Source organism: Roseisalinus antarcticus (assembly GCF_900172355.1).
In the GTDB taxonomy this organism is placed as follows: domain Bacteria; phylum Pseudomonadota; class Alphaproteobacteria; order Rhodobacterales; family Rhodobacteraceae; genus Oceanicola; species Oceanicola antarcticus_A.
This window is the reverse complement of sequence record NZ_FWFZ01000022.1, coordinates 1-55,803: the sequence shown is the minus strand read 5'-3', so window position 1 is coordinate 55,803 and position 55,803 is coordinate 1. Positions and strand designations below refer to the sequence as shown.

Annotated in this window: 55 protein-coding genes and 1 riboswitch (1 of these 56 only partly in view); of the genes, 32 read left to right on the top strand and 23 right to left on the bottom strand. The window is 67.0% G+C overall.

The features are described 5' to 3' along the window. Positions 1-780, bottom strand: partial view of an NADP-dependent malic enzyme gene (locus tag ROA7023_RS16910; RefSeq protein WP_085880214.1) — the start only. 1,500 nt of this gene lie to the left of the window's left edge; 780 of the gene's 2,280 nt are visible here — the first part of the coding sequence; it begins with the start codon at positions 778-780; its stop codon lies off the left edge, out of view. A 230-nt stretch (positions 781-1,010) separates the two neighbouring features. Between ROA7023_RS16910 and ROA7023_RS16905 the strand changes: the two genes are divergently transcribed. The 6 genes from ROA7023_RS16905 to ROA7023_RS16880 all read left to right on the top strand — a co-directional run bounded on the left by ROA7023_RS16905 (position 1,011) and on the right by ROA7023_RS16880 (position 6,811). Then, positions 1,011-1,403 carry a cytidine deaminase gene (locus ROA7023_RS16905; RefSeq protein WP_085880213.1) on the top strand — a complete coding sequence of 131 codons (393 nt, stop codon included), beginning with the start codon at positions 1,011-1,013 and terminating at the stop codon, positions 1,401-1,403. After that, positions 1,400-2,707 carry a thymidine phosphorylase gene (locus ROA7023_RS16900; RefSeq protein WP_085880212.1) on the top strand — a complete coding sequence of 436 codons (1,308 nt, stop codon included), beginning with the start codon at positions 1,400-1,402 and terminating at the stop codon, positions 2,705-2,707. Before ROA7023_RS16905 ends, ROA7023_RS16900 begins: the two co-directional genes overlap by 4 nt. Further along, on the top strand, positions 2,704-3,879 hold the full coding sequence (locus tag ROA7023_RS16895; protein WP_085880211.1) for a phosphopentomutase: 1,176 nt from the start codon (positions 2,704-2,706) through the stop codon (positions 3,877-3,879). Before ROA7023_RS16900 ends, ROA7023_RS16895 begins: the two co-directional genes overlap by 4 nt. Next, a complete protein-coding gene (locus ROA7023_RS16890; RefSeq protein ID WP_085880210.1) occupies positions 3,876-4,865 on the top strand; it encodes an adenosine deaminase in 990 nt (329 codons plus the stop codon). Before ROA7023_RS16895 ends, ROA7023_RS16890 begins: the two co-directional genes overlap by 4 nt. Further along, positions 4,862-5,494 (top strand): uracil phosphoribosyltransferase, encoded by a 633-nt coding sequence (upp, locus tag ROA7023_RS16885; RefSeq protein ID WP_085880209.1) that lies wholly within the window; start codon positions 4,862-4,864, stop codon positions 5,492-5,494. Before ROA7023_RS16890 ends, upp begins: the two co-directional genes overlap by 4 nt. Positions 5,495-5,740: 246 nt before the next feature. Next, positions 5,741-6,811: a hypothetical protein gene (locus tag ROA7023_RS16880; protein ID WP_143535611.1), complete on the top strand. Its 1,071-nt coding sequence runs from the start codon at positions 5,741-5,743 to the stop codon at positions 6,809-6,811. Between the two features lie 13 nt (positions 6,812-6,824). Here ROA7023_RS16880 and ROA7023_RS16875 read toward each other — a convergent pair whose 3' ends face one another. From ROA7023_RS16875 to miaB, 9 genes are all read right to left on the bottom strand, one after another. Continuing rightward, positions 6,825-7,847: a hypothetical protein gene (locus ROA7023_RS16875; protein WP_085880207.1), complete on the bottom strand. Its 1,023-nt coding sequence runs from the start codon at positions 7,845-7,847 to the stop codon at positions 6,825-6,827. A 193-nt stretch (positions 7,848-8,040) separates the two neighbouring features. Further along, positions 8,041-9,207: a methionine adenosyltransferase gene (gene metK, locus ROA7023_RS16870; RefSeq protein WP_085880206.1), complete on the bottom strand. Its 1,167-nt coding sequence runs from the start codon at positions 9,205-9,207 to the stop codon at positions 8,041-8,043. Between the two features lie 5 nt (positions 9,208-9,212). Beyond that, positions 9,213-9,262: riboswitch (SAM-SAH riboswitch) on the bottom strand. A 14-nt stretch (positions 9,263-9,276) separates the two neighbouring features. Next, a complete protein-coding gene (gene lnt, locus ROA7023_RS16865) occupies positions 9,277-10,788 on the bottom strand; it encodes an apolipoprotein N-acyltransferase (protein WP_306372501.1) in 1,512 nt (503 codons plus the stop codon). Between the two features lie 7 nt (positions 10,789-10,795). After that, positions 10,796-11,698: a hemolysin family protein gene (locus tag ROA7023_RS16860; RefSeq protein WP_085880205.1), complete on the bottom strand. Its 903-nt coding sequence runs from the start codon at positions 11,696-11,698 to the stop codon at positions 10,796-10,798. A gap of 46 nt (positions 11,699-11,744) precedes the next feature. After that, the gene (ybeY, locus tag ROA7023_RS16855; RefSeq protein ID WP_085880204.1) at positions 11,745-12,239 is read right to left on the bottom strand and encodes an rRNA maturation RNase YbeY; all 495 of its coding nucleotides are present in this window, start codon (positions 12,237-12,239) and stop codon (positions 11,745-11,747) included. Between the two features lie 204 nt (positions 12,240-12,443). Further along, the gene (locus ROA7023_RS16850; RefSeq protein WP_085880203.1) at positions 12,444-13,445 is read right to left on the bottom strand and encodes a PhoH family protein; all 1,002 of its coding nucleotides are present in this window, start codon (positions 13,443-13,445) and stop codon (positions 12,444-12,446) included. Between the two features lie 145 nt (positions 13,446-13,590). Next, positions 13,591-13,893: a hypothetical protein gene (locus tag ROA7023_RS16845; RefSeq protein WP_085880227.1), complete on the bottom strand. Its 303-nt coding sequence runs from the start codon at positions 13,891-13,893 to the stop codon at positions 13,591-13,593. A 17-nt stretch (positions 13,894-13,910) separates the two neighbouring features. Beyond that, a complete protein-coding gene (locus ROA7023_RS16840; protein ID WP_085880202.1) occupies positions 13,911-14,435 on the bottom strand; it encodes an OmpA family protein in 525 nt (174 codons plus the stop codon). Positions 14,436-14,692: 257 nt separating this feature from the next. Further along, on the bottom strand, positions 14,693-16,000 hold the full coding sequence (miaB, locus tag ROA7023_RS16835; RefSeq protein WP_085880201.1) for a tRNA (N6-isopentenyl adenosine(37)-C2)-methylthiotransferase MiaB: 1,308 nt from the start codon (positions 15,998-16,000) through the stop codon (positions 14,693-14,695). A gap of 110 nt (positions 16,001-16,110) precedes the next feature. Here miaB and ROA7023_RS16830 point away from each other — a divergent pair, with 110 nt between their 5' ends. From ROA7023_RS16830 to ROA7023_RS16815, 4 genes are all read left to right on the top strand, one after another. Further along, complete coding sequence (locus ROA7023_RS16830) at positions 16,111-16,968, top strand: hypothetical protein (protein ID WP_085880200.1); 858 nt, start codon at positions 16,111-16,113, stop codon at positions 16,966-16,968. A gap of 28 nt (positions 16,969-16,996) precedes the next feature. Then, positions 16,997-17,665, top strand: coding sequence for a sulfotransferase family 2 domain-containing protein (locus tag ROA7023_RS16825; protein WP_085880199.1), 669 nt, complete (start codon positions 16,997-16,999; stop codon positions 17,663-17,665). A gap of 159 nt (positions 17,666-17,824) precedes the next feature. After that, entirely contained in the window at positions 17,825-17,998 is a 174-nt protein-coding gene (locus tag ROA7023_RS24520; protein ID WP_159458562.1) for a hypothetical protein, read from the top strand. Next, positions 17,989-18,492, top strand: a complete 504-nt coding sequence (locus tag ROA7023_RS16815) for a Hint domain-containing protein (protein ID WP_159458561.1) — start codon at positions 17,989-17,991, stop codon at positions 18,490-18,492. The genes ROA7023_RS24520 and ROA7023_RS16815 overlap by 10 nt, the downstream gene beginning before the upstream one ends. Before the next feature lie 228 nt (positions 18,493-18,720). Here the strand turns inward: ROA7023_RS16815 and ROA7023_RS16810 are convergent, their stop codons facing one another. Further along, complete coding sequence (locus tag ROA7023_RS16810; RefSeq protein WP_085880196.1) at positions 18,721-20,931, bottom strand: 3-hydroxyacyl-CoA dehydrogenase NAD-binding domain-containing protein; 2,211 nt, start codon at positions 20,929-20,931, stop codon at positions 18,721-18,723. A 296-nt stretch (positions 20,932-21,227) separates the two neighbouring features. Between ROA7023_RS16810 and ROA7023_RS24515 the strand changes: the two genes are divergently transcribed. After that, the gene (locus ROA7023_RS24515; RefSeq protein WP_159458560.1) at positions 21,228-21,377 is read left to right on the top strand and encodes a hypothetical protein; all 150 of its coding nucleotides are present in this window, start codon (positions 21,228-21,230) and stop codon (positions 21,375-21,377) included. A 102-nt stretch (positions 21,378-21,479) separates the two neighbouring features. After that, on the top strand, positions 21,480-21,650 hold the full coding sequence (locus ROA7023_RS24510; protein ID WP_159458559.1) for a hypothetical protein: 171 nt from the start codon (positions 21,480-21,482) through the stop codon (positions 21,648-21,650). A 95-nt stretch (positions 21,651-21,745) separates the two neighbouring features. On the opposite strand, the gene ROA7023_RS16805 is transcribed toward ROA7023_RS24510, so the two are convergent. From ROA7023_RS16805 to ROA7023_RS16775, 7 genes are all read right to left on the bottom strand, one after another. Beyond that, positions 21,746-22,213 carry a cupin domain-containing protein gene (locus ROA7023_RS16805; RefSeq protein WP_200812543.1) on the bottom strand — a complete coding sequence of 156 codons (468 nt, stop codon included), beginning with the start codon at positions 22,211-22,213 and terminating at the stop codon, positions 21,746-21,748. Beyond that, positions 22,213-23,424: an acetyl-CoA C-acetyltransferase gene (locus ROA7023_RS16800; protein ID WP_085880195.1), complete on the bottom strand. Its 1,212-nt coding sequence runs from the start codon at positions 23,422-23,424 to the stop codon at positions 22,213-22,215. Before ROA7023_RS16800 ends, ROA7023_RS16805 begins: the two co-directional genes overlap by 1 nt. An 11-nt stretch (positions 23,425-23,435) precedes the next feature. Continuing rightward, the gene (locus ROA7023_RS16795) at positions 23,436-24,071 is read right to left on the bottom strand and encodes a glutathione S-transferase family protein (protein WP_085880194.1); all 636 of its coding nucleotides are present in this window, start codon (positions 24,069-24,071) and stop codon (positions 23,436-23,438) included. Positions 24,072-24,355: 284 nt separating this feature from the next. After that, positions 24,356-24,568 (bottom strand): hypothetical protein, encoded by a 213-nt coding sequence (locus ROA7023_RS16790; protein WP_085880193.1) that lies wholly within the window; start codon positions 24,566-24,568, stop codon positions 24,356-24,358. Positions 24,569-24,640: 72 nt separating this feature from the next. Continuing rightward, a complete protein-coding gene (locus ROA7023_RS16785) occupies positions 24,641-26,419 on the bottom strand; it encodes an acyl-CoA dehydrogenase C-terminal domain-containing protein (RefSeq protein WP_085880192.1) in 1,779 nt (592 codons plus the stop codon). A gap of 40 nt (positions 26,420-26,459) precedes the next feature. Beyond that, positions 26,460-26,852: a MerR family transcriptional regulator gene (locus ROA7023_RS16780; protein ID WP_085880191.1), complete on the bottom strand. Its 393-nt coding sequence runs from the start codon at positions 26,850-26,852 to the stop codon at positions 26,460-26,462. 218 nt (positions 26,853-27,070) lie between these two features. Next, positions 27,071-27,439, bottom strand: coding sequence for a MerR family transcriptional regulator (locus ROA7023_RS16775; RefSeq protein ID WP_085880190.1), 369 nt, complete (start codon positions 27,437-27,439; stop codon positions 27,071-27,073). Positions 27,440-27,557: 118 nt separating this feature from the next. Here ROA7023_RS16775 and ROA7023_RS16770 point away from each other — a divergent pair, with 118 nt between their 5' ends. From ROA7023_RS16770 to ROA7023_RS16725, 10 genes are all read left to right on the top strand, one after another. After that, entirely contained in the window at positions 27,558-28,004 is a 447-nt protein-coding gene (locus ROA7023_RS16770; protein ID WP_085880189.1) for a PaaI family thioesterase, read from the top strand. Beyond that, positions 28,001-28,492, top strand: coding sequence for a PaaI family thioesterase (locus ROA7023_RS16765; protein WP_085880188.1), 492 nt, complete (start codon positions 28,001-28,003; stop codon positions 28,490-28,492). The genes ROA7023_RS16770 and ROA7023_RS16765 overlap by 4 nt, the downstream gene beginning before the upstream one ends. After that, positions 28,485-29,825, top strand: a complete 1,341-nt coding sequence (locus ROA7023_RS16760; protein WP_085880187.1) for an MATE family efflux transporter — start codon at positions 28,485-28,487, stop codon at positions 29,823-29,825. Before ROA7023_RS16765 ends, ROA7023_RS16760 begins: the two co-directional genes overlap by 8 nt. Before the next feature lie 89 nt (positions 29,826-29,914). Further along, positions 29,915-30,823: a lipid A-modifier LpxR family protein gene (locus ROA7023_RS16755; protein ID WP_085880186.1), complete on the top strand. Its 909-nt coding sequence runs from the start codon at positions 29,915-29,917 to the stop codon at positions 30,821-30,823. Between the two features lie 133 nt (positions 30,824-30,956). Next, on the top strand, positions 30,957-32,012 hold the full coding sequence (locus ROA7023_RS16750; protein ID WP_085880185.1) for a Hint domain-containing protein: 1,056 nt from the start codon (positions 30,957-30,959) through the stop codon (positions 32,010-32,012). 220 nt (positions 32,013-32,232) lie between these two features. Continuing rightward, complete coding sequence (gene rpsD, locus ROA7023_RS16745; RefSeq protein ID WP_085880225.1) at positions 32,233-32,853, top strand: 30S ribosomal protein S4; 621 nt, start codon at positions 32,233-32,235, stop codon at positions 32,851-32,853. Positions 32,854-33,040: 187 nt separating this feature from the next. Further along, positions 33,041-34,456 carry a homospermidine synthase gene (locus ROA7023_RS16740; protein WP_085880184.1) on the top strand — a complete coding sequence of 472 codons (1,416 nt, stop codon included), beginning with the start codon at positions 33,041-33,043 and terminating at the stop codon, positions 34,454-34,456. A gap of 134 nt (positions 34,457-34,590) precedes the next feature. Continuing rightward, positions 34,591-35,673 (top strand): histidinol-phosphate transaminase, encoded by a 1,083-nt coding sequence (gene hisC, locus ROA7023_RS16735; RefSeq protein ID WP_085880183.1) that lies wholly within the window; start codon positions 34,591-34,593, stop codon positions 35,671-35,673. Beyond that, entirely contained in the window at positions 35,673-36,599 is a 927-nt protein-coding gene (locus tag ROA7023_RS16730) for a prephenate/arogenate dehydrogenase family protein (RefSeq protein WP_085880182.1), read from the top strand. Before hisC ends, ROA7023_RS16730 begins: the two co-directional genes overlap by 1 nt. Next, a complete protein-coding gene (locus tag ROA7023_RS16725; protein ID WP_085880181.1) occupies positions 36,596-37,360 on the top strand; it encodes an extensin-like domain-containing protein in 765 nt (254 codons plus the stop codon). The genes ROA7023_RS16730 and ROA7023_RS16725 overlap by 4 nt, the downstream gene beginning before the upstream one ends. Here the strand turns inward: ROA7023_RS16725 and ROA7023_RS16720 are convergent. Next, the gene (locus tag ROA7023_RS16720; protein ID WP_159458558.1) at positions 37,348-38,061 is read right to left on the bottom strand and encodes a DUF2125 domain-containing protein; all 714 of its coding nucleotides are present in this window, start codon (positions 38,059-38,061) and stop codon (positions 37,348-37,350) included. The genes ROA7023_RS16725 and ROA7023_RS16720 overlap by 13 nt on opposite strands. Before the next feature lie 185 nt (positions 38,062-38,246). Here ROA7023_RS16720 and ROA7023_RS16715 point away from each other — a divergent pair, with 185 nt between their 5' ends. The 3 genes from ROA7023_RS16715 to ROA7023_RS16705 all read left to right on the top strand — a co-directional run bounded on the left by ROA7023_RS16715 (position 38,247) and on the right by ROA7023_RS16705 (position 42,417). After that, entirely contained in the window at positions 38,247-38,786 is a 540-nt protein-coding gene (locus ROA7023_RS16715) for a gamma-glutamylcyclotransferase (RefSeq protein WP_085880179.1), read from the top strand. A gap of 76 nt (positions 38,787-38,862) precedes the next feature. Beyond that, on the top strand, positions 38,863-40,023 hold the full coding sequence (locus ROA7023_RS16710; protein ID WP_085880178.1) for a biopolymer transporter ExbB: 1,161 nt from the start codon (positions 38,863-38,865) through the stop codon (positions 40,021-40,023). 3 nt (positions 40,024-40,026) lie between these two features. Further along, positions 40,027-42,417, top strand: a complete 2,391-nt coding sequence (locus tag ROA7023_RS16705; protein WP_085880177.1) for a peptidoglycan -binding protein — start codon at positions 40,027-40,029, stop codon at positions 42,415-42,417. Positions 42,418-42,528: 111 nt separating this feature from the next. On the opposite strand, the gene ROA7023_RS16700 is transcribed toward ROA7023_RS16705, so the two are convergent. From ROA7023_RS16700 to gloB, 3 genes are all read right to left on the bottom strand, one after another. Beyond that, positions 42,529-43,488: a M23 family metallopeptidase gene (locus ROA7023_RS16700; protein WP_085880176.1), complete on the bottom strand. Its 960-nt coding sequence runs from the start codon at positions 43,486-43,488 to the stop codon at positions 42,529-42,531. Between the two features lie 402 nt (positions 43,489-43,890). Next, entirely contained in the window at positions 43,891-46,221 is a 2,331-nt protein-coding gene (gene clpA / locus ROA7023_RS16695; RefSeq protein WP_085880175.1) for an ATP-dependent Clp protease ATP-binding subunit ClpA, read from the bottom strand. Positions 46,222-46,413: 192 nt separating this feature from the next. Continuing rightward, positions 46,414-47,175: a hydroxyacylglutathione hydrolase gene (gene gloB, locus ROA7023_RS16690; RefSeq protein ID WP_085880174.1), complete on the bottom strand. Its 762-nt coding sequence runs from the start codon at positions 47,173-47,175 to the stop codon at positions 46,414-46,416. 62 nt (positions 47,176-47,237) lie between these two features. Between gloB and ROA7023_RS16685 the strand changes: the two genes are divergently transcribed. Then, positions 47,238-48,008, top strand: a complete 771-nt coding sequence (locus ROA7023_RS16685; protein WP_085880173.1) for a class I SAM-dependent methyltransferase — start codon at positions 47,238-47,240, stop codon at positions 48,006-48,008. Between the two features lie 75 nt (positions 48,009-48,083). On the opposite strand, the gene ROA7023_RS16680 is transcribed toward ROA7023_RS16685, so the two are convergent. Then, positions 48,084-48,830: a hypothetical protein gene (locus ROA7023_RS16680; RefSeq protein WP_143535610.1), complete on the bottom strand. Its 747-nt coding sequence runs from the start codon at positions 48,828-48,830 to the stop codon at positions 48,084-48,086. Between the two features lie 377 nt (positions 48,831-49,207). Between ROA7023_RS16680 and ROA7023_RS16675 the strand changes: the two genes are divergently transcribed. The 6 genes from ROA7023_RS16675 (at position 49,208) to ROA7023_RS16650 (ending at position 55,554) form a co-directional block, all read left to right on the top strand. Beyond that, positions 49,208-49,768 (top strand): F0F1 ATP synthase subunit delta, encoded by a 561-nt coding sequence (locus tag ROA7023_RS16675; protein ID WP_306372500.1) that lies wholly within the window; start codon positions 49,208-49,210, stop codon positions 49,766-49,768. Next, positions 49,768-51,306, top strand: coding sequence for a F0F1 ATP synthase subunit alpha (gene atpA, locus ROA7023_RS16670; RefSeq protein WP_085880170.1), 1,539 nt, complete (start codon positions 49,768-49,770; stop codon positions 51,304-51,306). The genes ROA7023_RS16675 and atpA overlap by 1 nt, the downstream gene beginning before the upstream one ends. A 12-nt stretch (positions 51,307-51,318) precedes the next feature. Then, positions 51,319-52,203: a F0F1 ATP synthase subunit gamma gene (locus tag ROA7023_RS16665; RefSeq protein ID WP_085880169.1), complete on the top strand. Its 885-nt coding sequence runs from the start codon at positions 51,319-51,321 to the stop codon at positions 52,201-52,203. Between the two features lie 18 nt (positions 52,204-52,221). Then, positions 52,222-53,643: a F0F1 ATP synthase subunit beta gene (gene atpD, locus ROA7023_RS16660; RefSeq protein WP_085880168.1), complete on the top strand. Its 1,422-nt coding sequence runs from the start codon at positions 52,222-52,224 to the stop codon at positions 53,641-53,643. Positions 53,644-53,652: 9 nt separating this feature from the next. Continuing rightward, positions 53,653-54,078 carry a F0F1 ATP synthase subunit epsilon gene (locus ROA7023_RS16655; RefSeq protein ID WP_085880167.1) on the top strand — a complete coding sequence of 142 codons (426 nt, stop codon included), beginning with the start codon at positions 53,653-53,655 and terminating at the stop codon, positions 54,076-54,078. A 264-nt stretch (positions 54,079-54,342) separates the two neighbouring features. Further along, entirely contained in the window at positions 54,343-55,554 is a 1,212-nt protein-coding gene (locus tag ROA7023_RS16650) for an MFS transporter (protein WP_085880166.1), read from the top strand. Positions 55,555-55,803 lie beyond the last annotated feature (249 nt).

The following is a 55,803-nucleotide window of genomic DNA, read 5'->3' as shown; positions in this document are numbered from 1 at the left end:
AGCGCCCTCGATGACGTCGTCCAGCGTCGCCGCGTTTGTCCCTTGGGCGTATTCCGCCTTCTGCGGGGTCATCTGGCTTTCGCGACCCTGATAGACCAGCCCGTCGATGTCGCAGAGCCAGACGTTCTCACGCTTGAGCCCCAGCTTCAGCAGCATGTTCAGGCAGGCGATCCCCGCCGCCCCGCCGCCGGTCGAGACCACCTTGATGTCCTCGATGTTCTTGCCCGCGACCCGCAGGGCATTGGTCGCGGCGGCGCCCACTACGATGGCCGTCCCGTGCTGGTCGTCGTGAAAGACCGGGATGTTCATCCGCTCGCGGCAGATCTTCTCGACGATGAAGCAATCGGGCGCCTTGATGTCCTCGAGGTTGATGGCGCCGAACGTGGGCTCCAGGGCGCAGACGATGTCGGCCAGCTTCTCGGGGTCGGGCTCGTCGATCTCGATGTCGAAACAGTCGATCGAGGCGAATTTCTTGAACAGGACCGCCTTGCCTTCCATCACCGGCTTGGAGGCCAGCGCCCCGATGTTGCCCAGCCCCAGCACCGCCGAGCCGTTGGACACCACCGCGACAAGGTTCCCGCGAGAGGTATAGTCGCGGGCGGTGTCCGGATCTGCCTTGATCTCGATGCAGGCTTCGGCGACGCCGGGGGAATAGGCCCGGGCCAGGTCGCGCCCGTTGGCCAGAGGCTTGGTCGCGCGGACCTCCAGCTTGCCGGGTTTCGGGAACCGGTGATAATCCAGCGCTGCCTGCCGCAGAAGGTCATTGGGCGTGTCGGTCATCGTTCCCCCCGAAAGATGGTTGAGCCTTGAACCATGCGCCGAGAACCATACGCCGCCGTGCCGCGCAAGGCAAACGGGATCGTGTGGTCGCCCCCGCGCCGCGGCCCGGGACGCAGGGGCCTTGGAGGGGAGGCGGGCCGCCGCCCTGGCCATCGTCAAGTCTCCAGTCGCGTCGCCCTTGCATCCCTCGCGACCCCGGAACAGAGTCGCGGAAAACCAGGAGCCGGCCAATGACACTGATCGACGACGCCCGCGCGGTGCGCGAAAACGCCCATGTTCCCTATTCCAGGTTCAAGGTCGGCGCCGCGATCCGCACCGCCGGCGGCACCGTCTACAAGGGCTGCAACGTTGAGAATGTGGCATATCCCGAAGGCACCTGTGCCGAGGCAGGCGCGATCGCGGCCATGGTCGCCGGCGGCGATCTCGAGATAGCCGAGGTCGCGGTGATCGCCGACAGCCCGGTCCCGGTCTCTCCCTGTGGCGGCTGCCGCCAGAAGCTGGCCGAATTCGGCAAGGCCGATGTCAAGGTCACCCTGGCCACGACGGACGGCGCCACCTTCGAGACCACGATCGGCGCGCTTCTGCCCGGGGTCTTCGACAAAGATTACATGAGCCGGGTGTGACCGACGCCCGCACCGTGCTGCAAAAGGTCCGATCGGGCGAGGCGCCGGATGCGGAGGAGCTGGGCTGGTTCGCCCGAGGCCTCGCGACCGGTGCGGTGAGCGATGCCCAGGCCGGCGCCTTCGCCATGGCGGTCTGCCTCAGCGGGCTGTCGGACCCGGCCCGGGTCGCGCTGACCCTGGCGATGCGCGATTCCGGCGATGTGCTGGACTGGGATCTGCCCGGCCCGATCCTCGACAAGCACTCGACTGGCGGCGTCGGCGATTGCGTCTCGCTGGTCCTGGCCCCGGCGCTGGCGGCCTGCGGCGTCTTCGTGCCGATGATCTCGGGTCGCGGGCTGGGGCACAGCGGCGGCACGCTCGACAAGATCGAGGCGATCCCCGGTGTGCAGTCGCAGGTCTCCGAGGAGGCGCTGCGCCGGATCGTGCGCAGCGCGGGTTGCGCCATTGTCGGGGCCAGCGCACGGATCGCCCCGGCGGACCGCAGGCTCTATGCCATCCGCGACGTCACCGCGACGATCACATCCATCGACCTGATCACCGCGTCGATCCTGTCCAAGAAGCTTGCGGCGGGGCTCGACGGGCTGGTGCTCGACGTCAAGGTCGGCTCGGGGGCCTTCATGGCGACCCTGCCCGAGGCGGGGGCGCTGGCCGCCGCGCTGGTCCAGACCGCGAACGGCGCGGGCTGCCCCACCGCCGCGCTGATAACAGACATGAACCAGCCGCTGGCCCCGGCCATGGGCAACGCGCTGGAGGTCGCCGTCTCGATGGAGATACTGGCGGGCAATCGCCCGGCCGCGCCGCGCCTGCACGACCTCTGCGTCGCGCTCGGCGGCCGCCTTCTTGCGCTGGCGGGCGAGGTGGAGGGCGAGGCCGAGGAAAAGATCGCCGGCGCGATCGCGTCGGGCCGCGCGATGCAGCATTTCGCCCACATGGTATCCGAGATGGGCGGGCCGCCGGACATGGAGGCCGACTGGCGCACCCATCTGCCCGCCGCACCGGTGGTGGGCGATGTGCCCGCACCGATGTCGGGCCATGTTTTGGCCATCGACGGCGAGGCGCTGGGCCTTGCCGTCGTCGGCCTCGGCGGCGGCCGGCAGACCGAGAGCGACAGCATCGACCCCGCCGTGGGCCTGTCGGAGATCGCAGGTCTGGGCCAGAAGGTCTCGCGCGGGGATCCGCTCTGCAGCCTGCATGCGCGCGACGAGGACAGCGCCCAACGGGCCGCGCACCGGATCCTCGCGGCGATCACGATCGGCGACGCGCCCGAGATACCCCCCTTGCTCCATGGAGTGATCGACCGATGACCCGCGCCTTTCTCGTCGTGATCGACAGCGTCGGGATCGGCGGCGCCCCCGACGCCCGCGCCTTCTTCAACGGGGCCACACCGGATACCGGCGCGAACACCGTCGGCCACATCGCCAAGGCCGTGGGCCTGAACGTCCCGGTGATGGCGCGTCTGGGCCTGGGTGCTGCGCTGGAACTGGCCTCGGGCATGGGCGATTGCGGGCTCGACGCCGCGCCCACGGGCGCCTGGGGCGCGGCGACCGAGGTCAGCATCGGCAAGGATACCCCCTCCGGTCATTGGGAACTGGCCGGTGTGCCGGTGCCCTGGGAATGGCACACCTTTCCCGACACAAAGGACTCCTTTCCCGACACGCTGATCGAAGAGGTCAAGCGACTGGCAGGGACCTCTGGCATCCTGGGAAACAGGCATGCGCCCGGCACCGCGATCATCGAAGAGGAAGGGGCGCACCACCTGGAGACGGGCTGGCCGATCTGCTATACCTCGGCCGACAGCGTCTTTCAGATTGCTGCGCACGAAGAGGCGTTTGGCCTCGAAAACCTCTATGATCTTTGCAGAAATCTTGCACCGACCCTGCACGGCATGAAGGTCGGCCGGGTCATCGCCCGGCCATTCATCGGCACCCCCGGGCACTTCCAGCGGACACAGAATCGTAAGGATTTCGCGATAGCCCCTCCGGGCCCGACCCTCTGCGACTGGGGACAGGCCGCCGGGCGCAGGGTCCATGCCGTCGGCAAGATCGGCGACATATTCTCGATGCGCGGCATCGACGAGGTGCGCAAAGGGGACGACCGGGCGCTGATGGGCCATATCCACGATCTCGTGCAGGAGGCCGAAGAGGGGTCGTTGACCTTCGCCAATCTGGTGGAGTTCGACAGTCTCTATGGCCACCGCCGCGATGCCGAAGGCTATCGCGACCACCTGGAGTGGTTCGATGCCGAGCTCGGGCGCGTGATTGCCGCCCTGCGCGAGGGTGACCTGCTGATCGTCACCGCCGACCACGGCAACGACCCGACCTGGGTCGGCACCGATCATACCCGGGAGCGGGTGCCGGTGCTGTGCCACGGTGTCGGCCCGCGCGGCCTCGGCCTTCTGGCCTATGCCGACGTCGCCGCATCCATCGCCGCCCACCTGGGCATCCCGTCCCAAGGCCCCGGAGTTTCCTTTCTATGAGCTGGCAATCCTTTCCCAAGGTTGAACTGCACCTGCACCTCGAAGGCGGCGCCCCGCCCGCGTTCATCCGTGGCCTCGCCCGCGAAAAGAACATCGACCTGTCCGGCATCTTCTCCGACACAGGGGGCTATGCCTATCGCGATTTCGACCATTTCCTGAAGATCTACGAGGCGGCCTGCACCGTCCTGCAGGGCCCCGAGGATTTTTACCGCCTCACCCTCGCGGTGCTGGAGCAAAGCGCGGCCCATGGTGTGGTCTATTCCGAGACCTTCCTGTCGCCCGATTTCTGCGGCGGCGGGGACCTGAGCGCCTGGCGCGAGTATCTCGCGGCCATCGAGGCCGCGGCCGATGAGGCCGAGGCGACCCTCGGCATCACCCTGCGCGGCATCGTCACCTGCATCCGCCATCTCGGCCCGGACCAGGCGCGGCCGGCCGCCCGCTGCGCGGCCGAAACCAGGGGACGATTCCTCACCGGCTTCGGCATGGCTGGGGGCGAAATGGTCGGCCGCCCGGGGGATTTCGCCTGGGCCTTCGATGCGGCCCGCGAAGCGGGGCTGGAGCTGACCTGCCACGCGGGCGAATGGGGCGGCCCGGACATGATCGCCGAGACGGTCAGCCACCTCGCGCCAAGCCGGCTTGGTCACGGGATTAACGTGATCCACGACGACGCGCTCGTGGACAAGGTGGTCGAAGACGGGCTGGTGCTCGAGGTCTGCCCGGGCTCCAACGTCTTTCTCGGCGCGTCGGGCGACTGGGCCGACCACCCGATCGCGGTCCTGCGGGACCGCGGCGTCAAGGTCACCGTTTCCACCGACGACCCCCCGTTCTTCCACACCACCATGACGCGCGAATTCGAGATGCTCGAGCGGACCTTCGGCTGGGGCGAGGAAGATTTTGCCGCCCTCAACCAGACCGCGCTTGACGCGGCGTTCTGCGATGCGGAAACGAAGGAGAAAGTCGCCGCCAAGTTGAAGGACCGCCCATGACCGAGCATCTTACCCTCGTCGATCACCCCCTGGTGCAGCACAAGCTCAGCCTGATGCGGGAACGGACGACCTCCACCAACAGTTTCCGTCGGCTGCTGCGCGAGATCAGCCACCTGCTCGCCTACGAGGTCACGCGCAACCTGCCGATGACGACCCGGACGATCGACACCCCGCTCTGCCCGATGGACGCCCCGGTGATCGAGGGCAAGAAGCTTGCCCTCGTCTCGATCCTGCGGGCGGGCAACGGTCTGCTGGACGGTGTGCTCGACCTGGTGCCGGCGGCGCGGGTCGGCTTCATCGGTCTCTACCGTGACGAGGAAACGCTCCAGCCGGTGCAATATTACTCGAAACTGCCCGAACATCTGGAAGACCGCCTGGTCATCGCCGTGGATCCGATGCTTGCGACCGGCAATTCCTCGGCCGCGGCGGTCGACCTGATCAAGGCCGCCGGCGCCACGAACATCCGGTTCCTGTGCCTGTTGGCCGCCCCGGAGGGAATCGCCCGGATGAAAGAGGCCCACCCCGACGTGCCTATCGTGACGGCCGCCGTGGACGAGCGCCTGAACGAGCAGGGCTATATCGTGCCCGGACTGGGCGATGCCGGTGATCGCATGTTTGGGACGAAATAAGCCCTTGGTCGCTTTACAAGAAACCACGGCTCCGCCATTCTGTGACCGAATCCTGTGGGGGCAGAGATGAACAAAAGCAGTGCTTTCCTGTCGGTCGTTGTCGCCGGTCTTGTCGGGGCAACCTCAGCCGGTGCGCAGGGAATTCGGGACGTGCAGGGGCCGGTACCGGTCCCTCCGTCGAGCTACACCGCAAACCAGTACGTCGGTGCCAGCGGCTGCGTTTTCGTGCGCGCGGGCCTTTCCGGGATGACCACCTGGGTTCCCCGGGTATCGCGCAGCCGTCAACAGCTGTGCGGGTTCGAGCCGTCGCTTGGCCCCGCGCCACGCGATGACGGCCCGAGCCGCGAAGTCGTGGCAGACGCGCCGTTCACCGAGACCTTCGAGCCCGAGACCACGATCCGCTCCGCCGCGGCGCCAGAGCCCGAAGCCGCGCCTGCGCCGGCCCCCGCGGCGGCCCCGACACCGATGCCGCGCGTCCGCCGTGGCGCGGACCCCGGCCCGCCGATAGAGACCGTCGCCACGACGATCCGCACCTCCGCCGAAGAGCCGCGCTTCGTCCGCGTCCCGCAGGCCCCGGTGCGCAGCGCCGCGCCGGCCCCGACGCCGCCCCCGGCCGAGTCGCCCCGCACCATGACCCGGGCCGAGGCCTGTGCTGGCCGGTCCGGTGTTCTCGACGGCTACGTGATCCGGGGCACCGGCCGCCCGCTGGATTGCGGCCCCGCCGAAACGGTCCGCACCGCCGCTCCGATGGCCCCCGCGATGGCGGTCGCAACGGGAGAGCCCGCGCTGCGCCCCGGCCCAGACGGCGCCATCCGCGTCTCGCTGACCGTGATCTGCGCCCGCATTGCCCGAACCGGGGAAGCCTTCCTCAACCGCGCCACGGGGCAACCCGTCGCTTGCGGCGATCCGACGCCGCCCGTGACCTTCGTGCAGGCGCCGCAAGCCCCCGTCGTGCCTAGCGCCCCGGCCGCGGCCGGAACAGCCCCGGTACGCACCGCAACGGCGGCCCCGTCCAACGGTTGCACCAATCTGAGCGAGGTCGCCCGGCAGTATATCGGCTCCGCCGGCGTTCGCTGCGGCCCGCAAAGCGAGCCGATCACAGCTTATGCGGCCGCCCGCTCGATCCCGTCGCGCTCGGCCACCCTGTCGACATCGTCCACCACGCTGTTCCAGCGCGAACCGGTTCCGGCCTCGAATCCGACGCCGGCCTCGACGGCCGCCCGGACGATCCCGTCGCCGCCGGCCGGATACCGCGGCGTCTGGGACGACGGCCGGATCAATCCCCAGCGCGGGCTGCGGGGGGCGTCCTACTTCTGATGGGCGAATGCAGTCAGTTGTCGCAGATGTTCTGAAGCCGGACCCAGTCCGTATCGCTCATCACGGGCGGGATCTCACGATCGCGCATCGGATCTCCGTCGAGCAACGCCGACACGGTCTGCCCCGACAGGTCGAGCGAGCGCGCATAGGGCCCGGTCGGCAGTTGCGCGGCGGCAAATAGGCGCAGCAGTATCTCGTCGGACACCCGCTCGGACGGCTCTGACAGCAGGCGCCGGGCGTGGGCCGCCATGGCGTCGGGCGGCAGGTCCCCGGTGGTGAACAGGCGAAAGACGGCACGCAACCCGGCGTTCCGCAAGACCTCCTCCAACGGATCACGGACCTGGACCTGCGCCGCCGTCGCCAGCACATGTCCTGCGACGACCGACGGATCGTCGTAATCCTCGACGAGCGTCCGGCTCACCGCGATGATTCCGCCGGGCAGGTAGAGCGTGCCGATCGCCTCGGTTGGCAAGACCAAGATCCGCCCCCCGGCCTCGGGCCCGAGCACCCGCGCGGCCAGCACTGCAAGGGCCGCCTGGCCCTCGGTGGACCGACAGGTCGGGCCCGTCAGCCGCTGCATATGCCCCAGGACCGTCGCGCCGATCTCGGACCGCTTGACCGGCGGGACGACCGCGAGTGTCTGCTGGATCAGCGCGTTTGGCAGCCAGAAGACTCCCAGTGCCACCACGGTCGCGACAGATACGGCCATCCCGAACCAGCGCAACCGTCCGGGCTGCGGCCGGCGCCGCTCGATGCTGCGGCGGACCTGTTCGATCGCGTCGACCATCGTCCGGTCAGAAATCTCCAGCGTTTCCTCGCCTTCTATTCCGGGGGAATAGAGCGTGGCCCGTCCTCCGCCGCCGCCGATCCGCTCCACCGCGGCCAGGGACCAATGGGTCAGGATCTGGCCCTTGCCGTCCGCAATCACGAGGGTGGCGTCTCCGAACGATACGATGACATCGCGCCGCTGCACGCCCGCCTGCGGGCGCCAGAGTCCCGTGCTTTCAAGCCGGGTATATTGCGTCAAAGCCGTCATGTCTCAGGCGGGGCCTGCTCTGCCTCCGTTGAGATCCGACGATAGGGCAGCCGATCCGGAAAGGACAGGAAATCCGTGGCCTTCATCTTGGCCGGAAAACTCCCGCCGGAGGCTCCCGCGTCGGCCTCCCCTTGGTACCGTTGAACCCCGGCGCCGGGGATGGGCCGCGGTTCCCGCCAGCCGTGACGTCGCCTCAGACCGCCTTCGCCAGCGCCTCGGCGATGTCCGTGCGCTCCCAGGAAAAGCCGCCGTCCGCCTCCGGGGCCCGTCCGAAGTGGCCATAGGCCGCTGTGCGGGCATAGATCGGGCGGGACAGCTCCAGATGCTCGCGGATCCCGCGCGGGGTCAGGTCCATGACCTTGGGGATCGCCCGCTCGATCGCCGCCGGGTCGATTTCCCCCGTCCCGTGGGTGTCCACGTAGATCGACAGGGGCTTGGCCACGCCGATTGCATAGGACAGCTGCAAGGTGCAGCGCCGGGCGAGCCCCGCGGCGACGACGTTCTTGGCAAGATAGCGCGCGGCATAGGCCGCGGACCGGTCGACTTTTGTCGGGTCCTTGCCGGAAAAGGCTCCGCCGCCGTGGGGGGCTGACCCGCCATATGTGTCCACGATGATCTTGCGCCCGGTCAGCCCCGCGTCCCCGTCTGGCCCGCCGATCACGAAGGTCCCGGTCGGATTGACCCACCATTCCGTCTGCTCGGTGATGAAGCCCGATGGCAGGACCTCCCGGATATAGGGCTCCACGATGGCGCGGATGTCGTCCGAGGTCTGGTCAACGCTCTCGTGCTGGGTCGACAGCACGATCGAGGTCGCCTCCACCGGCTGGCCGCCCTCGTATCGCAGGCTCAGCTGTGTCTTGGCATCGGGGCGCAACGTCGGCTCCTGTCCCGATTTGCGGACCTCGGCGAGCCGCCGCAGGATCGCGTGGGAATACTGGATCGGGGCCGGCATCAAGGCCGGGGTTTCGTCCGTGGCATAGCCGAACATGATCCCCTGGTCCCCGGCACCATCCCTGTCCACACCCTGGGCGATATGGGCCGATTGGGCATGCAGCATGTTCTGCACTTCACAGGTCTGCCAGTGGAACTTGTCCTGCTCATAGCCGATGTCGCGGATGCACTCGCGGGCGATCCCCTCGACATTGGCCAGGTGGTCCTTCAGCCTTTCGGGATCCGACAGGCCGACCTCACCACCGATCACGACCATGTTGGTGGTGGCAAAGGTCTCGCAGGCGACCCGCGCGTTGGCCTCTTCGGAGAGCAGGGCGTCCAAGATGGCGTCTGAAATGCGATCACAGACCTTGTCGGGATGCCCTTCGGAAACCGATTCCGAGGTGAATATGTAACTGTCGCGGGTCATTGGGATGCTCCATTCAAATGTTACCTGCCACGTCAGGAAGCCGTTGTGGCAGAGCCAAGTCGCGCATGGTTAGGCTACGGGCTGTCGAGGTTCAATCGCTTTCCGACGCGCCAGCAGGAGATTGAGGGCGAAAGCGGCCAGCAGCACCCAGATCACCGGCCCGTCGCCAGTGTGTGCGTAGAGCGTGGGCGGCAGGGCCGGGGGCAGGGCCACGTCGCGCCAACCGGCCTCGCCCATCGGAATAATCTCGACCAGCCGGCCGCGGGCGTCGATCATCGCCGAGATGCCGGTGTTGGCGACCCGGACCATGGGCAGGCCCTGCTCGATGGCGCGCAGGCGGGCCTGCGCCAGGTGCTGGTAGGGGCCCGCCACCTGTCCGAACCAGGCGTCGTTGGTGATCAGCAACATGAACCGGGGCCGGGGCGCCACCGCACCGATCTCCTCGGCAAAGATGCCTTCGTAACAGATCAGCGGCAGCGCCGGGCCGATCCCCGCGATGTCGACCGTGCGCCCGCCGGGGCCGGGGGTATAGCCGCCGCCCTCGTTCGCCGCGAGCCCATGGATGCCGAACCGCGCGAGAAGCCCGCCGAACGGAATATACTCGCCGAAGGGCACAAGGTGGGCCTTGTCGTAACGGTCCGCGACCCCGCCGGTCTCGCCCAGCACCAGCAGCGAATTGTACAACCGCGGCCAGTCCCGCCGCTGGATGCCGACCACGACGGGGGCACCGCGAGAGGCCTCGGTCACCAGTTCCAGCGCCGCGTCGGCCTGGTCGAGCCAATAGGGCACCGAGGTCTCGGGCCAGACCGTGAGGTCGGGACGTGGCCCCTCGGCGGTAAAGGCCAGCTGACGGCGAAAGAACATCTCGGCCTTGCCGGGCTGCCATTTTTCGTCCTGCGGGGCGTTTGGCTGCACCAGCCGGACGATCGGAGCGTCGGCCGGGGGCGCGATCTCGGGCAATGTCGCGTCCCATGCGGTCGCCGCGCCCCAGACGAGCGCTGCGGCGGCCAGACCGGCGGCGGCCCGAACACTCCCGCGTCCCGGCCAGAGCGACGGGACGCAGGCCAGAAGCACCGTTATCGCGGTCAGCCCGTGCGCCCCGAAAAGGCTGGCCAGTTGGCCGACGGAGGTCCCGATCCAGATGTGTCCCAGCAGAACCCAGGGAAAGCCGGTCATCACCACCGACCGCAGGTATTCGGCCAGCACCAGCGCGAGGCCCAGCAACAGGGGGCCCCGCCGGGCGGAAAGCCCGAAGGCCAGCGCCCAGAACAGCGCGAGGCCCCCGGCCATGAAGACGAGGGCGAAGGGGGCCATCCAGCCGTCCCGGGCCACGTCGACAAGGAAGGGCTCGACGATCCAGTGCAGTGCCACGAGGAAATAACCGGTCCCCGCGCACCAGCCGAACCAGGCCGCCGCCGGCCAGCGGGGCGCCCCGCGCATGAGCCACAGGATCAGGGCGAGCGCGACGAGCGTGGCCGGCGCGAACCCCACCGGCGCCTGGCCGAGCGCGGCCAGGGCACCCAGGCCCAGGGCCGCGCCCATGCGGCGCCAGCGTGGCCCGGCCCAGATCGTGTCGGCCAAGGGGTCCTCAGGTGTCTTCGGCGTGGGGCAGACGCACGCGCATCCGCTTGATCCGCCGCGGGTCGGCGTCGATCACGTCGAATTCCAGCCCGTGGGGATGGGGCACGACCTCGCCTCGGACAGGCACGCGGCCCGCCAGCATGAAGACCAGGCCGCCCAGCGAGTCGATCTCCTCCGCGTCGATCTCGTCGTGGTTGGTCAGCTTCATGCCGATCTCGGCCTCGAATTCATCCAGCGGTGTCTTGGCGCGGACGATGTAGACGCCGGGCTTTTCCTTGGTCCAAAGCTTGGCCTCGTCGACATCGTGCTCGTCCTCGATGTCTCCGACCACCTGCTCCAGCAGATCCTCAAGCGTCACCAGCCCGTCCGTCCCGCCGTATTCGTCGATCACCAGGGCCATGTGAATCCGCTCCGTCTGCATCTTCTGCAGCAGGATCGTCAGCGGCATCGATGGCGGCACATAGAGCAGCGGTCGCATGATGGCCTTGAAATCGACGGTCTCGCCGTTGCCGTTGAACCCGTGCTTGAGCGCGAAATCCTTCAGGTTCACAAGACCCAGCGGGGTGTCGAGCGTGCCGTCGAACACCGGCAAACGAGTCTTGCCGCATTCCCGGAACGCTTCGACCAGTTCGCTCTTTGTGGAATTGACCGGGACGGCGTGAATATCCGCCTGGGGAATGGAAACGTCCTCGACGCGCTTGCGTCGAAGGTTCGCCATGCCAAGGATGGGCTGCGTCACGGACATGTGGGCATGACCGTTGGCATAGGGCGCCGGAATCTCGTCATTCGGACTCATCGCTTCAAATATCCGCGAAAAGAAGCCACGTTGAGACGTGTCATTTTCGCCAGTGTCGGGTCCGGGTTGCGCGCTCTGCGCCGCACCAGGCGACCCTTCGGTCGTATCTCCCATTTTCTCCTACCGGATTGCGGGGCCGGGCCAATCCCGTCCTGCCGCCTCACGTCTCTTCATATGGGTCCGCGAGGCCAAGTTTGCCAAGTATTTCGTTCTCGAGCCCCTCCATCAAGAGGGCGTCTGGATCGCGAATGTGATCGTATCCCAAAAGATGCAAAATCGCATGAACCACAAGGTGCGTCGCGTGGGCCGGCAAAGTCTTGCCCATGGTGCGGGCTTCGGCGGCGCAGGTGTCGAAGGCGATGGCGATGTCGCCAAGCTCGGGGTCGGCGAGATCCGGGGGCAGGGGGGACTCGCCGGCGACGGCCGCGCCACGCTCGTCCGAGGGCCACGACAGAACGTTGGTCGGCTGGGGCTTGCCACGGAAATCCGCGTTCAGTGCGGCAATTCGGGCATCGTCGCAGGCAAGAAGGCTGATCTCCCAGACCGAGGGTTCAAGACCCAGCCGGGACAGCGTCGCATCGGCCGCGCCGTCGGCGATGGACTGAAGATCCAGGGCGGACCAGCTCTCGTCCTCGACGTTGATTTCAACCGGCATGGGATGCCGCGGCGGGCCCGGGGGTGGGGCGCATGGCTGCGGCGATCCGTCGCGGCCTTTTCCCGGGCAAATCCGGGGCCGAGCAGGCCGACAACCCGCCGCGGATCCGGTTCCGCGCCGCGCGGGCGAATCGGACTGAGCGGACCCCCCCGCCGGTCCGCATCTTGGTCTTCGCGACAACCGTCCGGGTCATGGCCGGGGCCCCTAGCTTCCGTCCGCCTCGTAGGCGTCGATGATCGCGGCCACCAGCGGGTGCCGCACGACGTCCCTGGACGTGAAGTAGTTGAAACTGATCTTCGGAACATTCCCCAGAAGCCGTTCGGCATCGGCCAGCCCCGAGGACACGCCGCGGGGCAGGTCTACCTGGCTGCGGTCGCCTGTGATGACCATGCGGCTGCCCTCGCCGAGGCGGGTCAGGAACATCTTCATCTGCATCGTGGTCGCGTTCTGCGCCTCGTCGAGCAACACGAAGGCGCGGCTGAGCGTCCGGCCTCGCATGAAGGCGAGCGGCGCGATTTCGATCTGCTTTTCCTCGATCAGCTTGGCGGTCTGCTTGCCCGGCAGGAAATCGTTCAGCGCGTCATAGAGCGGCTGCATGTAGGGATCGACCTTGTCCTTCATGTCGCCGGGCAGAAAGCCCAGGCGCTCGCCCGCCTCGACGGCGGGGCGGGACAGGATGATCTTGTCGACCAGTCCCTGGATATACATGTTCACGCCGACCGCGACGGCCAGGTAGGTCTTGCCGGTGCCGGCGGGGCCGATCCCGAAGGCCAGCTCGTTGTCGTAGAGCGCCCGGACATAGGCCTTTTGCGCATCGGTTCGGGGCTCCACCAGCTTCTTGCGCGTCTTGATCTCGATCGGGCCGCCCTGGAACATCTCCATCTGGCGTGAATCGTCCGCGGCGGGCTCCCCGGGGCCCATGCGCAGTTCGCGTTCGATGTCGGCGGGCTCGATCGAGCGGCCGGCCTCCAGCCGCTGATAGAGACTGCCCAGCAGTTCGGCCGCCAGCGCCCGCGCGTCCACATCGCCGAGGATCGACAACTGGTTGCCGCGCCGCAGGATCTGAACGGACAGGCGGCTTTCGATGTCGGCGAGGTTGCGGTCATATTCGCCGCAAAGGTCGATCAGCAGGAAGTTGTCTGGAAATTCGAGCACCGTCTCGAGGAGCGGTGGGGCGGCGGAGGGGGGAAGTGTTGTCGTGGCCAAGCCTGTCTCCTGCTCTAGCGCCTGGGATCATGTTCGCAACATGATCTGGGTGTTGCAAGCGAGGCCTGCGCGATATCCCGTGTTTGGAACGAAAAAGGCCGCGGTGCAAACCGCGGCCCTCCGAAATTGTCTGCCGATCGAGCGATCAGAGGAAATCCGGCACGGGCGAGCCTGACTGGAACGGGCCGACCACCGTCGTCGGCGGCGCCACGCCCGAGCAGACCGGCCGCCCGTCGGGCTGCAGCCGTTCGGACAGATAGCCTTCGACACCGTCGTCGATGATCCAGTGGTCGCAACCATTGGGATCGACCCAGATCCCGGCGACCAGCGTCGACAGGTTCGCATCGGAATCGATGCCCCGGTCGAGGTTCTTGTCCGGCCCGACTGGTGTGCAGGCCGAGATACCGGCGGCCGCGCCCAGAAGGATGAGCACCTTCACGGAATTCATGTGCATTCCCATTCTCCTTAACGCAGGCAATAGATTTCCACGCGGCGGTTCTGGCGCCATGCGTGTTCGTTGTGACCCTGCGCCCGCGGCTGCGATTCCCCGTAGCCCTGCACATCGACGATACGGGCGCCGATCGACTGGGCGACCTGCGCCACGGCGTTGGCGCGGCGGTTGCTGAGCGCGATGTTGTATTCGTAGGACGCACGCTCGTCGGTATGGCCGTAAATCAGGTAGCCGAAGGCGTTCGCCGACTGGAAGAACTGCTGCAGCCGCTGGCGGTTGCTCGCGTTGATGTGGTGCGAGTCCGTCGCGAAGAGCGTGTCGGTCGACATCACGCCGCAAATCTCGCTCCGGTGGCAGACCGGGCGCCCGTCGCGGGTGCGGTGGGGGCTCATGTAGCCCTCGGCACCGTCATCCATGGCCCAGTGCTCGCATCCGTCCGGATCGATCCAGATCCCCGGCCGATAAATCTGCTGCGCCTCGGCGGTGCTGCTCATCATGGCCAGTCCGATGACCGAGGCGACAATTACCCCCAATGCCATCACGGCCCAATTCGATCTCACGTTCGCCAATGCCTTGTCCCTCTGCCTAGTTTCCCCCGGATCAACGGGGCGGCCCATTCGCACCGACCCATCCCATCACGTTCAAAACTCTAACGAAATTCTGTCACATTGGAAGGAGAATCCGGCAGATATTGTGGTTGATATGGAAACAGCCCCCACCAGAAGCCGCGACGGTCCTGTGGACAAGTCGAATCCTGCCCGAAGGTAAGGCAGTTGCGGCCCGCTCTTGATGCTGCCTACAGAAGTTCGGCGCCAAGGGAGTGCGGCGCGGCGGAGACGATTCTGACCGGCGCGATCTGCCCGATCAACCGCTCGGGCCCCGTCGCATGCACCGCCATGAGGTGATCCGACTTGCCGACGATCTGACCCTGCATCCGGCCGGGCTTTTCGAAGAGGACCCGGACCTCCTTGCCGACCATCGCCTCCTGCGCGGCGGTCTGCTGTTCCGCCAGAAGCGCCTGCAGCCGGGCCAGACGCTCGGTCTTGGCGGCCTCGGCCACCTGATCGCGTTCGGCCGCGGGGGTGCCGGGGCGCGGCGAATACTTGAACGAGAAGGCCGAGGCGTAGCCGACAGCCCGCACCAGCGCGAGCGTGTCCTCGAAATCCGCATCGGTCTCGCCGGGAAAGCCGACGATGAAGTCGCCCGACATCGCAAGATCGGGCCGCGCCGCCCGCAGCCGATCGACCAGCGCGAGGTAGCTTTCGGCGGTGTGCTTGCGGTTCATCGCCTTCAGGATCCGGTCGGAGCCGGACTGCACCGGCAGGTGCAGGTAGGGCATCAGTTTGGCGCAATCGCCATGGGCGGCGATCAACGCGTCGTCCATGTCGTTGGGATGCGAGGTGGTGAACCGGATGCGGTCCAGCCCGTCGATATCGGCCAGCTGCCAGATCAGCCCGGCAAGGCCGCCCTCGGCGCCGTGATAGGCATTCACGTTCTGGCCAAGCAGCGTGATATCGCGCACGCCGGCCTCGACCAAGCCTCTCGCCTCTTGCACAATTCTATCCGCGGGGCGGCTGACCTCTGCGCCTCGGGTATAGGGAACCACACAAAACGAACAAAACTTGTCGCAGCCTTCCTGGACCGTCAGGAACGCGGACGGCCCGCGCGCGGCCTTGGGACGGGACGCCAGGCCGGCGAACTTGTCTTCCACCGGAAAGTCGGTGTCGAGCGCCTTTGCGCCGCCGGCGACGGTCTGCTCCATCTCCGGCAGGCGGTGGTAGCTTTGCGGTCCCACAACGAGGTCGACCATGGGCTGGCGACGCATGATCTCCTGGCCCTCGGCCTGGGCGACGCAGCCCGCCACCCCGATCTTGAGGTCCGGCTTCGCCGTCTTCAACGGCTTCATCCGGCCAAGCTCCGAATAGACCTTCTCGGCGGCCTTCTCGCGGATATGACAGGTGTTGAGCAGGATCATGTCCGCCTCTTCGGCAACCTCGGTGCGGACATAGCCGCTGCCGCCCATGGCCTCGGCCATGCGCTCGCTGTCATAGACGTTCATCTGACAGCCATATGTCTTGATGTAGAGCTTCTTCTGGGCGGCCATCAACGGATCCTCCGGCGTGTGAACGGTGCTTATCCAATGGGGCTCTCGCTTGCAATGCGCCGCCAACCGGGGCAGCGTGCGGCCGCCGGGGGGCATCAGGAACGGGACGGATGCGATACAAGAACCTGACAGAGTTCACCGGGTCCGGCGCCCTCGCAAACGGGCCGGTCGGGCTGATCTTCGTGGAAGACGAGGTCGAGGTCGCAAGCACCTTGCGCCATCACATCGCGCGGGGGTTCGGGACGCTGGCGGCCTTCATGCCGGCGGAATTCGCGCTGGGCGGGGAATTCGAACGCGGGGTTCACCGCGTCGATTATGACGTGACTGTCGACGGCGGCCTGCGCGACGCGGTCAACGCCTGTATCGCCGCCGCGCCGGGCGTCTGGTTCTACTACGGCTACAACGCCGAATACCTCTTCTTTCCGTTCTGCGAGACGCGCAGCGTTGGCGAGATGGCGGGCTTTTCGTTCGAGGAACGCCGGGATCAGGTGCTGTGCTACGTGGTCGACCTCTACGCCGCGGACCTCTGGGCGCATCCCTCGGCCGTGTCGATCGGGAATGCCCATCTCGACAGGTCGGGCTATTACGCGCTGGCCCGCACGGACCCCTGGAACAACCCGATCGACCGGCAGATGGATTTCTTCGGCGGGCTGCGCTGGCGGTTCGAGGAGCATATCCCAAAGGCCCGCCGCAACATCGACCGGGTCGCGCTGTTCCGCGCACAGCCGGGCCTGCTGCTCGGGGACGACCACACGTTCAACCTTGAGGAATACAACACCTATGCCTGCCCCTGGCACAATTCCCTGACGGCCGCGGTCTGTTCTTTCCGGACCGCCAAGGCGCTGAAGCGGAACCCGGGGTCGACCTTCGACATCCCGACCTTTTATTGGCACAACTCCTCGCCCTTCACCTGGACCTCCCGGCAATTGCTGGATCTGGGGCTGATGGAGCCCGGGCAGTGGTTCTGACCCGGGTGGCGGGCGCCCGGCCGGCGCCATGATCCTGTCGCGCGGTCGACGCTATCTCTTCGTGCATATCCCCAAGACGGGCGGCACCTCTATGGCGCTCGCGCTGGAACAGCGGGCGATGCGGGACGACTGGCTGATCGGCGATACGCCCAAGGCCCGGCGGCGCAAGGCGCGACTGAAGGAAGTTCAGACCGCCGGCCGCCTGTGGAAACACTCCACGGTGGCCGAGGCGGAGGGGCTCTATTCCCGTGCCGAGCTTGACGATCTCTTCGTGTTCACGCTGGTGCGCAATCCCTGGGACAGGATGGTCAGCTACTATCATTGGTTGCGGGTCCAGACCTTCGACCACCCGGCGGTGGCCGTGGCACGGGCGCGGTCGTTCTCGGATTTCCTCAATCATCCGCAAACGACCGGCGCGATCGCCGCCAATCCCTACGGGCAGTATATGCGCGACGGGGCGGGGCGCGAGCGGGCCACGCTCTATGCCCGGCTCGAGGCGCTGGAGGAGGATCTGGCGCCGTTGCGGGCGCATCTGGGGTTCGACCCGCAGCCGGGGCGCAGCAATGCGAGCGAAAGACCCGCGGACTGGCGCGGACAGTATGGGGACCGGGACGCGGGCCTGGTCGCCGAGTTCTGCGCCGAGGACATCCGGCGGTTCGGATACGCCTTCGACCCTCCCGGTGTTTCCGCATTCTGAACAGAGGACGGTTGCCGCCGAGATTGCCAGGGCCAGCCGCCGCAATGTCGCAATCTTGCCGCGAATTGCCCCAATCACGGCCCATAGAATCAATTTGTCTCAAACTTGTCTCAAAGACGCCCGATCTCCTGGGGGGCGCCGGAAACGAGGATGCAGACGATGTACGGATGGACCCGCGACAAGTTCGACCGCAAGCAGGCTGAGAAGGTCGATCCGATCTGCGACGGCAGGCTGGGCACCGGCGCCTGCGGCATCCTCGCGGGGACCAGGGTCGCCACCGATATCGGATGGCGGCCGGTCGAGGCGGTGTGGCCGAGGGGGACATGGTCCTGACCTTCGACGGCGGGATGCAGCCCGTGGTCTCGGTGCGGCGCGAGATCCTCTGGGCCGGCACCGAGAGCTGCGCAACAGAGACCTGGCCGCTGCACGTGCCGGCCGGCGCCCTGGGCAACCGCGCGGCGATGACCCTGCTGCCGAGCCAGCCCGTGCTGATCGAGAGCGACACTGCCGAGGCGCTTTACGGTGACCCGTTCGCGCTGGTCCCGGCCTCGGCGCTGGAGGGCTACAAGGGCATCACGCGGACGCGGCCCGGACCGCGGATCGAGGTGGTCGTGCTGGTCTTCGAAGGGGACGAGATCGTCTTCGGCAACATGGGCGCGCTGTTCCACTGCCCGGCCGGCGGGGACCTTCTGGAGGCAGCCTTTGCGGATGAGGCGCCGGGTTATCGCGTGCTGGGCCAGGACGAGGCGGACGCGCTTGTCACCGCGCTGGAGATCGAGGAGGGCGCCGCGCGGCCCGGGCCCTGTGGCCTGCGCGTCGTCGCCTGACGAAGCTTGCATCAAGCAAATTGAGAGGCGCCTGCGGGCGCCTCGCCGTATTCTGGCGCGGGTTTCGGCCGGGGTGGAGCGATTTGACCGTTTCGCCGCCTGAGAGGGTTCGCCCGCCCGGCGCGGAACTGTGAGCCCGGGATGCTGGCCGCAGTCATGGGGCGGTATTGCGGCGACCGCCCCCGTCGCGCGGAGGCGGCCTTTGACCAGGGACGCCCGGCCGCGGGTCTAGGCGGCGTCGGCCGCGTCCGGAATGCCGAAGCGGCCGTAGAAGGACTGCCCCTTGCCGGCCATCTCCGCGAGCAGGTCGGGGCAGGCGAAGCGGGGGCCGTGGGCCGAGGCAAGCTCCTCTGCCCGCGCCGCGGCGTAGGGGCTGCCGATCATGTCGAGCCAGGAGAAGGGCCCGCCCGACCACGGCGCGAAGCCCCAGCCGAGGATCGCGCCGACATCGCCTTCGCGGATGTCGGTCAGCACGTCCTCTTCCAGCGCACGGACCGCTTCGAGCACCTGGACGAACATCAGCCGGTGCTGCACCTCCAGCAGGTCGGGCTGGTCGGCGCTCCGGGGATGGAGCGCGGCCACTCCCTCCCAGAGACCGGTGCGTTTGCCGGCGTCATCATAGGCATAGAACCCCGCCTTGGCCTTGCGGCCCAGCCGGCCGTCCTCCGCCATTCTCTCCATCAATGCGTCGACCGGAGCCATGTCGGCGGGGTAGGCATCCCCCATCGCAGCCCGTGTGGCCTTCGAGATCTTGATGCCGAGGTCGATCGACGTCTCGTCGATCAGCTGCAACGGCCCGAGAGGAAAGCCCAGCAACCGGGCGGCGTTCTCGATCAACGCCGGGGCCACGCCCTCGGTCACCATCCGCGCCCCTTCGTTCAGGTAGGGAATGATGCAGCGGTTCGCATAGAAGAACCGGGCGTCATGGACCACGATCGGGGTCTTGCGGATCTGCCGCACGAAGTCGAGCGCCTTGGCCACGGCCCTGTCGCCGGTCGCCGCGCCCTTGATGATCTCGACCAGGGCCATCTTTTCGACCGGCGAGAAGAAGTGGATGCCGATGAACTGGTCGGGCCGGGACGACGCGCGGGCGAGATCGGTGATCGGCAGGGTCGAGGTGTTGGTGGCGAAGATGCAATCCTCGCCGATCACGGCCTCCACCCTCCGGGTGATCTCGGCCTTGACCGCCATGTCCTCGAACACCGCCTCGACGATCAGGTCGCAGTCCGAGAGCGACTCGACCTCGGTCGTGGAGGTTATGAGGCCCAGCAACGCCTCTTTCTTCTCGGGCGTGGCCTTGCCGCGCTTGATCCCCTTGTCGGCATAGTCGGCCACGTAGGCCTTGCCGCGGTCGGCGGCGTCCTGGCTCTGGTCGAGCAGGACGACCTCGATCCCGGACTGGGCCGAGACCAGGGCGATGCCCGCGCCCATCATGCCGGCACCCAGCACCCCGACCTTGCGAACGGTCTGGTCGGGGACGTCGGGCCGGTTCGCGCCTTTCTCCAGCGCCTGCTTGTTGACGAAGAGCGAGCGGATCATGGCCGAGGAGCTCGGGTCCATCAGGACGGAGGTGAACCAGCGCGCCTCGATCCGCAGCGCCGTGTCGAAGGGGACCTGGGCGCCCTCGTAGATCGCCGACAGGAGCGCCTTCGCTGCCGGATAGACGCCTTGCGTCTGGTGATTGATCATCGCGGAGGCCCCGACGAAGGTCATGAAGCCCGCCGGGTGATACGGCTCGCCCCCGGGCATCTTCCAGCCTTTCTGGTCCCAGGGCTTGACGATATCGGCGTCCTTGGCCGCGAGCACCCAGGCGCGGGCCGCCGACATCAGCTCGTCCGCGGGGACGACCTCGTCCACCAGCTGCGCCGATTTGGCCCGTTTGGGGTCCAGCATCTTGCCTTCCAGCAGGACCGGGGCGGCCTGCATGGCGCCGACCATGCGCGAATAGCGCGTCGTGCCGCCGCCGCCGGGAAACAGCCCCAGCAGGATTTCCGGCAAGCCGATCTTCGCCTTGGTATTGTCGGCCATGATGCGGTGGTGGCAGCCCAGCGCCAGCTCTGTCCCGATCCCGGCGCAGGTGCCGGGGATCGCGCAGACCACGGGCTTGCCACCCTTCAGGGTCTTGGGGTCCATGCCGGCGCGCTCGATCTTGCGCAGGATGCGGTGCCCCTCCATCGTGAAGTCGAATAGCGCCTGCGCCGGGGCCTCGCCCGCCTCGGCGCGGATCGTGGCCAGCACGTTGAGGTCCATGCCGCCGGCAAAGTCGCGCTTGCCGGACGTGATGATGATCCCCTGAACGCCGTCGTCGGCGAGGGCCGCGTCCACGAGCCGCTCGAGCTCCTGGAACGCGTCGCCGGTCATCACGTTCATGCTCTTTCCGGGAACGTCCCAGGTGATGATGGCCACGCCGTCGTCGGTCTGCATGGTGAAATCGGTCATGAGGTCTCTCCAGTCGTGGGGCGGGGGATGAAAAGGGGGCGGGCGGCGGTGGTGGCGATCCCGTCGCGCAAGGGCGTCAGCCGGCCTCTGCCGGCCCCGGGGGCGATCCTGTTGCAACCCGGCCTACCATCATGTTGCCGGCGGGGATGCAGATGACGACGTACGAGACCGCCGCCGGCATGTCTCTTGTCCGGGCGGGCATGGCCGCCGTGGTCCCGCGGGACCTCGCCGGATTGCCGTTCGGCTGACGGGGCAGCAACTCGACCGCGCGGCCCCATGTCACACTTTCCGGACAGGTGCCGTCCGGGATCCGTGTCGGGCCGGGGCTGGTCGACGACAAGGACCATATCTGCGCCAATGCCAGCAGCATCGGCTGCGCGAACGACCTGACGTCCTCGTTCGATCAGGACATCTGGACCTTCAGCTGTTGCGTCACGGGCGCCTGACCGTTTTCCGCGACGTTCGGCGACAACATTCAGGCGAAGGCCCGCGACGCGTCCGACGCTCTGTTGGGCACCTTCGACATTCGCAGCCACGGATGCCGACTTATGACCTCGACCACCGGCATCTGCGAGATCCTGTTCGACGACGGTTCCGTCTCGACCGGTGGCATCGGCGTCTACGATATCAGCGCCGTGCCGCTGTCCGCCGCGCTGCCGATGCTTTCGGGGGGCAAGGGCGCGACGGGCCTTCCGGCACGACGACGCCGGGTGGGCTGAGGCCGGCCGCGTCGCACCTGCCGGGCGGAGGGCGCCCGTCGTGGCCTGCGCCGCAAGGGTCAGGTCGTCGATCTCTCTCGTGACGCTCACCCCGGTCATGACCCGTCGGTCCCGTCCGGGTAGGGTGTGCCGTCGAGATGGGTGTAACCCTCGGGCCGATGCAGCAGGTCGAGCCCGGGATAGGTGGTCACGTTCCGCGGATCGCGGGTGCCCATGATCAGGTACTGCGCCGGGGCGCCGCTGTCGTTGCGCAGGGTGTGCGCCACCGCCTTGCCGGCGGGCCAGCAGCAGCTCTCTCCGGGGCCGATCACCGTCTCTTCGCCGTTCTCGATCACGGTCAGCTGGCCGGCGAGCATGTAGAGGAACTCGTCCTCAAGGCTTTCCCAGTGCATCTGGCTGGACTGACCGCCCGGGTGCAGCGTCTCGAGCGCCACGCCGTACTGGGTCAGCCCGCCGGCATCGGACAGGGGGCGGTAGGACAGGCCGTTCGGCATGTCATAGGGCGGCGGATAGGAGGAGGCCTTGGGGGTGACCTCCTCCACGCTGTTGCTCTTGATGATCATCAGACGCGCTCGATGATCGTGGCCGCGCCCATCCCCGACGCGACGCAGAGCGTGGCGAGGCCGGTCGCCTTGTCGGTTCGCTCCATCTCGTCCAGCAGCGTGCCGAGGATGATTGCGCCCGAGGCGCCCAGGGGATGGCCCATCGCGATCGCGCCGCCGTTGACGTTGAGTTTGCCGTGATCGACGTTGAACGCCTGCATGAAGCGCAGGACGACGGCCGAAAACGCCTCGTTCACCTCGAAAAGGTCGATATCGCCGATCTCCAGGCCGCTGTCGGCCAGGATCTTCTGCGTGACCGGGACGGGACCGGTCAGCATGATGGTCGGATCGGTGCCGATCTTGGCGGTGGCGCGGATGCGGGCGCGGGGCTTCAGGCCGAGGGCCTCGCCCCATTCCTTCGAGCCGATCAGCAGGCCCGCGGCCCCGTCCACGATGCCCGAGGAATTGCCGGCATGGTGGACATGGTTGATCCGCTCGAGATGCGGATACTTCATCAGCGCGACCTTGTCGAAACCGGGCATGACCTCGCCCTGATCCTTGAAGGCGGGCTTCAGTGCGCCGAGGGCCTGCATGTCGGTGCCCGGGCGCATGTATTCGTCGCGGTCGAGGATGATGAGCCCGTTGACGTCGCGCACAGCGATGACGGAGCCGGCAAAGCGGTCGGCCTCCCATGCGGCGGCGGCGCGCTTCTGGCTCTCGACGGCGAAGAGGTCGGCGTCATCGCGCGAGATGCCGTATTCCGTGGCGATGATATCGGCCGAAATGCCCTGCGGGACGAAATAATGCGACATGGCAACTGTCGGGTCGACCGCGACGGCCGCCCCGTCAGAGCCCATGGGCACCCGCGACATGCACTCGACGCCGCCGGCGATATAGCCGCCGCCCGCGCCGCCGCGCACCTGGTTTGCGGCCAGGTTTACCGCCTCCAGCCCGCTGGCGCAGAAACGGTTGATGGACAGCCCCGGGATCCTCTCGTCCAGGTCCGAGGCGAGCACGGCCGTCCGGGCAAGGCAGCCGCCCTGCTCCTTGACCTGCGTGGCATTGCCCCAGATCACGTCCTCAACGGCGTGACCCTGCAGGCCGCTCCGCGCGGCGAGTTCGTTGAGAACGACGGCCGACAGGCGCAGCGCGGTGACCTCGTTCAGGCTCCCGTCGCTGCGGCCCTTGCCCCGGGGGGTGCGAATGGCATCGAAGATATAGGCGTCGGTCATGAGATCCTCCGTCAGTCGGCAGGCGGATAGGCCCGCGTCATCAAGTCATAAGGGTGTTTCCAGCCCGGCAGGGCGGCAATCCGGTCAAGCCAGGCGTCGACGCGGGGGTAGGCCGCCCGGTCGAAGGTGAACGCCTCGGGATAATAAAGGTATCCGCAGCAGGCCAGGTCGGCGATGCTGACATCCGAGGAGGCCAGCCAGTCCCGGCCGTCGAGTTGTGTTTCCAGCACCTTGAGCGCCGAGTGCAGGCGCATCGACAGATAGCCGTTGATGTCCGCATTGCGCTTGTCTTCGGGCAGGAAGTTCATGTTGAACCGCAGTGGCCCGGCCTGCCCGGAGAGCTTGTGGTTGTCGAAGAACATCCAGCGCAGAACCTCGCGCCGCTCCGCCGCCGACTGGCCCCCGAGCTTGCCGGTCTTGGACGAGATGTAGTCCTGGATCACCGCGGATTGGGTCAGGACGGTGTCGCCGTCGATCAGGACCGGAACCTCACCCATCACGTTGAGCGTCCGGAACTCCGCGCCACGTGTCTCCCCCTTGAAGAAATCGACATGAACCGGCTCCCAGTCCACATCGGCAAAGCCGAGCGTCAGCGCAACCTTGTAGGCGTTGCCGCTTTCGCCGAAGCAATAGAGTTTCATGGTCATCCGCTTCCTCCCATGAGTTTCGCCCGGCAAGACCGGACGGCCGTGAGTTTTCTTGCCAAGATGAAGACCGGACTCCCGCTAGGCAGGAAACTTTTAACCATGATCCCGCAAGCTGCCCCTGCGCCGATAGCTGGAGAGCGATTCGGCGTCCAAGGTGAAGCTCCGCCGCCCGGAAACTCCGGTAGCCAATCCGGCAAGGCCGGGGGCGGGGTGATCCCCTTGATGCTTCATCTTGGCCGGAAAACTCCCGCCGGAGGCTCCGGCATTTGTGGCATGCGCGGCGGTCACTTCTTTCGCGCCTCCAGCTCCGAATTGAACAGACGAAGCCGGTGGGCGAAGGTGTCTTCGTTGATGACGCTGTCGAAATGTTCGAACAGGAACGACAGCGCCTCCCCCTCGTCCAGCCCGGCCTCCTGGCTGAACCGTTTGAGCCGACGATAGCCGTCCTCGGTCATGGCGACCGGAAAGCGGCGGGTCAGGCGAAAACGTTTTGGCATCGTGAACCTCGGACCAGTGGTCGAACGGGTGAAGGGGGCGGATCCCGCGGGCCGACCGCCCCGTCGCGCAGCCTAGAAGTTTGCGGCGTCGAGCGCCATGACCGGCTCCGCCCCGCTTTCGATCCGCGCGAGATGCGTCGAGACCATCGGCAGCTGCCGCGCCATGTAATAGCGCCCCGTGGCGATCTTGGTCTCGTAGAAGGCCCTGTCCGTCGCGCCGGCGTCCAGCGCGTCCTGCGCGGCGCGGGCCATGCGTCCCCACATCAGGCCGAGGCAGACATGGCCCATCATGTGCAGGAAATCGTAGCTTCCCGACAGCGCCGCATTCGGATCCTTCATCCCGGCCTGCATGAAGAAGGTGCCGGCCTGCTGCAGCTGTTTCGACGCGGTCTTGAGCGGCTCGACGAAGGCCGCGTCGAACGCCGGATCGCCCGCATTCTGCTTGCACCAATCCTTGATCATCCCGAAGAAGGCCATGGTGTGCTTGCCACCGTCGGTGCCCAGCTTGCGCCCCACCAGATCCAGCGCCTGGATGCCGTTGGTTCCCTCGTAGATCATGGTGATCCGCGCGTCCCGCACGAACTGCTCCAGCCCCCATTCGCGGGTGAAGCCGGAGCCGCCCAGGGTCTGCTGTGCCAGCACCGTCGTCTCGAAGCCCTTGTCCGTCAGGAATCCCTTGATCACCGGTGTCAGCAGCGAGATCAGACCTTCGGCCGCCGGGTCCTTCGACCTGTGCGCCCGGTCGATCATCATCGCCCCCCAGTAGAGGAAGGCCCGGCCGCCTTCGACGAAGCTCTTCTGGTCCATCAGGTTCCGGCGGACGTCGGGATGCACGATGATCGGGTCGGCCGGCCCATCGGGGTTCCTGACCCCCGTCACGTCGCGCCCCTGCAACCGCTCCCTGGCGAAGCCCAGGGCGTTCTCGTAGGCCACCGCGGCCTGGGCGAAGCCCTGCAGGCCGACGCCGATCCGGGCTTCGTTCATCATCGTGAACATCGCGCGCATACCCTTGTGCGCCTCGCCCACCAGGTAGCCCACCGCGCCGTCATGGTTCATCACGCAGGTCGCGTTGCCGTGGATGCCCATCTTGCTCTCGAGTCCGCCGCAGGTGACCGTGTTGCGCACCCCCAGAGAGCCGTCCTCGTTCACCAGGAACTTCGGCACGATAAACAGCGAAATGCCCTTGGTTCCCTCCGGCCCGCCGGGGATCTTGGCCAACACCAGGTGGATGATGTTCTCGGACAGGTCATGCTCGCCGGCGGAGATCCAGATCTTCTGCCCGGTGATGCGATAGGTCCCGTCGTCCTGCGGCTCGGCCTTGGTGCGGATCAGGCCGAGGTCGGTGCCGCAATGGGGCTCTGTCAGGTTCATGGTTCCGGACCAGCGGCCCTCGACCATGTTGGGCAGGTAGGTGGCCCTCTGCGCCTCGGATCCGTGCACGTGGATCGCCGAATAGGCGCCGTGGGTCAGGCCCTGGTACATGTTGAACGCCATGTTGGCCGAGACGAACATCTCGCCGGTGGCGCAGTTCATGAGGTAGGGCATGCCCTGGCCACCATATTCCGGATCGGCGTCCAGACCCATCCAGCCGCCCGCCCGCATCTGATCGTAGGCGTCCTTGAACCCGGCAGGGGTCCGCACCACGCCGTTCTCCAGCACGCAGCCTTCCTCGTCGCCGCTCTTGTTGAGCGGGGCCAGGACGTTTGCCGACAGCTTACCGGCTTCCTCGATCACGGCCCGGGTCATGTCTCGGTCAAGCTCGTCATAGCCGGGGATGTCCTGCTCCGAGACCTTCAGAAGGTCGTGCAGCACGAAATCCATGTCCTTGGTGGCGGGCGTGTATGTCGGCATCGTTGGTCCTTCTGAAGGTTCGGGGACCGCGCCCGGCGGTTCAGGCCGCGGCGCCGTTTTCCTGGTTCCGGAGTTCGCGAGCGCCCCATTCGAGCTGGCGCTGCAGTTCGGCAATGGCCTGGTTCAGTTCGTCGCGTTTGGCTTCCATTTCGGCCAGGTGCTTGCTGGCGAGCTCGTAGGACTTGGCAAGCTGCTCCTTGCTGCGGCCCATGTCGTAGAGGTCCAGCAGCTGACGGATTTCCTCGAGGCTGAACCCGAAGCGCTTACCGCGCAGGATCAGCTTGAGGCGGGCCCGGTCGCGACGGGTGAAAAGGCGCTTCTGGCCTTGCCGGATCGGTCCCAACAGCTCTTTGGATTCATAGAATCGCAGGGTGCGCGGGGTCACGTCAAAGGTTTCGCACATCTCGCGGATGGTCATCGTTTCGTCAGTCATGTCTCTTGCTTTCGTCTCGTCGGTTTAGGTCGTCGACGGACGGGCAGGTGGCCTATTTGCGCAGATCATACAACCAAGGGTGACGTTTACGTAAGCAGAACGCCACGTCACAATTCTGTTGACGAAAGGTCACGAAAGCCGAGGCGGTTGCGGCCGATATTTTTTTGCTCTCGGCCGGCGCGATCAGCCCAGGTCGCGGGCGTGCACTGCCCGCGCGATCAGCCCAGGTCGCGGGCGACCTCTGCCCGCAGATCGGCCAGTTCCCGGATCGTTTCCTCCAGCTGCGCCTTCTGGTCGGCCAGCGCGTCAAGCTGTTCGTCGGCCATCCGCACAAAGGCGCGCATCTGTTTCCCGGTCCCCTCTCGGTCGTAGATCTGCAGCCACTGGCGCATCTCCTCGAGGCTGAAGCCGAAGCGCCGCCCGCGCATGATCAGGGTCATCCGCGCAAGCTCACGCGGGCCATAGAACCGGGCCCGCCCCTCGCGCTCGGGGGACAGAAGCTCGATGTACTCGTAGTAGCGCAGGGTGCGCGGGGTCACGTCGAACTTCGCGCACATTTCCTTGAAAGACAGCCGGGGCTCTGGCATCGGGGGTCTCCTTCCGGAAGAGTCTAGGGCCCAAGGCGCCACAGGGCAACGGCACAGCCGTCTTGCGGTCCGGGCGAAACGGGTCGAGGAAGGGGCAAGTCAGAGGGAGATCGGCAGCATGCAGGAGTCGGACCGGGATCCGTCGGATCGCGCCCGCAGGATCGCGCGGGCGTTCATCGAGGCCATTCCGCACGGCCGGGCGCTGGGCATGTCGGTCGTGGATATCGGCGAGGGGCGGGCGGTGATCGAGATGCCCTACGACACCCGCCTGATCGGCGACCCCGAGACCGGGATCATTCATGGCGGCGCGGTCTCGGCGCTGATGGACACCTGCGGCGGGGCCGCTGTCATGGCCCACCCGAGCGGACCTGTCGCCACCGCGACGCTGGATCTGCGCATCGACTACATGCGGGGGGCCACGCCGGGCGCGCCGATCCTGGCCGAGGCGCTGTGCTACCACGTCACCCGCACGGTCGCCTTCGTGCGGGCCGAGGCGCGGCAGGCGGGCGAGGACGGGCTCGTGGCCGCTGCAAGCGGCGCCTTCACGCTGGAGCGCGCACCATGAGGCCGCCGCCCGAGCCCGTGCAGGTGGTCAAGCGGCGCCGGGACGCGGCGCTTGGCTCGCTCGTCGCCCACATGCCCTATGCGCAGTTCCTGGGCATTGATTTCGACCGACGGGGGGACGAGCTGACGGCGATCCTGTCCTTCGACGACCACCTGATCGGCAATCCTGCCCTGCCGGCGATCCACGGCGGCGTCACGGCGGCGTTCCTCGAGACCTCGGCGCTGGTGGAGCTTGCCTGGGGCCTGCTCTGGGAGGACATGGAACGCGCCGGCGGGTCCGAGCCGCCGCGCCCGCGCTGGCCCAAGACCATCGACTTCACCGTGGATTACCTCCGCTCGGGCCTGCCGCGCGACGCCTATGCGCGGGCGCGGGTCAACCGCTCCGGGCGGCGCTATGCCTCGGTCCATGTCGAGGCCTGGCAGGACAACCGCGAGCGGCTGTTTGCCCAGGCCACCGGCCATTTCCTGATGCCAACACCGGATGACTGAGACGATCTCGCCCGGAACGCTGACACACCGGCGGGTGCTGACCATCGCCGTGCCGATCGTGCTGTCCAACGCGACCGTGCCGATCCTCGGCGCCGTCGACACCGGGGTCGTGGGGCAATTGGGAGAGGCCGCGCCGATCGGCGCGGTGGGGATTGGCGCGGTGATCCTCACGGCGCTCTACTGGCTGTTCGGCTTTCTGCGGATGGGCACGACCGGCCTGACCAGCCAGGCGCTGGGACGCCGGGACGCGGCCGAGGTCTCGGCGCTGCTGACCCGGGTGCTGATGATCGGCCTGACCGCGGGGGCCGCGATCATCCTGCTGCAGCTTCCGCTGTTCCGCGCGGCCTTCGTGGTGTCGCCCGCCAGCGACGAGGTCGAGGGGCTGGCCCGGGGCTACATGGCGATCCGGGTCTGGTCGGCGCCCGCGCTGATCGCGATCTACGGCATCACCGGCTGGCTCATCGCGCAAGAGCGCACGCGCGGTGTCCTGCTGATCCAGGTGCTGATGAACACGATGAACATCGTGCTCGACCTGATCTTCGTGCTCGTGCTGGACTGGGGCGTCGAGGGCGTGGCCGTGGCGACCCTGCTGGCCGAATGGTCCGGCCTCACGCTGGGGCTGTGGCTCTGCCGGGATGCGTTCCGCCAGCCCGCCTGGCGCGACTGGCCGCGGGTCTTCGACCGGGTGCGGCTGCTGAACATGGCCCGGGTGAATGGTGATATTCTGATCCGCTCGGTTCTGTTGCAGGCGATCTTCGTCAGTTTTCTGTTCTATGGCTCGGGGTTCGGCGACGTTCCTCTCGCGGCCAACCAGGTGCTCTTGCAGTTTCTCAGCATCACCGCCTATGCGCTGGATGGCTTTGCCTTCGCGGCCGAGACACTGGTGGGCCAGGCGCTTGGCGCCTTTCGTCGCGATGCCCTGCGGCGCGCGGCGGTTCTGACCAGCGTGTGGGGGCTGGGGATGTCGGCCGGGCTGGCCGCGGCCTTCGCGCTGGGCGGGCCCGCGATCATCGACCTCATGACGACCGCGCCCGAGGTCCGGGTCGAGGCCCGGCTCTACCTGCCCTGGATGGCGCTGGCGCCGCTGGTGGGGGTCGCTTCCTGGATGCTCGACGGCATCTTCATCGGGGCGACGCGGACCGGCGACATGCGAAACATGATGGCGGTCTCGGCGGCGGTCTATTTCGCCTCGGTCTATCCGCTGCTCGGCGCGTTCGGAAACCATGGCCTGTGGATCGCCCTGCTGCTGAGCTTCGCCGTCCGCGGGGTGACGCTCGGCGTGCGCTATCCCGCGCTGGAGGCCCAGGCAGAGGGTGTGTCGCCCGCGCCATAGTGGCCGGAAACGCGCCCGCGGGACTCGCGCTGCGGCCCCCGCGGGCGCTATGTCATCGCTGCCGGGGGGCGTTCGGAACAGGCCACGACATGCGCAGACTAGCCCCCGCAATCCTTCTTTGCCTCGGCCTCGCCGGGCCCGCCGCCGCACAGGGCCAGGTCACCCTGGGCTTTGGCCGCATCTTTTCCAACGACCTCTTCGGCGATGGCGAGGACCGCTGGCGGACGGGCTCCTACACCTGGTCGCTGGTGCGCGGCACCGGGTGGGATGGGGCACGGCCCGAGACCCCGTTCGACGTCGTGGACTATCGCTTCCGCTCCGAGATCATCGCGCCCACCCGGCTGAATGGCGCGGGGTTGCTGGCGCGGCCCTATGCGGGCATCTTCGCGGTCGGGCTCCATACCCATTACGCGCGGGGGCCGTTGGACGTGAGCCTCGGGAGCGATGTGGTCTTCACCGGCCCGCAGACGCGGTGGTCCGATATCCAGGCCTGGTTCCACGAGCTTGTGGACGCGCCGCGCATGGGGGTCGAGGGGGCGCAGATCGAGGATGGCACCCACCTGTCCTCCACCGCCGAGGTCGCCTGGCCGCTGCACCTGGGCGCAGAGACCCTCCTGCGCCCCTTTGTCGAGGCCCAGGCCGGGGTGGAGCAGCTGGTTCGCGCAGGCGCCGATGTGCTGATCGGCGAGATCGTGCGGGACAGTCTGCTGCTGCGTGATCCGGTCACGGGCCATCTCTATCGCGGGATCGAGGGCGAGGGCAGCGGGTTCGCCTATGTCCTCGGGGCCGATTGGACGCGGATCGACGACAGCCTCTACCTGCCCGAGGGCGGCCGCGCCACGCTGGAGCCTGACCGGATCCGGCTGCGCGCCGGGGTGCACCTGCAAATGGGGCCGCAGACATCCTTCTTTTACGGCGCGACATATCTCTCCGAGGAGTTCAAGGAGCAGCCGGAGGGGCAGGTCACCGGCTCGCTGAAGTTTAACGTCAACTTCTAGGCCCCACACTTCCAAGTCACACTGCGGCATCGAGAGCCGGCGGGGCTTGATGCGCGACTCCCCTCTCTGTTATCCACAGGGCATGCGACCTGCCCGACAGAGGCGGGCGCGAGGCAATGGCAGGTTGACAGGCATGAAGAACGGCTCTCGGGGCACGTTCGTCATCTCACTGGATCAGACCGCGGTGGACGGGCAGGCCGCCCCTCCGCTCCGCTTGCTTCGGGTGGGCGCCCTGTGGCGCTGGTCCGGGGACGCGGTTCGGGTTGACGGGGGGGCGGGGGCTTGGCCCGAACGGGTCCCGGACGAGATGACGGATATTCGGCGGCGCGCGGCCCGGTCCGTGCGCAAACTCTTCAGGAATGCAGACCCCGGACGAGTCCGGCGCCAGGCCGCCGTGGTCGAGGAGCGCTTCGCGGACGGCGGCTTCATCCTGACCGATGGCCAAGCCCGGTGGACCGCGACGCTCATCTGCCCGGAGGCCGGATCGGATCCGCTTTGCCTGTTCGCGGACGGACCGCCCCCACGTGACACCGACCTCTGGATCGTGGACGCGGCGCCTGGCCCGACCGGCCCGGACCGGGATGCGCCGTCCGGCGCTGTGATCTGCTTCACCCCCTGCACGACCATCCGCACCCGGACCGGCCTGCGCCCTGTCGAAGACATCCGGGCCGGCGAACTGGTCCAGACCATGGACAACGGTTGTCAGCGGGTGCTCTGGACCGGGCGGCGCAGGATCACCGGGGCGCGGCTTCATGCGCTGCCCGATCTGGCGCCGGTCCGCTTTCTGCCCGGTGCGCTGGGCGACGGGGTGCCGGACGCGGGCCTTCTGGTGTCGCCCGATCACCGGATTCTGCTGGCCTCGCCCAGGGCCGAGGCGCTCTACAACGCCCCCGAGGTGCTGGTGACGGCCCGCGATCTGGTCGACGGCGCCCGGGTGACACGGGACCGGGAGCGGCGCGGCGTCACCTACGTGCACCTCGCGCTGGAGCGGCACGAGATCGTCTTTGCCAACGGGGTCGCGACCGAGAGCTTTCACCCGGCGGCGCTGGGGCTGGAGAGCCTGGGCGCCGCCGACAGGCAGCGCCTGCTGGATCTGGTCCCGGACCTCGCGCGGGATCCGATGGCCTTCGGCGCCTTCGCCCGGCGGATGCTGAGTGCGCCCGAGGCCTCGATCCTGGCGGGACACTGAAGTCCGGCGCCCCCGCCCGTTAGCTGTTGACAGGGGGCGGATAGGCCCGTATCGGACGCGCTCGTTGGTGTTGGTGGCCCCCGCAAGGGGATGCCTGTCGGCCAGATCCTTCGCGCGGGCTTTCGCAGCGCAGCGGAATCATGGCAAAGGACAACGCCCTTCAACCTTGCCGGAGCCGCCAATCTGCGCGGTCGAGGCGCCACATGAAGGAGATCAGACGGTGACCAAACGCACCTCTGCCAAGTACAAGATCGACCGCCGCATGGGCGAAAACATCTGGGGCCGTCCGAAGTCCCCGGTCAACCGCCGCGAATACGGCCCCGGCCAGCACGGCCAGCGCCGCAAGGGCAAGGTGTCCGATTTCGGCCTGCAGCTGCGCGCCAAGCAGAAGCTCAAGGGCTACTACGGCGACTTGACCGAAAAGCAGTTCCGCCGCATCTTCGGCGAGGCCGAGCGGCGCCGGGGCGACACCGGCGAGCAGCTGATCGGTCTGCTGGAGCAGCGCCTTGACGCCGTGGTCTACCGCGCGAAGTTCGTGGCGACGATCTTTGCGGCCCGCCAGTTCGTGAACCACGGCCATGTCCTGGTGAACGGCACCCGGGTCAACATCCCGTCCTACCGCGTCAAGGAAGGCGATGTCATCCAGGTCCGCGAGAAGTCGCGGCAGATGGCCGCCCTGCTCGAAGCGACCCAGCTGCCCGAGCGTGACGTGCCCGATTACATCGAGGCCGACCATTCCAAGATGACCGCGACCTTCGTGCGCACGCCGGGCCTTGGCGACGTGCCCTACCCGGTCATGATGGAGCCGAACCTCGTCATCGAATACTACGCCCAGAACTGATCAACGGATCTGGCACGAGGGACCGGGCCGCGCCGCATGGCGCGGCCCGTTTCGTTTCCACTTTCCGGTTTTTTCGCGTCGGTTTTCGCGGGCCTTTCCGGGCCGGGCCGGACAAAATGGCTCCGACGGGTTCCTTTTCGGGGCGCGGCACCCTAGGAACCGGTCCGACATCGGCAGGGAGGTCGCCATGAGCTATCCCGTCTACGGGCGTATCGACGGACCAATCGTGATGATCGGCATGGGCTCGATCGGCAAGGGGACCTTGCCGCTGATCCAGCGGCATTTCGACTTCGACGCCGACAAGATGATCGTGGTCGATCCGGACCCCGGCGTCGGCCCGTTCCTTGCCGAGCAGGGCATCGCCTTCGAACAGCTCGCCCTCATGCCGGACAACCATCGCGAGGTGCTTGGCCGGCTGTTTCCAGACGGGCAGGGCTTTTGCGTCAACCTGTCGGTGGACACCTCCTCGCTGGATCTGATGACGGCGTGCCGGGATCTTGGCGTGCTTTATGTCGACACGGTGGTGGAGCCTTGGGCGGGCTTCTATTTCGAGAGCCGCGACAATGCCGACCGGACCAACTACGCCCTGCGCGAAAGCGTGCGGGCAGAAAAGCGGCGCAGCCCCGGAGGGCCCACGGCGGTGTCATGCTGCGGCGCGAACCCCGGCATGGTGTCCTGGTTCGTGAAGGAGGCGCTGCTGACGTTGGCCGCGGATACCGGGCGGGCCGTCGATGTGCCCGAGAGCCGCGAGGGCTGGGCCGCCCTGATGCAGAGACTCGGCGTCAAGGGCGTGCATATCGCCGAACGCGACACCCAGGTGCGCCGCAAGCCGCGCCCGCGCGACGTCTTCGTCAACACCTGGTCTGTCGAGGGCTTCATCGCCGAAGGGTTCCAGCCCGCGGAACTGGGCTGGGGCACGCACGAGACCTGGTTTCCCGAGAACGGTCACCGCCACGAGACTGGCTGCCAGGCGTCGATCTGGCTGGACAGGCCCGGGGCGATCACCCGGGTGCACACCTGGTGTCCGACGCCGGGGCCCCAGTTCGGCTTTCTGGTGACCCATAACGAAGCCATTTCGATCTCGGATTACTACACGATCGGCGACAAGGCGGCGCCGACATATCGCCCGACCTGCCACTACGCCTATCACCCTTGCGACGACGCGGTCCTGTCGCTGCACGAGATGTTCGGCTCCGGCAAGCAGCAGGTGGTGCACGAGATCCTCGAGGTCGACGAGATCGTCGAGGGCATCGACGAGCTGGGCGTGCTGCTGTTCGGCCACGAGAAGAACGCGCTGTGGTTCGGCTCTCGGCTGTCGAACGAGGAGACCAAGGCGCTGGCCCCGTATCAGAACGCGACCGGGTTGCAGGTCACGTCGGCGGTGCTGGCGGGCATGGTCTGGGCGCTGGAGAATCCGCTGGCCGGGATCGTGGAGGCCGACGAGATGAACCACGCGCGGTGCCTGGAGGTGCAGCGGCCCTACCTTGGCCCGGTGGAGGCGCATTACACCGACTGGACGCCGCTGCAGGATCGCTGGGAGTTGTTCCCGGAAGACATTGACGAGAGCGATCCCTGGCTGTTCCGGAACGTGCTTGCATCGTGACGGGCCGCCAGTCGCCGGCGTGGCGCCCGGCCGGGGCGGCGGAGCCTCCGGCGGGAGTTTTTCCGCCAAGATGAAGGGGATGGTCTTGCGCCTTTGCCGGGGCTATCAGGACTGAGTTTTTCGGGGGATACCTCATGGCCGGTATAGAGCCGCAACCACGGATCATGGACATCGCGCTCTATCAGGGCGGGGCGAGCCATGTGCCCGGCCTGTCGAATGTCCTGAAACTGTCGTCGAACGAGAATCCGTTCGGGGTGCCGGCCTCTGCGCGCGAGGCGATGGTCGCCGCGGCCGCGGGGATGCACCGCTATCCCCCGACGGATCATGCCGCGTTGCGCGGGGCGATCGGCGAGGTCCACGGGCTGGACCCGGAGCGGATCATCTGCGGGGTCGGCTCTGACGAGGTGATCACCTTTCTCTGCCAGGCCTATGCCGGGCCCGGCACCGAGGTGATCCATACCGAGCACGGGTTCTCGATGTACCGGATCTCGGCGCTGGCGGCGGGGGCCGATCCGGTCGAGGTTCGCGAACGGGCACGGGTGGTCGACGTGGATGCGATCCTTGCGGCGGTGACCGGGCAGACCCGGCTTGTCTTCGTTGCGAACCCGGCGAACCCCACCGGCACAATGATCGGCGCCGCGGAGACGGAACGCCTCGCTGCGGGCTTGCCGGAGAGCTGTCTTCTGGTGCTCGACGGGGCCTATGCGGAATATGTCGACGGTTTCGACGGCGGCGCGGCGTTGGCCGGAGCCCGCGAGAACGTCTTCATGACGCGGACCTTCTCGAAGGCCTACGGTTTGGGTGGATTGCGGGTTGGCTGGGGCTACGGCGCCAGGTCCGTGATCGACGTTCTGAACCGTGTGCGGGGGCCGTTCAACCTGAGCGGACCGGCGCTGGCGGCGGCGGAGGCCGCGGTGCGGGACCAGGACTGGGTCGCCTGGTCGCGGTCGGAGAACGCTCGGTTGCGGGCCGAGCTGGCCCAGGCGCTGGCGGAACTGGGGCTGCCGTCGGACACGGCCTGCGCCAATTTCATCGTGCCGCGCTTTGCCAGCCCGGCCGCGGCGGAGGCCTGCGAGGCGCATCTGCGCGGCAAGGGGATTCTCGTGCGCAAGATCGGCGGCTACGGCCTGCCCGATGCGCTGCGGATCACGGTCGGGACGGATGCCGATTGCGCCCGCGTCGTGGACGCGGTGCGCGACTGGCGGGAGCAGGGCTGATGGCGCAGGCACCGATCTATGAAAGGGTGGCCCTGATAGGTCTTGGGCTGATCGCCTCGTCGATGTTCTGGGCGATGAAGCGTGGCGGGCTGGCCGGCGAGGTGCGCGGCTTTGCCCGCTCGGCCGAGACCCGGGCTGCGGCGCGCGAGATCGGCCTTTGCGACGTGGTCTGCGACACGGCCGTCGAGGCGGTGGCGGATGCCGACCTGGTCGTTCTCTGCGTGCCCGTGGGCGTCATGGCGGCGGTGGCGGCCGAGATTGCGCCGGTGCTGAAGCCCGGCGCGACGGTGTCGGACGTGGGCTCTGTCAAGCGGGCGGTGATCGAGAGCGTCGGCCCGAATATCCCGCCGGGTGTGAACTTCGTGCCGGCGCATCCGCTGGCCGGGACAGAGCAGTCGGGGCCGCGATCCGGGTTTGCCGAGCTTTTCGACAACCGCTGGTGCCTGCTGGTCCCGGTAGAGAACAGCGACCCCGAGGCGGTATCCCGGCTGGAGGCGCTGTGGCGGGGGATGGGATCCAATGTCGAGCGGATGGATGCCGATCACCATGACCTGGTGCTTGCGGTGACTTCGCATACGCCGCACCTTATCGCCTATACGATGGTGGGCGTGGCCGACGATCTGCAGCGCGTAACCGATTCGGAAGTTGTGAAGTACTCTGCCGCCGGGTTCCGGGATTTCACGCGGATCGCCGCGTCCGACCCGACGATGTGGCGCGACGTCTTTCTGACGAACAAGGAGGCGACCCTGGAGATCCTCGGCCGGTTTACCGAAGAGCTGTTTGCGCTTCAGCGGGCCATCCGGCTGGGCGACGGCGAGCATCTGTTCGAGTATTTCACACGGACGCGGGCGGTGCGGCGGGGAATCGTCGAGGCCGGCCAGGATACGGATGCGCCCGATTTCGGCCGGACGGGGAAACCACGGTGAGGGCGCTCTTGCTGGGCCTGGCGATCTGGGCCGGCGCCGCGGCGGCCGAGGCGCCGCTGACCTCGATACGTCCCGTGGCGCGGACACCGATCGCGCCCGAAACCGTAACCGGCGGCGCCGCGCGGGCCGAGTGGTACGACGTGGACATCAGCAGCCTGGCCCCGGCGCGGACGGTCCGTCCGAGCGTGCGCACGCCCGGCGTCGTGGCGCGGGCGGCGCGGATGGTCGAGGAGCGGCGCCGCGGTGCCGTTTGCGGCGATCTCGATATCCAGGGCGAGAGGGTCGGCACCGTGGATGGCCCGGGGCGCTGCGGTGTCGAGAACGCCGTGCGGGTGCGGGCTGTCGGGGGCATTCGCCTGTCCACGCCGGCGACGATCGATTGCCCGACCGCCCTGGCGCTCAAGTCCTGGGTCGAGCGCGGGCTCAAGCCGACCGTCGGCAACGAGGGCGGGGGGCCGGTCGAGATGCAAGTGATGTCGCACTATGCCTGCCGGTCGCGCAACAACGTCTCGGGGGCGCGGCTGTCGGAACATGCCTTCGGCCGGGCGATCGATATCGGGGCGGTCCGGCTGCGCGACGGCTCTTCGATCAGCGTGCTGAACGGCTGGGGCACCTCGGACGACGGCCGGCAGTTGCGCCAGATGCACCAGGCCGCCTGCGGGATCTTCGGGACGGTTCTCGGTCCGGCGGCCAACCGGGCGCACCGGGATCATTTCCATTTCGACACCGCGCGTTATCGCAGCGGCTCCTACTGCCGCTGATCCAGCGCGTCGCCGAGGGCCGGGGACAAGCCTGACAGCGCCTCTGTCAGCGCCTCCGTCGCGGCAACGCCTGCGGCGGAAAGTCCCGTGATCTCAATGTCCCGGATGTCGGGCAGGGCGGTCCGCGACAGCGGTGCCCCAAGCGTCGCCTGCCCGTTCAGAACCACCTCGCCCAGTGGCTCGCCGTCCAATGTCGCGCCCTCGGCCCGCACGAACAGGTCGAAGGTTCCGGAGGCGCCGGGCGCCGGCCGCACCGCCGCCAGCACCGGGCCTGCCGCGATCTCGCGCCCCTGCCAGGAGAGTGCCAGGCGCTCGGCCTCGGCCGTGACGGCGTCGCCGTGGACGCTGGCGCGAAGGGCGCCGGAGCGGATGTCGAACGTCCGGTCGCCGAGGGTCAGCGACTGGCTGTCGGCGAAGGCCAGGATCGCGCGATCGCGCTGATAGGTCAGTTGCAGGCGCTGGATGAACGGGGCCCGCCATTCGGCGCCCGACGGCGTGGTGACCTCGGGCCCGTCGATCGTCAGGTCCAGCCGCGAGGGGAAGCCGCGCAGGCGCCTGTCGTCCCAGTTCACCTGCCAGCCGGCCGCGCGAAGCTCGGCGGCCAGCGCGTCAACGCCGCGCAGGGTGCTGCGTGCGCCGAGGGCCCAGATCCCCCCATAGACGACGGCCAGCGCCGCCACGAGCAGAATGAGACGTTTCAACAGCGACCCCCGGACCCAATGCCGCGGTTCTAGGCGGCCTGCCCAGTCGTGACAATCCCGGTCCTGACACTCCCGGCCCTGATGCTCCGACGCTTTGCCTTTGGCGGTATCGGCCGCGGCGCTTGCCTGCTAGGTCTCGGCCCCGACGGATCGGACACAACAAACAGGACGGACGGGACAGCGGCATGGCGCTTTGGGTCTTCGGGTATGGATCGTTACTTTGGAATCCCGGTTTCGAGCCGGAGGAAAGCGTGCTTGCGCGGCTCGATGGCTATCACCGGTCGTTCTGCATGCTGTCGGTCCACCACCGCGGCACCGACGACGATCCCGGGCTGGTGCTGGCCCTCGATACCCACGAGGGCGCGACCTGCACCGGCCTCGCGCTGAAGGTCCGGGCGGAGGAAGAGGCCGAGGTGCTGGCCTATTTGCGCGAGCGGGAGCTTGTCTCCTCGGCCTATTACGAAGAGCATGTGGCGCTGGCCCTGACCGACGGTCGGACGATCGAGGCGCTGGCCTACATCGTCGATCGCGACCACCGGCAATACGTCCAGCTCGACCTCGAGACCCAGGCGCGGATGATCGCCCATGCCCACGGCGGGCGCGGCCCGAACGCCGAATATCTGGCCAATACCGCCGCGCGGCTCGACCATCTGGCGATCCACGATCCGGACATGGACTGGCTGGTGGCGCGGGTGCGTGACATATCCGGGACGGAGCGGGCTTGACAGCCTTTTGTGTTTGGGTTCCGAGGACATGGAGTCTATGCTTCACGTTAAATCATGATCCGAGGACCCGTCCATAATGGCAAAGCGGGCACCTGAGGCCGAGCCACAGTTTTCGCAACCTCTGCGCCAGATTACATCCATGCTCGTCGTGCTCGCTTTGGTCGGCGTGGGCATCTACTTTGCCCTTCCGCGGGTCGGGCCCGTCTTCGTGGCGAACCCCTATCTCAACGGCTTCATCGCGCTGGTCTTCCTGGTCGGGGTGATCGCCTGTTTCGGACAGGTCGGGCAGCTGATCCAGTCGGTCCGCTGGATCGAGGGCTTCGCGGCCGAACGTCTCGGCCACGACCTGACCCAGGCGCCTGGGCTGCTGGCGCCGCTGGCCACGCTGCTGCGGTCGCGTGGGGCGCGGATGCAGTTGTCCTCCACCTCCTCGCGCTCGATCCTCGATTCCGTCTCGCAACGGATCGACGAGGACCGCGAGATCACGCGATATATCGTCAACCTCCTGATATTCCTGGGGCTTCTGGGCACGTTCTACGGTCTGGCCACCACCGTTCCGGGGCTGGTGCAGACCATCGGCTCGCTTTCGGCCGAAGAGGGCGAGAGCGGCGCGGATATCTTCAACCGCCTGCAGGAGGGGTTGCAGACCCAGCTCGGCGGCATGGGCGTGGCCTTTGCCTCGTCGCTGCTCGGCCTGGCCGGATCGCTGGTCCTGGGCCTGCTGGAGCTGTTCGCGGGCCACGGCCAGAACCGGTTCTACCGCGAACTCGAGGAATGGCTGTCGACCATCACCCGCGTCGGCATCTCGGGTGACGAGGGCGGCGAGGCCGGCGTCATGGGCCAGGTGATCGACAACCTGTCCGAGCAGATGGAAGCGCTGCAGATGATGTTCACCCAGACCGACATCGGACGCGCGGCGGTCGACGAACGGCTGGGCGATCTCGCCTCGGCGATGACCCAGCTGGCCGAGAAGATGGAGGCGGGAACGACCCTGTCGGACCAGCTCTCGCGTGTGGCCGAGGGGCAGGAACGCCTGATCAAGGTCATCGCCGACAGCGGGATGGAGGGCATCGACGCCGAAAGCCGGATGCGCCTGCGGTCCATCGACGTGCAGCTTCTGCGGATACTCGAAGACATGGCCGCGGGCCGGCAGGAGGTGATGGCCGACCTGCGCACCGACATCGCGGCGCTCAGCCGCGCGGTCCGGCACGGGGTCGCGGACCGGGAGGGGCAGTAGGTCATGGCGCTGAGCCGACGATCGGGCGCACGGTTCCAGGCCTCGATCTGGCCGGGGTTCGTGGATGCGATGACCGGGCTGCTGCTGGTGCTGATGTTCGTCATCACCATCTTCATGGTGCTGCAATATACCCTGCGCGAGACCATCACCGGCCAGGACCGGAGGCTTACGGAACTGACCGACCAGGTGGCCTCGCTCTCCAACGCGCTGGGGCTGGAGCGGGACCGCTCCGCGGGGTTGGCCGATCGCGTCGGCGCATTGTCGACCTCGCTGTCCGAGCTTGGGGCCGAGCGGGATGCACAGACGGCCCGGATCGCGGCGCTGGAATCGGCGCGGGCGACCCAGGAGGCGGCGCTGGCCGACGCCCGCTCCCGCATCACCGGATTCGAGGCGCAGGTCGCGGGCCTGCAGCGTGACCGGGCCCAGGCCCGGACACAGATTGCCGAGCAGGCTGAGCAGATCACCGATTTCGAGGCGCAGGTCTCGGGCCTTCTGGCCGACCGGGCGGACGCCCGCAGCCGGATCGCCGAGCTGAACACCGAGCGCGAGGCTCTGGTCGAGGAACGCGACAGCCTCGCCGCCCGGCAGGAGACGCTCGAGGACGAGCGTGACCGGCTGGTCACGGCCGCTGAGGCGGCCAGGGCGCGGGAATCCGAGTTGGTCTCGGAGCAGGAAGCGCTGAACCTGGCGCTTGCCCAGGCCCGTGACGAGATCGACGCCAGCACCGAAGCCGCCCGGCTTGCGGCCGCGCGACGCGAGGCGCTGGAGGCGCTGACGGCAGATCTGCGGCAGCAAAACGCCGAGGCCGAGGAGGCGATGGTCGCTCTGCAGGCCGACCGGGCGGAGGATGCCGAACGCCTAAGCGAGCTCGAGGCCGCCCGCCTGGCCGAGGCCGCGGCGGCCGAAGCGCTGCGGACCCGGCTGGAAGAGGCCGACAGCGAGCTGACCGCCATGACGCTTTCGCTGGAAGCGCAGCGGCGCCGGGCCGAAGAGACGCTGACCTTGCTGGCCGCGGTCCGGCAGGCGGCGGAGGATCTGGATTCGCAGCTGGCAGAGGCGCTGGTTGCCCGGCAGCTGGCGGAAAGCCGGCTGGAGCGGAGCGCCGAGGAGGTCGCCGAGCTTGATGCGCGGCTTGCCTCCGCGCTCGGGGCCCAGCAGGGCGTGACCCGGGACCTGGCCGCGCTGGAGGCGGACCGTGACGACCTCGCGGACCGGCTGGCGCTCGCGCTGACAGAGCGGGAGGCCGTGGAGGGTGATCTTGATGCGGCCCGCGCCGCGCTGGAGGCTGCGCTGGAAGAGGCCGATTTGGACCGGGCGGAGGCCGAGCGTCGGTTGGCCGCCGCCCTGGTCGCCCGCGAGGCGCTGGAGACGGAGCTTGCCACCGCCCGTGACATCGCCGCCGAGGCGGAAACCGGGCAGTCGACCCTTCGGGAGCGGCTGGCCGCCGCGCTGGAGACGCAATCGACCCTGGAGACCCGGGTCGAGGATCTCAACGAGACCCGGGCCGAGATTGCGGCGGAACGGGACGAGTTGCAGGCGCGGCTGGTGGCGGCGTTGGCCGCCCGGTCCGAGGCCGAGACCCTGGCCGAGGAGCGTCTGACGGAAACCCAACGGCGCGAGGCGCTGCTTTCGGTGGCCAACCAGGAGCTATCGCGCGAATCGGAACTCTCCGCCGAGGCGCAGCGCCAGGTCGCCGTGCTGAACGAGCAAGTCAGCGCCCTGCGCAGCCAGGTCGGCCGGTTGCAGGAGCTTTTGAACGTGGCCGATGCGGAAGACCAGGCATCGGATGTCCAGATCCAGAACCTCGGGTCGCAGCTGAACACCGCTCTGGCCCGGGCCCTTGCGGCCGAACAACGACTTAGGGATGCGGAGGCGGCGGAGAATGCGAGGCTGGCCGAAGAGGCGCGGGCGCTCGCGGAACGGGCGCAGAACCTCGAGGAATACCGCTCGGAATTCTTCGGCGAGCTGCGGCGTCTGCTGGCCGAGCGCGACGGGGTGCGGATCGAGGGCGACCGCTTCGTCTTCTCCTCCGAGGTGCTGTTCCCGCCGGGGAGCGCCGATCTCTCGGCGGCGGGCGAGGCGCAGATCGCGGGGATCGCGGACCTGCTGGCGGAGATTTCGGACCAGATCCCCGACGAGATCGACTGGGTCATCCGGGTCGATGGCCATACCGACAACGTCCAGCCGTCCGGGCAGGGCGAATTCGCGGACAATTGGGAGCTGTCCCAGGCCCGGGCACTTTCGGTAGTGCGCTACATGGAAAACGTGCTGGGCTTTCCGCCCAACCGTCTGGCTGCCAATGGATTCGGCGAACATCAGCCCCTGGTCGAAGGCGACACCCCCGAGGCGCGGGCGGCCAACCGCCGGATCGAGCTGAAACTGACGGAGCGCTGACCCCATTGCGCTCGGCTCGCTGCGGAGCCTTGCAACACCACGTCTTGCCCCCCACCTGACCTCCCCCTCTGGGGGAGGACCCCTTGGTTCGCCGACCCCGTCAGGCCGATGTCAGCGCAGCGTGATCTCCGTCTCCATCCGGTCGATGAGCGTGCCGTTGCGCAGCAATTCGACCGTCCCCTCGTATCGGCCGGGCGGCCAGCCGTCGGGGGGTGTCCGGCGCCCGCCGGAGCGGGTGAAGAGGGCCATGTTGCGTGTCAGGGTATCCTCGGTCTGGAAGTTCTCGCCGCGGGGGCCATTGAAGGCGAGGCGCAGGGTGTCGCCGTCACGGCCGCCAAATGCGAACGCCCAGAGAACCAGCGCGGGACCGTTGGGAGAGACGTTCCGGTCATCGGCGGTGCCGGCCTTCACCTCTGCGTAGGGCGGGACGCCGGCGGCCCAGCCGACCGAGAGCAGGCCTCCGGGGGCGTAGGTCAGGCGGTCTGCCCAGAGGGAGAAAGGCGTGTCACCGCAGGACGACCCGTCGCCAGTGTCAAACGGGTCGATGACCGCCCCATTCTTGCGCACCGAGAGGTGGAGATGGGGAAATTCGGTCTGGCCCGAGAGGCCGATCAGACCCAGCGGCGTGCCGGCGTTCACGGTCTCGCCCGAGGCGACGGCGACAGAGCCTTGGCGCATGTGGCAGTACTGGGTCTCCCAACCGTCGCCATGGTCGATGATCAGCCCGTTGCCGCATTCCCGGCCGGAGACGTCCGGCGCGCCAGGGGTGCCCTGGGCGATATCCTCCATCCCGTCGCGCGTGCCGCGCACGACACCGGGCGCCGCGGCCAGGACCGTCACGCCGTCCGCCATCGCGGCCTGCGAGGGGAGGGCGAAATCCGTGCCCTTGTGGCCGTCATAGGTGAGGGGCCCGCAGGTGAAATCAACTGCGTCGGGGCCGGGGTCCCTGTCGGTGTATTGCTGGATGTGACAGTTTTCGCCGAGCTCGCACTCTACCGGCAAGGACAGAAGAAATTCTTCGGCTTGGCCAAGGCTTGGCGTGAGTAGGAGGGCGATTAGAACTCTGCGCATGGGGGGTATTTATCGGCGGACGTTGCGCCATGTCCATGGTCGGATCCGGTTTTCTGACCGGCCTCAACCAGTCCGGCTCGGTGCCAGTTCTCGATTTGAAATATACCGGGGCCATAAGGGGCTTGCGGTCGATGTTCGTTGGAGGCCGATCGGTGTCATCAACGTCGGTGGGGTGATCGGCGCGGTCCGGGGATTGGTGTCCCTGGCGGACGATGTCCGAAATCGCAGGCGCGTCAGACATGTCATCGCACAGTGGCGGAATTTGTGGCCCCAATCTGGCTTGGCGTGGATGACAGGTGATGATGGCCGCGCTGTCCGGTATGGGCTGGGGCTTGGGACTGACGGAAACGAAAAAGCCGCCGAGTCTCCCCGGCGGCTTTGCTATTTTCGGGCCGGGACCGCTTATTCGGCGGTCAACAGCGGCGGCTTGTTTCCAGACAGCCTCGGCTTGTCCGGTTCCTGCACCTGAAGGTCGATCTTGGCGTCCTTCACGCCGACGCGGACGAGACCGCCTTTCGCCAGCTTGCCGAACAGGAGTTCTTCGGCCAGCGGCTTCTTGATGTACTCCTGAATGACGCGACCCAGTGGCCGTGCCCCCATCTTGTCATCGTAGCCCTTGTCCGCGAGCCAGAGAGCCGCTTCGTCGGTCAATTCGATGGAGACGCCGCGGTCAAGCAATTGCGCCTCGAGCTGCATCACGAATTTTTCGACCACCTGCAGTATCGTATCCTTCGGCAGCGGAGCGAAGGAAATGACGGCATCCAGACGGTTGCGGAATTCTGGCGTGAAGTGCCTTTCGATGGCGGCGGTATCCTCGCCCTCGCGCCGGTCACGGCCGAAACCGATCGCCTCTTTCGCCTGTTCCGCGGCACCCGCGTTGGAGGTCATGATCAGGATCACGTTGCGGAAATCCACCGTCCGGCCGTTGTGGTCGGTCAGTTTGCCGTGGTCCATCACCTGCAGCAGGATGTTGTAGACATCCGGATGCGCCTTTTCCATCTCGTCCAGCAGAAGCACGCAATGCGGGTGCTGGTCGACGCCGTCGGTCAGCAGGCCGCCCTGGTCGAAGCCGACATAGCCCGGCGGTGCGCCGATCAGCCTGGAGACCGCGTGCTTTTCCATGTACTCGGACATGTCGAAGCGCAGCATCTCCACGCCCAGGATCGACGACAACTGTTTGGCCACCTCGGTCTTCCCGACGCCGGTGGGGCCGGCGAAGAGGTAGTTGCCGATCGGCTTCTCGGGCTCGCGAAGACCGGCCCGCGCCAGTTTGATCGCCGAGGAAAGAGCTTCGATCGCCGGATCCTGGCCGAAGACCACCCGCTTGAGCGACTTTTCTAGATCCTTGAGCACTTCCGCATCGTCCTTGGAGACGTTCTTGGGCGGAATGCGGGCGATCTTGGCCACGACGGCCTCGATCTCCTTGGTGCCGATGGTCTTGCGACGCTTGCTTTCGGCGACCAGATGCTGCGCCGCGCCGGCCTCGTCGATCACGTCGATCGCCTTGTCGGGCAGCTTGCGGTCGTTGATGTAGCGGGCAGACAGCTCCACCGCCGTCTTGATGGCGTCGGCGGTGTACTTGATCGCGTGGTGCTGCTCGAAATAGGGCTTGAGCCCCTTCAGGATCTTGATCGAATTCTCAACGGTCGGCTCCGAGACGTCTATCTTCTGGAAGCGCCGCGACAGGGCGCGGTCCTTCTCGAAATGCTGGCGGAACTCCTTGTAGGTGGTGGAACCCATGCAGCGCAGCTTGCCGCCCTGAAGCGCGGGCTTCAGGAGGTTGGACGCGTCCATGGCGCCGCCGGAGGTCGCGCCCGCGCCGATCACCGTGTGGATCTCGTCGATGAAAAGGACCGCGTCGGGGTGATCCTCTAGCTCGGTCACGACGGCCTTCAGACGCTCCTCGAAATCGCCGCGATAGCGGGTGCCGGCCAGCAGCGCCCCCATGTCGAGCGAGAAGATGGTGGCGCCCGACAGCACCTCGGGCACTTCGCCGCCGACGATCTTGCGGGCCAGCCCCTCGGCGATGGCGGTTTTGCCCACGCCCGGGTCGCCCACCAGCAGCGGGTTGTTCTTGCGGCGGCGGCAAAGCACCTGCACGCAGCGCTCGACCTCGTGCTCGCGCCCGATCAGCGGGTCGACATCGCCCTTGCGCGACTTGGCGTTCAGGTCGACGCAATACTTGCCGAGGGCGCTTTCCTTTTCATCCGCGTCGGAGTTGGAACTGTTCACGGATTCTTCCTCTGAGTCAGAGGCAGCACCTGTCACCGGGCGGCTTTCGCCGTAGGCCGGATCCTTGGCAACGCCATGGGCGATGAAATTGACCGCGTCGTAGCGGGTCATGTCCTGCGCCTGCAGGAAATAGGCGGCGTTGCTCTCCCGCTCGGCGAAGATCGCGACCAGAACGTTCGCGCCGGTCACCTCGGTGCGGCCCGAGCTCTGGACATGGATCGCGGCGCGCTGGATCACCCGCTGGAAGGCGGCGGTCGGCACGGCCTCGGACCCTTCGACATCGGTGACCAGCGTCGACAGGTCGTCTTCGATGAACTCTTCGAGCGACCGTCGCAGCTCGTCGAGGTCTACCGAACATGCCTTCATCACGCGGGCCGCATCGGGCTCGTCGATCAGGGCGAGCAGCAGATGCTCCAGGGTTGCCAGCTCATGGCGCCGTGCATTTGCAAGCGCCAGCGCCGCGTGAATGGACTGCTCTAGTGTGGTCGAGAAAGATGGCACGTGCGTGCTCCTTTCGTTTGGGTCGGAGCCAAGAGAATTTCCCGCTCTTACCGTGGCGTCGTATCCTTAAGGTTCGCTTTCATTTGCGATCCTTCAAGGACTTTTTTTCGTTTGTTCGATCACTTTGCCTCTTGCGTGGCGTGATCCCGGTGCGGCGGGGGGACAATTGCCGCTATTTGAGACGCTTGTGAATCAGAAGCGATCCTTGCGGGACCGCACTTCGGCGAAGACCTCGACGTCGGGCGCATCATCCATGCCGATCGCCTGTTTGAGCTCAGGCACGTCGGCGCGCAGGAAGGGATTGGTCGCGATCTCTTCCTTGAGGGTCGAGGGGACAGTGGGTCGGTTTGCGGCGCGGGCCTCGTCGATGGCCCCTGCACGGGAAATAAGCTCCGGATTGCCGGGTTCAATAGTCAGGGCGAAACGGGCGTTGGTCGCGGTGTATTCATGGCCCGAGCAGATCAGCGTGTCGGGGGACAGATCGCGCAGCTTCAGAAGGCTCTGCCACATCTGCTGGGGCGTGCCCTCGAACAGCCGGCCACAACCCAGGGCCATCAGGCTGTCAGCGGTGAAGGCGACGCCGGTTTCGGGGAAGTGAAAGGCGATGTGACCCACCGTATGGCCGGAGACGTCGTAGATCGCGACCTCTTCGCCGCAGACCGTCAGCGCCGAGCCCTCGGACACTTCGAGATCCAGCGGCGGCAGCCTGTGCGCATCGGCGGCGGCCCCGATCACGCGCGCCCCGTCGCGCAGCGCCTCCAGCCCGTCGACATGGTCGGCATGGTGGTGGGTGATCAGGATGTCCGTCAGGCGCCAGCCCCGCCGGTCCAGTTCGGCCTGCACCGGCGCCGCTTCGGGCGCATCGACAAGCGCCGTGTCGCCGGTCCGGCCGTCGTGGAGCAGGAAGGCATAATTGTCGGCGCGGCAGGGGATGGTCACGAGGTCAAGGGACATGGCGCTCCTCCTCAGGGCTGTTATGGTCCGCCCGAGCGTGAACGGACGGAGCGATCAGTGCAATGCATCTCGACGTAGTCGACCTGCGGGCTTTCTATTATCGTAGCGCCCTCGGACGCGCCGCCCAGAAGGTGATCCGGGACGAATTGGTCCGGATGTGGCCCGATCCGGCCGGCCATACTTTCGTGGGCTTCGGTTTTGCCGCGCCGCTGCTGCGGCCCTTCCTGAAGGACGCCCGCCGCGTCATCGCCCTGATGCCGGGGCCCCAGGGCGTGATGCCCTGGCCGGCCGGCATGCCCAACGTGAGCGTGCTGTGCCAGGAAACGCTATGGCCGGTCCAGACCGGCACGGCCGATCGCCTGGTGCTGCTGCACGGCCTGGAAACCTCCGAGCATCCGACCGCCGTTCTGGAAGAAACCTGGCGCGTGCTTGCGCCGCAGGGCAGGGCGGTCTTCATCGTGCCCAACCGGCAGGGGATGTGGTCGCGCAGCGACCGGACGCCGTTCGGCTACGGCCGGCCCTATTCGCTGACGCAGCTGGAGACGCAGCTCAAGCACCACCGGTTCCAGATCGAACATGCGACCTCGACGCTCTATCAGCCGCCCTCCGCCCGCAAGGGCTGGCGCAAGGCCGCCGGCTGGATGGAGGGAATCGGGCGCCATGTTCCAGTCTTCAAGGCGGGCGGGGTGCTGATGGTCGAGGTGACCAAGCAGGTCGCGGCCCCCACCCGGCCCGGCCTGCCGGAGGCGGTCAAGCGGCCGCTGAAGGTGCTGGAAGGGATCGGAACCCCGGTGCCGGAACCGTCGCGCATGGCCGGGCGGCCGAAATCCTGATCTTGCCGAAGCGGGTATGAGCTTTGCGATGCTTGGGGCCGGGGTCTCGGACGGCCTTGACATGCGCTGCTCGGGTCAGACGGTGAACTCGGTTTCCGAGGCGATCTCGCGGTCGAAGTAGATCTCGGGGTCCTCGTTGAGCGCACCGACAACCGAGCCGTCGGGCCGCGCGAGCAGGGAGCCGAGGTTGATGCGCAGAACGTGGGTGGCGTCCCGGGGACGGAATTCGCCGTTGCTGTCCAGATCATGCAGGCCCAGCCAGTCCGCGCGGGAAAGATAGACGTCAAGCCAGGCGCTCTGGGCCTGGCCGCCCTCCACCTCGGCCGAGGCGCGGCCGTGGACCAGGTGCAGGTGGCCCATCGGGTCCTCTTCGAATTCCAGCGTCAGCACGTCGTCGGGCATCTGCAATTCCACGGTCTCGACCTCTGTGAGGCCACGGTCGTCGCATACGATCATGATGTCGAGGGGCTGGGTGCCGGCTGCGACAGGCGCCTCTCCGGCCGGCGGGAGGGGGCCGGCCGCGTCGAGATCGAATTCGGGTTCGCCGATGCCCGCCTGAAGGTCCGCGGCGTCCTCGGCGACGATCTCACGGGGGCCGGCCCCGTCGGCCCGGGGCCGGCGGCGCAGGGGCAACACATCCTCGGGCAGGGCGGTGGCCGCCGCCGGCGTCTCGGCCACCACGCCGAGGTCGACCTCGGCGTCGCGTCCGGCGGCGAGAGACTGGTCCGCCTTGGCGGCGCGTCCGCGCTTGCGGGCTTTCATGAACCCGGAGCCGACATAGCCCAGCCCGGCGACAGAGATTCCGATGACGACTGCATCCATGACCATAGGTTTTCCGCCGGGCGGGCCCGGCCTCCGCGAGGAAAGTCTTGACCCGATCAGGGCTAGCCCGCGATCTGGTCACCACTTTGTCCGCAATTGGAAGAACCGTGGCACACCTCGTGTTAACCTAGTGGCGCAGGCCTGTCTGGCGGGGCCTCGCGGACGGCCGGTGATGCAAAAAGTCGCATTCGCCCAGTTGACCCTCAAAAACGGTCAACAACCTGCACAAGGGGATCGGCTAGGCGGTTGCCCCACCCTGTGTGCTCTGTTACATCGCTTCAGATTTCGCGGTCCGGGCGCAACCGGGTCGGCTTTTTATTGCCTGAACCGGCCCCTTTCGAACGGGTCGGCCGGGCCAAGACATCGGAAGGGTGGACGTGTCCGAACCAGCTTCGATCTCAACCGGCATCGCGGGGCGCTATGCCACCGCTGTTTTCGATCTGTTCAAGGAGGGCGACGCTCTCGATCAACTGTCTTCGGACATCGAGGCCATGGAAGCCGCGCTGGCCGAAAGCGCGGATCTGCGTGAGCTGATCCATTCGCCCGTCCACTCGCGGGACGAGCAGGCGACGGCGATGTCCGCCGTGATGGACAAGATGGACATCAGCCAGGACTTCAGGAATTCCATCGCGCTGATGGCGCGGAAGCGGCGCCTGTTCGTGGTGCCGCAGACCCTGCATGCGCTGCGCGAGAAGCTGTCGGCCGAGCGCGGCGAGATCCTCGCCGAGGTCGCCTCTGCCAAGGCGCTGACCAAGGCGCAGTCGGACAAGCTGGTCAAGTCGCTGTCCGAGCGGATGGGCGCAGACGTGAAACTCGAAACGACCGTCGATGAAAGCCTCATCGGCGGTCTTGTCATCAAAGTCGGGTCCCGGATGATCGATAGCTCGATCCGCTCCAAGTTGGCCCATCTCCAGAACACCATGAAAGAGGTCGGATAATGGCGATCCAAGCTGCTGAAATCTCTGCGATCCTGAAGGACCAGATCAAGAACTTCGGACAGGAATCCGAAGTGGCGGAAGTCGGTCGCGTTCTGTCCGTCGGCGACGGGATCGCCCGCGTCTACGGGCTCGACAACATCCAGGCCGGCGAGATGGTCGAATTCCCCGGCGGCATCCAGGGCATGGCGCTGAACCTCGAGACCGACAACGTCGGCATCGTGATCTTCGGCTCCGACCGGGACATTTCTGAAGGCGACGTCGTCAAGCGGACGAACTCCATCGTGGACGTGCCCGCGGGCGAGGGCCTGCTGGGCCGCGTCGTGGACGGCCTCGGCAATCCGATCGACGGTAAGGGCGAGATCAAGTCGACCGAGCGCCGCGTGGCCGACCAGAAGGCCCCCGGCATCATCCCGCGCAAATCGGTGCACGAGCCGATGGCGACGGGTCTGAAGTCGGTCGACGCCATGATCCCGATCGGCCGTGGCCAGCGCGAGCTGATCATCGGCGACCGTCAGACCGGCAAGACTGCCGTGGCGCTCGATACGATCCTGAACCAGAAGTCCTACAACGACGCCGCGGGCGACGATGAGTACAAGAAGCTGTACTGCATCTATGTCGCCGTCGGCCAGAAGCGGTCGACCGTGGCCCAGCTGGTGAAGCGTCTGGAGGAATCGGGGGCGATCGAATATTCCATCGTCGTCGCCGCGACCGCCTCGGACCCCGCGCCGATGCAGTTCCTGGCGCCCTATGCCGCGACCGCCATGGCCGAGTATTTCCGCGACAACGGCCGCCACGCGCTGATCGTCTACGATGACCTGTCCAAGCAGGCGGTGGCCTATCGCCAGATGTCGCTGCTGCTGCGCCGTCCGCCGGGCCGCGAAGCCTACCCGGGCGACGTGTTCTACCTGCACTCGCGCCTGCTGGAGCGTTCCGCGAAGCTGAGCGAGGATCACGGCGCGGGCTCGCTGACGGCTCTGCCGGTCATCGAGACCCAGGGCGGCGACGTGTCGGCCTTTATTCCGACGAACGTGATTTCGATCACCGATGGTCAGATCTTCCTCGAGACCGAATTGTTCTACCAGGGGATCCGTCCTGCCGTGAACACCGGTCTGTCGGTGTCGCGCGTGGGCTCCTCGGCCCAGACCAACTCGATGAAATCGGTGGCGGGCCCCGTCAAGCTGGAGCTTGCCCAGTACCGCGAGATGGCGGCCTTTGCGCAGTTCGGCTCGGACCTCGACGCCTCGACCCAGCAGCTGCTGAACCGGGGTGCGCGACTGACCGAGCTGATGAAGCAGCCGCAGTATTCGCCGCTCACCAATGCCGAGATCGTCTGCGTGATCTACGCCGGCGTGAACGGGTTCCTCGACAAGCTTCCGGTGAACAAGGTCGGCGCCTTCGAGGCCGGTCTGCTCAAGCATCTGCGCAACAACCGCAAGGACGTGCTTGATTTCATCACCAAGGAAGATCCGAAGGTGAAGGGCGATGCCGAAGAGAAGATCAAGGCCGCCATCGAAGAGTTCGCCACGGACTTTGCATAAGGGGCCCTATGGATGCCAAGTCTCAAGGACCTGAAAAACCGGATCGCGACGGTCAAATCGACCCGAAAGATCACGAAGGCCATGCAGATGGTCGCCGCGGCGAAGCTTCGCCGCGCACAGGAGGCCGCGGAGATGTCGCGGCCTTACGCCGAACGTTTCAACGCCGTGATGGCGCAGCTCGCCAAGAGCGTGGGGGACAGTGACAACGCCCCCAAGCTGCTGGCCGGCACCGGCAAGGACGACGTGCACCTGCTGATCGTCATGACGGCAGAACGTGGCTTGTGCGGCGGGTTCAACGCGAACATCGCCAAGCTCGCCAAGAAGCGTGCGGATGAGCTTGCCGGCGCGGGCAAGACCGTCAAGATCCTGACCGTCGGCAAGAAGGGCCGCGACTCGATGAAGCGCGGCTATTCGGAGCATTTCATCGACCATGTGGATCTGACCGACGTCAAGCGCGTGGGGTATGAGGATGCGCAGGGCATCGCCAAGAACGTGCTCGACCGTTTCGATGCGGGCGAATTCGACGTGGCGACGATCTTCTTTTCCGAATTCCAGAACGTCGTGACCCAGATCCCGACCGCGACGCAGATCATCCCCGCCTCTTTCGACACGGAGGGCAAGGACGAGCAGGACGGCGCCCCGACCCTGTACGAATATGAGCCGTCAGAGGAAGAGATCCTGGCAGACCTGCTCCCGCGCGGTGTCGCGACGCAGATCTTCTCGGCTCTGCTGGAGAATGCGGCCTCCGAGCAGGGGGCGCGGATGTCTGCGATGGACAACGCGACGCGCAACGCGGGCGACATGATCGAGGACCTGACGATCGAGTACAACCGCTCGCGCCAGGCCGTCATCACCAACGAGCTGATCGAAATCATTTCGGGCGCCGAGGCGCTTTAAGAGAACCGGAGACGAGACATGGCAAATTCCAATGGCAAGATCACCCAGGTGATTGGCGCTGTCGTGGACGTTCAGTTTGACGGAGACCTTCCGGCGATCCTGAACGCCCTGACCACCGACAACAACGGCAAGAAACTGGTCCTCGAAGTTGCGCAGCACCTTGGTGAATCGACCGTCCGGACGATCGCGATGGACGCGACCGAGGGCCTCGTGCGGGGCGGCGAGGTGACCGATACAGGCAAGCCGATCTCTGTGCCGGTCGGAACCGCGACGCTTGGCCGGATCCTGAACGTCATCGGCGAGCCGGTCGATGAAAAGGGGCCGATCGACGCGGAGGAGTTTCGTCCGATCCACGCCGAGGCGCCGGATTTCGAGCAGCAATCGACCGCGTCCGAAATCCTCGTCACCGGCATCAAGGTCGTCGACCTGCTGGCCCCTTACGCCAAGGGCGGCAAGATCGGCCTGTTCGGCGGCGCCGGCGTGGGCAAGACGGTTCTGATCATGGAGCTGATCAACAACATCGCCAAGGTGCACTCGGGCCTGTCGGTCTTTGCCGGCGTGGGCGAGCGGACCCGCGAAGGCAACGATCTCTACCACGAGATGATCGAATCCGGCGTTCTGACCCCGGACAACCTGCCCGAGTCCAAGATCGCCCTGGTCTACGGCCAGATGAACGAGCCTCCGGGCGCACGGGCCCGGGTCGCCCTGACCGGCCTGACCCTGGCCGAGCAGTTCCGCGACTCGACCGGGACCGACGTGCTGTTCTTCGTCGACAACATCTTCCGCTTTACCCAGGCCGGTTCGGAAATGTCCGCGCTTCTGGGCCGGATCCCCTCGGCGGTGGGCTATCAGCCGACGTTGGCCACCGACATGGGCGCCATGCAGGAGCGGATCACCTCCACGAAGAACGGCTCGATCACCTCGATCCAGGCCGTCTACGTGCCGGCGGACGACCTGACCGACCCCGCCCCGGCGACGACCTTCGCCCACCTCGATGCGACCACGGTTCTCAACCGCGCGATCTCGGAGCTGGGGATCTATCCGGCCGTCGACCCGCTCGATTCGAACTCGCGCCTGATGGATCCGCAGATCGTCGGTGAAGAGCATTACAAGGTGGCCCGCGACGTTCAGGGCATCCTGCAACGCTACAAGTCGCTGCAGGACATCATCGCCATTCTCGGGATGGACGAACTGTCGGAAGAGGACAAGCTGACCGTGGCCCGCGCCCGGAAGATCCAGCGGTTCCTGTCGCAGCCCTTCGACGTTGCCAAGGTCTTCACCGGCTCGGACGGCGTTCAGGTGCCGCTGGAAGAGACGATCACCTCGTTCAAGGCCGTTGTGGCCGGCGAATACGATCATCTGCCCGAGGCCGCGTTCTACATGGTCGGCGGCATCAAGGAAGTGATCGCCAAAGCCGAGCGCATGGCGTCGGCGGCGTAAGGAAACCTCATGGCAGAAGCATTCACCTTTGACCTCGTAAGCCCCGAGCGGCGCCTGGCGCAACTCGAGGTGAGCGAAGTTCAGATCCCGGGAGCGGACGGCGACATGACGGCCATGCCGGACCATGCGCCGACGATCACCACCCTGAGGCCGGGCCTTCTGCGCGCGGTGCATTCGGGCGGGACCGAGGAATATATCGTCTCGGGTGGGTTTGCGGAAATCGGATCCGTCGGAGTGACGGTCCTGGCCGAACAGGCGCTTCCGCGGCGCGAGATGAGCCAGGAGATCTACGACGGCATGGTGGCCGAAGCGCGCCGGGCGCATGAAAAGGCGCGTGAGTTCCATAACGAGCCGGGGCCGGTCGACGACGCGGCCAAGCTGTTGTCCGACATGGTCGCCATCGGTGGTCACATCGGGCTGACACCGAGCCAGTAGATCCTGACGATACCCGGAAAAGCGGCCCCCGGTTTCGGGGGCCGCTTGCGTTTGGGGTCGTTGCGGTCCGCCCGGGGCGCCGTTCCCTTGCGGAGCGGTCCCTGCGGGCCCGCGCCTGATGTGTCGCGCCGCGCCCTTCGGGCGCGACGCTCCGGTGGGCGCCTTTGGCGGTGGGTGTGACCCGGCGGTGCCCGGCGGCGCGCGTGGCGGCCGGGACCGGGCCGCGAGGCTTGACCGTGCGGGCGCGGCGGCGCATGGGACGGCATGTCCCGTCCAATGTTTTTCATCCTGGTGACTTTGCTGCTCGATGCCATCGGGATCGGCATCGTGTTCCCGATCCTGCCCGAACTGATGGTTCGGGTCGGGGCCGAGGGCGCGGCGCAGGGGTCGGTCTGGGGCGGCGTGCTGATGGCGGCCTATGCGCTGACGCAATTCGTCTGTGCGCCGGTGGTGGGCGGGCTGTCGGATGCCCATGGGCGCAAGCCGATCCTGGTGGGGGCGATGCTGCTTCTGGCGCTGGACTACGTCATCATGGCGATGGCCGGCGCGTTCTGGGTGCTGCTGGTGGGGCGGGCGCTCGCGGGGATGTCGGGGGCGACCTACGTGACCGCAACGGCCTATATCGCCGATGTGTCCGAGAAAAAGGACCGGGCCGCGAATTTCGGCCTGATCGGGGCCGCCTTCGGGATCGGCTTTGTGCTGGGGCCGGTCTTGGGCGGTCTGGCGGCGACCTGGCATGTGACAGCGCCGTTCTGGATCGCCGCCGTTCTCTCGGGGCTGAGTGCGCTGTTCGGACTTCTCGTCCTGCCGGAGAGCCTGAGGCCGGAGAACCGGCGGCCGTTCCGGCGGGCGGATCTCAACCCCTTCTCCGCCATCCTTGGTGCGTTCCGGTTGCCGTCCCTTGGGCTGCCGCTCGTTTTGCTGTTCGTCTTCGAGTTCGCCAACATGGTCTATCCCACGATCTGGGCGTTCTGGCTGACGGCGCTGTTCGCCTGGTCGCCGGCCGCCATCGGGTTCAGCCTGGCGTGCTATGGCGTGGGGATTGCGATCACCCAAGGGCTTTTGATGCGGCCGGCGATTCGGATCATGGGAGAGGGGGGGACGCTGCTTTTCGCCATGGTCTGCGGGATCGTCGCGATGGTCGGGTTCGGTTTCGCCAACCAAGTGTGGATTGTCTTTGCGCTCGTACCAATCGCCTGCCTGTCGGACATGGCCCCCGCGACGATGACCGCGATCACCGCCAACCGGGTGGACGAGAACAGGCAGGGCCTGTTGCAGGGCGTGATCGCGAGCCTGGGTGCGATCTCGGCGGTCGTTGCGCCGTTGGCCTTGACCGGGGTGTTCGAGGTCTTTGCCGACGATACGGGGTTCTACCTGCCGGGTGCGCCGTTCCTGTTCGCGGCGATCCTCGTGATCGTCATCCTGCCCTTCCTGCCGTTGTTGATGCGCAAGGGTTCGGAAAAATTAATCAATTGACCATTGTCTTGAAGAACCAATTTGCGTTGATTCCGCAAGGCTACGGACAAGGGCATGAAGAGACTCAGGAATCATCTTATCGGAGTGGACCGGGGCGATATCGTCCTGTTCTCGGACTACCACCTGAATCGGTGACTTCGCAGTCGACATTTGTTGATTTACCTATTGAGGTAAAGCACTTAGCCTTCATCTGAGATTAACCCTGCAGGTGAGCTCAGATGACCGACTTTATTGTCAAGAAACTGCCCT

What these genes read in the sequence shown, in the direction of transcription:
- ROA7023_RS16905 (WP_085880213.1), top strand. Translation starts at nt 1,011, where the DNA reads ATGACACTGATCGACGACGCCCGCGCGGTGCGCGAAAACGCCCATGTT.
- ROA7023_RS16650 (WP_085880166.1), top strand. Translation starts at nt 54,343, where the DNA reads ATGTCCCGTCCAATGTTTTTCATCCTGGTGACTTTGCTGCTCGATGCC.
- ROA7023_RS16705 (WP_085880177.1), top strand. Translation starts at nt 40,027, where the DNA reads ATGGCGCTGAGCCGACGATCGGGCGCACGGTTCCAGGCCTCGATCTGG.
- ROA7023_RS16840 (WP_085880202.1), bottom strand. Translation starts at nt 14,435, where the DNA reads ATGGCATTGGGGGTAATTGTCGCCTCGGTCATCGGACTGGCCATGATG.
- ROA7023_RS16655 (WP_085880167.1), top strand. Translation starts at nt 53,653, where the DNA reads ATGGCAGAAGCATTCACCTTTGACCTCGTAAGCCCCGAGCGGCGCCTG.
- ROA7023_RS16795 (WP_085880194.1), bottom strand. Translation starts at nt 24,071, where the DNA reads ATGACCATGAAACTCTATTGCTTCGGCGAAAGCGGCAACGCCTACAAG.
- ROA7023_RS16770 (WP_085880189.1), top strand. Translation starts at nt 27,558, where the DNA reads ATGCAGGAGTCGGACCGGGATCCGTCGGATCGCGCCCGCAGGATCGCG.
- gloB (WP_085880174.1), bottom strand. Translation starts at nt 47,175, where the DNA reads ATGTCCCTTGACCTCGTGACCATCCCCTGCCGCGCCGACAATTATGCC.
- ROA7023_RS16760 (WP_085880187.1), top strand. Translation starts at nt 28,485, where the DNA reads ATGACTGAGACGATCTCGCCCGGAACGCTGACACACCGGCGGGTGCTG.
- ROA7023_RS16685 (WP_085880173.1), top strand. Translation starts at nt 47,238, where the DNA reads ATGCATCTCGACGTAGTCGACCTGCGGGCTTTCTATTATCGTAGCGCC.
- ROA7023_RS16815 (WP_159458561.1), top strand. Translation starts at nt 17,989, where the DNA reads ATGGTCCTGACCTTCGACGGCGGGATGCAGCCCGTGGTCTCGGTGCGG.
- ROA7023_RS16880 (WP_143535611.1), top strand. Translation starts at nt 5,741, where the DNA reads ATGACCACCTGGGTTCCCCGGGTATCGCGCAGCCGTCAACAGCTGTGC.
- miaB (WP_085880201.1), bottom strand. Translation starts at nt 16,000, where the DNA reads ATGGCCGCCCAGAAGAAGCTCTACATCAAGACATATGGCTGTCAGATG.
- hisC (WP_085880183.1), top strand. Translation starts at nt 34,591, where the DNA reads ATGGCCGGTATAGAGCCGCAACCACGGATCATGGACATCGCGCTCTAT.
- ROA7023_RS16730 (WP_085880182.1), top strand. Translation starts at nt 35,673, where the DNA reads ATGGCGCAGGCACCGATCTATGAAAGGGTGGCCCTGATAGGTCTTGGG.
- ROA7023_RS16710 (WP_085880178.1), top strand. Translation starts at nt 38,863, where the DNA reads ATGGCAAAGCGGGCACCTGAGGCCGAGCCACAGTTTTCGCAACCTCTG.
- ROA7023_RS16680 (WP_143535610.1), bottom strand. Translation starts at nt 48,830, where the DNA reads ATGGATGCAGTCGTCATCGGAATCTCTGTCGCCGGGCTGGGCTATGTC.
- ROA7023_RS24520 (WP_159458562.1), top strand. Translation starts at nt 17,825, where the DNA reads ATGTACGGATGGACCCGCGACAAGTTCGACCGCAAGCAGGCTGAGAAG.
- atpD (WP_085880168.1), top strand. Translation starts at nt 52,222, where the DNA reads ATGGCAAATTCCAATGGCAAGATCACCCAGGTGATTGGCGCTGTCGTG.
- ROA7023_RS16790 (WP_085880193.1), bottom strand. Translation starts at nt 24,568, where the DNA reads ATGCCAAAACGTTTTCGCCTGACCCGCCGCTTTCCGGTCGCCATGACC.
- ROA7023_RS16895 (WP_085880211.1), top strand. Translation starts at nt 2,704, where the DNA reads ATGACCCGCGCCTTTCTCGTCGTGATCGACAGCGTCGGGATCGGCGGC.
- ROA7023_RS16805 (WP_200812543.1), bottom strand. Translation starts at nt 22,213, where the DNA reads ATGATCATCAAGAGCAACAGCGTGGAGGAGGTCACCCCCAAGGCCTCC.
- ROA7023_RS16875 (WP_085880207.1), bottom strand. Translation starts at nt 7,847, where the DNA reads ATGACGGCTTTGACGCAATATACCCGGCTTGAAAGCACGGGACTCTGG.
- ROA7023_RS16665 (WP_085880169.1), top strand. Translation starts at nt 51,319, where the DNA reads ATGCCAAGTCTCAAGGACCTGAAAAACCGGATCGCGACGGTCAAATCG.
- ROA7023_RS16830 (WP_085880200.1), top strand. Translation starts at nt 16,111, where the DNA reads ATGCGATACAAGAACCTGACAGAGTTCACCGGGTCCGGCGCCCTCGCA.
- ROA7023_RS16860 (WP_085880205.1), bottom strand. Translation starts at nt 11,698, where the DNA reads ATGGGAGATACGACCGAAGGGTCGCCTGGTGCGGCGCAGAGCGCGCAA.
- ROA7023_RS16740 (WP_085880184.1), top strand. Translation starts at nt 33,041, where the DNA reads ATGAGCTATCCCGTCTACGGGCGTATCGACGGACCAATCGTGATGATC.
- ROA7023_RS16780 (WP_085880191.1), bottom strand. Translation starts at nt 26,852, where the DNA reads ATGACTGACGAAACGATGACCATCCGCGAGATGTGCGAAACCTTTGAC.
- ROA7023_RS16825 (WP_085880199.1), top strand. Translation starts at nt 16,997, where the DNA reads ATGATCCTGTCGCGCGGTCGACGCTATCTCTTCGTGCATATCCCCAAG.
- ROA7023_RS16755 (WP_085880186.1), top strand. Translation starts at nt 29,915, where the DNA reads ATGCGCAGACTAGCCCCCGCAATCCTTCTTTGCCTCGGCCTCGCCGGG.
- upp (WP_085880209.1), top strand. Translation starts at nt 4,862, where the DNA reads ATGACCGAGCATCTTACCCTCGTCGATCACCCCCTGGTGCAGCACAAG.
- ROA7023_RS16715 (WP_085880179.1), top strand. Translation starts at nt 38,247, where the DNA reads ATGGCGCTTTGGGTCTTCGGGTATGGATCGTTACTTTGGAATCCCGGT.
- ROA7023_RS16765 (WP_085880188.1), top strand. Translation starts at nt 28,001, where the DNA reads ATGAGGCCGCCGCCCGAGCCCGTGCAGGTGGTCAAGCGGCGCCGGGAC.
- ybeY (WP_085880204.1), bottom strand. Translation starts at nt 12,239, where the DNA reads ATGCCGGTTGAAATCAACGTCGAGGACGAGAGCTGGTCCGCCCTGGAT.
- ROA7023_RS16845 (WP_085880227.1), bottom strand. Translation starts at nt 13,893, where the DNA reads ATGAATTCCGTGAAGGTGCTCATCCTTCTGGGCGCGGCCGCCGGTATC.
- metK (WP_085880206.1), bottom strand. Translation starts at nt 9,207, where the DNA reads ATGACCCGCGACAGTTACATATTCACCTCGGAATCGGTTTCCGAAGGG.
- ROA7023_RS16750 (WP_085880185.1), top strand. Translation starts at nt 30,957, where the DNA reads ATGAAGAACGGCTCTCGGGGCACGTTCGTCATCTCACTGGATCAGACC.
- ROA7023_RS16800 (WP_085880195.1), bottom strand. Translation starts at nt 23,424, where the DNA reads ATGACCGACGCCTATATCTTCGATGCCATTCGCACCCCCCGGGGCAAG.
- ROA7023_RS16700 (WP_085880176.1), bottom strand. Translation starts at nt 43,488, where the DNA reads ATGCGCAGAGTTCTAATCGCCCTCCTACTCACGCCAAGCCTTGGCCAA.
- atpA (WP_085880170.1), top strand. Translation starts at nt 49,768, where the DNA reads ATGGCGATCCAAGCTGCTGAAATCTCTGCGATCCTGAAGGACCAGATC.
- ROA7023_RS24510 (WP_159458559.1), top strand. Translation starts at nt 21,480, where the DNA reads ATGACCTCGACCACCGGCATCTGCGAGATCCTGTTCGACGACGGTTCC.
- ROA7023_RS16785 (WP_085880192.1), bottom strand. Translation starts at nt 26,419, where the DNA reads ATGCCGACATACACGCCCGCCACCAAGGACATGGATTTCGTGCTGCAC.
- ROA7023_RS16890 (WP_085880210.1), top strand. Translation starts at nt 3,876, where the DNA reads ATGAGCTGGCAATCCTTTCCCAAGGTTGAACTGCACCTGCACCTCGAA.
- ROA7023_RS16810 (WP_085880196.1), bottom strand. Translation starts at nt 20,931, where the DNA reads ATGACCGATTTCACCATGCAGACCGACGACGGCGTGGCCATCATCACC.
- ROA7023_RS16775 (WP_085880190.1), bottom strand. Translation starts at nt 27,439, where the DNA reads ATGCCAGAGCCCCGGCTGTCTTTCAAGGAAATGTGCGCGAAGTTCGAC.